This window comes from Pseudooceanicola sp. (genome assembly GCF_029213205.1).
GTDB lineage: Bacteria > Pseudomonadota > Alphaproteobacteria > Rhodobacterales > Rhodobacteraceae > Pseudooceanicola.
Window position 1 is genome coordinate 53,732 of record NZ_JARGNH010000003.1, and the last position, 56,220, is coordinate 109,951.

The 56,220-nt window shown below is 65.2% G+C and carries 53 protein-coding genes (2 of these 53 only partly in view); 27 read left to right on the forward strand and 26 right to left on the reverse strand.

Going from position 1 to position 56,220, the window contains the following annotated elements; all coding sequences use genetic code 11:
• The 3 genes from P1U48_RS03905 to P1U48_RS03915 all read right to left on the reverse strand — a co-directional run.
• Positions 1–271, reverse strand: partial view of a pseudouridine synthase gene (locus tag P1U48_RS03905; RefSeq protein WP_301067422.1) — the 5' end (the start) only. It extends 377 nt beyond the left edge of the window; only the first 271 of its 648 coding nucleotides appear in the window; it begins with the start codon at positions 269–271; its stop codon lies beyond the left edge, outside the window.
• Between the two features lie 145 nt (positions 272–416).
• The gene (locus tag P1U48_RS03910; RefSeq protein ID WP_301067425.1) at positions 417–872 is read right to left on the reverse strand and encodes a GAF domain-containing protein; all 456 of its coding nucleotides are present in this window, start codon (positions 870–872) and stop codon (positions 417–419) included.
• A 101-nt stretch (positions 873–973) separates the two neighbouring features.
• Positions 974–2,146, reverse strand: a complete 1,173-nt coding sequence (locus P1U48_RS03915; RefSeq protein WP_301067428.1) for an acetyl-CoA C-acyltransferase — start codon at positions 2,144–2,146, stop codon at positions 974–976.
• Positions 2,147–2,237: 91 nt separating this feature from the next.
• On the opposite strand from P1U48_RS03915, the gene P1U48_RS03920 reads away from it, so the two are divergent.
• The 3 genes from P1U48_RS03920 (at position 2,238) to P1U48_RS03930 (ending at position 5,086) form a co-directional block, all read left to right on the forward strand.
• Positions 2,238–2,576 (forward strand): STAS domain-containing protein, encoded by a 339-nt coding sequence (locus tag P1U48_RS03920; RefSeq protein WP_301067429.1) that lies wholly within the window; start codon positions 2,238–2,240, stop codon positions 2,574–2,576.
• Position 2,577: 1 nt separating this feature from the next.
• Positions 2,578–3,051 (forward strand): ATP-binding protein, encoded by a 474-nt coding sequence (locus P1U48_RS03925; protein WP_301067430.1) that lies wholly within the window; start codon positions 2,578–2,580, stop codon positions 3,049–3,051.
• Positions 3,052–3,508: 457 nt separating this feature from the next.
• Entirely contained in the window at positions 3,509–5,086 is a 1,578-nt protein-coding gene (locus P1U48_RS03930) for a gamma-glutamyltransferase family protein (protein WP_301067431.1), read from the forward strand.
• Positions 5,087–5,150: 64 nt separating this feature from the next.
• Here P1U48_RS03930 and hspQ read toward each other — a convergent pair whose 3' ends face one another.
• Positions 5,151–5,477 (reverse strand): heat shock protein HspQ, encoded by a 327-nt coding sequence (gene hspQ / locus P1U48_RS03935; protein WP_301067434.1) that lies wholly within the window; start codon positions 5,475–5,477, stop codon positions 5,151–5,153.
• 83 nt (positions 5,478–5,560) lie between these two features.
• On the opposite strand from hspQ, the gene P1U48_RS03940 reads away from it, so the two are divergent.
• Together P1U48_RS03940 and P1U48_RS03945 are read left to right on the forward strand one after the other, a co-directional pair.
• A complete protein-coding gene (locus P1U48_RS03940; RefSeq protein WP_301067436.1) occupies positions 5,561–6,442 on the forward strand; it encodes an AEC family transporter in 882 nt (293 codons plus the stop codon).
• Between the two features lie 98 nt (positions 6,443–6,540).
• Entirely contained in the window at positions 6,541–7,125 is a 585-nt protein-coding gene (locus P1U48_RS03945; protein WP_301067438.1) for a transglycosylase SLT domain-containing protein, read from the forward strand.
• Here P1U48_RS03945 and P1U48_RS03950 read toward each other — a convergent pair.
• The 4 genes from P1U48_RS03950 to P1U48_RS03965 form a co-directional block, all read right to left on the reverse strand.
• Positions 7,122–7,727, reverse strand: a complete 606-nt coding sequence (locus tag P1U48_RS03950; RefSeq protein ID WP_301067673.1) for an outer membrane lipoprotein carrier protein LolA — start codon at positions 7,725–7,727, stop codon at positions 7,122–7,124. The genes P1U48_RS03945 and P1U48_RS03950 overlap by 4 nt on opposite strands.
• A gap of 186 nt (positions 7,728–7,913) precedes the next feature.
• Positions 7,914–11,159: a DNA translocase FtsK 4TM domain-containing protein gene (locus tag P1U48_RS03955; protein WP_301067440.1), complete on the reverse strand. Its 3,246-nt coding sequence runs from the start codon at positions 11,157–11,159 to the stop codon at positions 7,914–7,916.
• A 13-nt stretch (positions 11,160–11,172) separates the two neighbouring features.
• A complete protein-coding gene (locus P1U48_RS03960; RefSeq protein WP_301067443.1) occupies positions 11,173–12,357 on the reverse strand; it encodes an aminotransferase class I/II-fold pyridoxal phosphate-dependent enzyme in 1,185 nt (394 codons plus the stop codon).
• A 106-nt stretch (positions 12,358–12,463) separates the two neighbouring features.
• Positions 12,464–13,792: an amidase family protein gene (locus P1U48_RS03965; protein ID WP_301067445.1), complete on the reverse strand. Its 1,329-nt coding sequence runs from the start codon at positions 13,790–13,792 to the stop codon at positions 12,464–12,466.
• Between the two features lie 95 nt (positions 13,793–13,887).
• On the opposite strand from P1U48_RS03965, the gene P1U48_RS03970 reads away from it, so the two are divergent.
• The gene (locus tag P1U48_RS03970) at positions 13,888–15,102 is read left to right on the forward strand and encodes an FAD-dependent monooxygenase (protein WP_301067447.1); all 1,215 of its coding nucleotides are present in this window, start codon (positions 13,888–13,890) and stop codon (positions 15,100–15,102) included.
• Positions 15,103–15,127: 25 nt separating this feature from the next.
• On the opposite strand, the gene P1U48_RS03975 is transcribed toward P1U48_RS03970, so the two are convergent.
• From P1U48_RS03975 to P1U48_RS04015, 9 genes are all read right to left on the reverse strand, one after another.
• On the reverse strand, positions 15,128–15,463 hold the full coding sequence (locus tag P1U48_RS03975) for a cupin domain-containing protein (protein ID WP_301067449.1): 336 nt from the start codon (positions 15,461–15,463) through the stop codon (positions 15,128–15,130).
• A complete protein-coding gene (locus tag P1U48_RS03980; RefSeq protein ID WP_301067451.1) occupies positions 15,456–16,121 on the reverse strand; it encodes an isochorismatase family cysteine hydrolase in 666 nt (221 codons plus the stop codon). The genes P1U48_RS03975 and P1U48_RS03980 overlap by 8 nt, the downstream gene beginning before the upstream one ends.
• Complete coding sequence (locus tag P1U48_RS03985) at positions 16,121–17,653, reverse strand: ABC transporter ATP-binding protein (protein ID WP_301067452.1); 1,533 nt, start codon at positions 17,651–17,653, stop codon at positions 16,121–16,123. The genes P1U48_RS03980 and P1U48_RS03985 overlap by 1 nt, the downstream gene beginning before the upstream one ends.
• Entirely contained in the window at positions 17,650–18,330 is a 681-nt protein-coding gene (locus tag P1U48_RS03990; RefSeq protein WP_301067454.1) for an isochorismatase family cysteine hydrolase, read from the reverse strand. The genes P1U48_RS03985 and P1U48_RS03990 overlap by 4 nt, the downstream gene beginning before the upstream one ends.
• Positions 18,331–18,341: 11 nt before the next feature.
• Positions 18,342–19,337 (reverse strand): formamidase, encoded by a 996-nt coding sequence (locus P1U48_RS03995; protein ID WP_301067457.1) that lies wholly within the window; start codon positions 19,335–19,337, stop codon positions 18,342–18,344.
• A gap of 11 nt (positions 19,338–19,348) precedes the next feature.
• Positions 19,349–20,275 (reverse strand): ABC transporter permease, encoded by a 927-nt coding sequence (locus tag P1U48_RS04000; RefSeq protein WP_301067459.1) that lies wholly within the window; start codon positions 20,273–20,275, stop codon positions 19,349–19,351.
• A complete protein-coding gene (locus P1U48_RS04005; protein ID WP_301067462.1) occupies positions 20,275–21,384 on the reverse strand; it encodes an ABC transporter permease in 1,110 nt (369 codons plus the stop codon). Before P1U48_RS04005 ends, P1U48_RS04000 begins: the two co-directional genes overlap by 1 nt.
• A gap of 1 nt (position 21,385) precedes the next feature.
• Positions 21,386–22,507: a BMP family ABC transporter substrate-binding protein gene (locus tag P1U48_RS04010; protein ID WP_301067463.1), complete on the reverse strand. Its 1,122-nt coding sequence runs from the start codon at positions 22,505–22,507 to the stop codon at positions 21,386–21,388.
• A 131-nt stretch (positions 22,508–22,638) separates the two neighbouring features.
• Entirely contained in the window at positions 22,639–23,556 is a 918-nt protein-coding gene (locus tag P1U48_RS04015; protein ID WP_301067466.1) for a LysR family transcriptional regulator, read from the reverse strand.
• A gap of 120 nt (positions 23,557–23,676) precedes the next feature.
• Here P1U48_RS04015 and atzF point away from each other — a divergent pair, with 120 nt between their 5' ends.
• From atzF to rplT, 3 genes are all read left to right on the forward strand, one after another.
• Positions 23,677–25,476: an allophanate hydrolase gene (gene atzF, locus P1U48_RS04020; protein ID WP_301067468.1), complete on the forward strand. Its 1,800-nt coding sequence runs from the start codon at positions 23,677–23,679 to the stop codon at positions 25,474–25,476.
• A gap of 202 nt (positions 25,477–25,678) precedes the next feature.
• Entirely contained in the window at positions 25,679–25,882 is a 204-nt protein-coding gene (gene rpmI / locus P1U48_RS04025) for a 50S ribosomal protein L35 (protein ID WP_301067469.1), read from the forward strand.
• 12 nt (positions 25,883–25,894) lie between these two features.
• Positions 25,895–26,260 (forward strand): 50S ribosomal protein L20, encoded by a 366-nt coding sequence (rplT, locus tag P1U48_RS04030; protein WP_301067471.1) that lies wholly within the window; start codon positions 25,895–25,897, stop codon positions 26,258–26,260.
• Between the two features lie 80 nt (positions 26,261–26,340).
• Here rplT and P1U48_RS04035 read toward each other — a convergent pair whose 3' ends face one another.
• Positions 26,341–26,631, reverse strand: coding sequence for a hypothetical protein (locus P1U48_RS04035; RefSeq protein ID WP_301067474.1), 291 nt, complete (start codon positions 26,629–26,631; stop codon positions 26,341–26,343).
• A 212-nt stretch (positions 26,632–26,843) separates the two neighbouring features.
• Between P1U48_RS04035 and pheS the strand changes: the two genes are divergently transcribed.
• From pheS to pheT, 3 genes are all read left to right on the forward strand, one after another.
• On the forward strand, positions 26,844–27,908 hold the full coding sequence (pheS, locus tag P1U48_RS04040; protein ID WP_301067477.1) for a phenylalanine--tRNA ligase subunit alpha: 1,065 nt from the start codon (positions 26,844–26,846) through the stop codon (positions 27,906–27,908).
• Positions 27,909–28,106: 198 nt separating this feature from the next.
• Positions 28,107–28,529 carry an ASCH domain-containing protein gene (locus tag P1U48_RS04045; RefSeq protein WP_301067479.1) on the forward strand — a complete coding sequence of 141 codons (423 nt, stop codon included), beginning with the start codon at positions 28,107–28,109 and terminating at the stop codon, positions 28,527–28,529.
• 24 nt (positions 28,530–28,553) lie between these two features.
• Positions 28,554–30,950, forward strand: coding sequence for a phenylalanine--tRNA ligase subunit beta (gene pheT / locus P1U48_RS04050; protein WP_301067481.1), 2,397 nt, complete (start codon positions 28,554–28,556; stop codon positions 30,948–30,950).
• A 44-nt stretch (positions 30,951–30,994) separates the two neighbouring features.
• Here pheT and P1U48_RS04055 read toward each other — a convergent pair whose 3' ends face one another.
• Positions 30,995–31,693 (reverse strand): glutathione S-transferase N-terminal domain-containing protein, encoded by a 699-nt coding sequence (locus P1U48_RS04055; RefSeq protein WP_301067483.1) that lies wholly within the window; start codon positions 31,691–31,693, stop codon positions 30,995–30,997.
• A gap of 141 nt (positions 31,694–31,834) precedes the next feature.
• Between P1U48_RS04055 and mscL the strand changes: the two genes are divergently transcribed.
• From mscL to P1U48_RS04085, 6 genes are all read left to right on the forward strand, one after another.
• Positions 31,835–32,269, forward strand: coding sequence for a large conductance mechanosensitive channel protein MscL (gene mscL, locus P1U48_RS04060; protein ID WP_301067486.1), 435 nt, complete (start codon positions 31,835–31,837; stop codon positions 32,267–32,269).
• A 110-nt stretch (positions 32,270–32,379) separates the two neighbouring features.
• Entirely contained in the window at positions 32,380–32,838 is a 459-nt protein-coding gene (locus P1U48_RS04065; protein WP_301067488.1) for an Lrp/AsnC family transcriptional regulator, read from the forward strand.
• Positions 32,839–33,030: 192 nt separating this feature from the next.
• Positions 33,031–34,614, forward strand: coding sequence for a GMC family oxidoreductase N-terminal domain-containing protein (locus P1U48_RS04070; RefSeq protein ID WP_301067489.1), 1,584 nt, complete (start codon positions 33,031–33,033; stop codon positions 34,612–34,614).
• A gap of 1 nt (position 34,615) precedes the next feature.
• Positions 34,616–35,164, forward strand: coding sequence for a flavodoxin family protein (locus P1U48_RS04075; RefSeq protein ID WP_301067492.1), 549 nt, complete (start codon positions 34,616–34,618; stop codon positions 35,162–35,164).
• 169 nt (positions 35,165–35,333) lie between these two features.
• A complete protein-coding gene (locus P1U48_RS04080; RefSeq protein WP_301067494.1) occupies positions 35,334–36,470 on the forward strand; it encodes a zinc-binding dehydrogenase in 1,137 nt (378 codons plus the stop codon).
• Between the two features lie 55 nt (positions 36,471–36,525).
• Positions 36,526–37,695, forward strand: coding sequence for an NAD(P)/FAD-dependent oxidoreductase (locus P1U48_RS04085; protein WP_301067496.1), 1,170 nt, complete (start codon positions 36,526–36,528; stop codon positions 37,693–37,695).
• Here P1U48_RS04085 and P1U48_RS04090 read toward each other — a convergent pair.
• From P1U48_RS04090 to P1U48_RS04100, 3 genes are all read right to left on the reverse strand, one after another.
• Complete coding sequence (locus P1U48_RS04090) at positions 37,692–39,869, reverse strand: DEAD/DEAH box helicase (RefSeq protein ID WP_301067499.1); 2,178 nt, start codon at positions 39,867–39,869, stop codon at positions 37,692–37,694. The genes P1U48_RS04085 and P1U48_RS04090 overlap by 4 nt on opposite strands.
• Before the next feature lie 181 nt (positions 39,870–40,050).
• On the reverse strand, positions 40,051–40,815 hold the full coding sequence (locus P1U48_RS04095; RefSeq protein ID WP_301067502.1) for an enoyl-CoA hydratase/isomerase family protein: 765 nt from the start codon (positions 40,813–40,815) through the stop codon (positions 40,051–40,053).
• A 15-nt stretch (positions 40,816–40,830) separates the two neighbouring features.
• Positions 40,831–42,912 carry an acetate--CoA ligase family protein gene (locus P1U48_RS04100; protein WP_301067504.1) on the reverse strand — a complete coding sequence of 694 codons (2,082 nt, stop codon included), beginning with the start codon at positions 42,910–42,912 and terminating at the stop codon, positions 40,831–40,833.
• Between the two features lie 318 nt (positions 42,913–43,230).
• Between P1U48_RS04100 and P1U48_RS04105 the strand changes: the two genes are divergently transcribed.
• From P1U48_RS04105 to P1U48_RS04115, 3 genes are all read left to right on the forward strand, one after another.
• Complete coding sequence (locus P1U48_RS04105; RefSeq protein WP_301067506.1) at positions 43,231–43,410, forward strand: hypothetical protein; 180 nt, start codon at positions 43,231–43,233, stop codon at positions 43,408–43,410.
• 114 nt (positions 43,411–43,524) lie between these two features.
• Positions 43,525–44,571, forward strand: a complete 1,047-nt coding sequence (locus P1U48_RS04110) for a cyclase family protein (protein WP_301067509.1) — start codon at positions 43,525–43,527, stop codon at positions 44,569–44,571.
• An 86-nt stretch (positions 44,572–44,657) separates the two neighbouring features.
• Entirely contained in the window at positions 44,658–45,470 is an 813-nt protein-coding gene (locus P1U48_RS04115; protein ID WP_301067511.1) for a MaoC/PaaZ C-terminal domain-containing protein, read from the forward strand.
• Positions 45,471–45,481: 11 nt separating this feature from the next.
• Here the strand turns inward: P1U48_RS04115 and P1U48_RS04120 are convergent, their stop codons facing one another.
• Entirely contained in the window at positions 45,482–46,288 is an 807-nt protein-coding gene (locus P1U48_RS04120) for a helix-turn-helix domain-containing protein (RefSeq protein WP_301067513.1), read from the reverse strand.
• A 231-nt stretch (positions 46,289–46,519) separates the two neighbouring features.
• Between P1U48_RS04120 and P1U48_RS04125 the strand changes: the two genes are divergently transcribed.
• Complete coding sequence (locus P1U48_RS04125) at positions 46,520–48,820, forward strand: xanthine dehydrogenase family protein molybdopterin-binding subunit (RefSeq protein ID WP_301067516.1); 2,301 nt, start codon at positions 46,520–46,522, stop codon at positions 48,818–48,820.
• 96 nt (positions 48,821–48,916) lie between these two features.
• Here the strand turns inward: P1U48_RS04125 and P1U48_RS04130 are convergent, their stop codons facing one another.
• The 3 genes from P1U48_RS04130 to cobU all read right to left on the reverse strand — a co-directional run bounded on the left by P1U48_RS04130 (position 48,917) and on the right by cobU (position 50,972).
• A complete protein-coding gene (locus P1U48_RS04130; RefSeq protein ID WP_301067518.1) occupies positions 48,917–49,786 on the reverse strand; it encodes a glutathione S-transferase N-terminal domain-containing protein in 870 nt (289 codons plus the stop codon).
• 92 nt (positions 49,787–49,878) lie between these two features.
• Positions 49,879–50,454 carry a histidine phosphatase family protein gene (locus tag P1U48_RS04135; RefSeq protein WP_366142861.1) on the reverse strand — a complete coding sequence of 192 codons (576 nt, stop codon included), beginning with the start codon at positions 50,452–50,454 and terminating at the stop codon, positions 49,879–49,881.
• On the reverse strand, positions 50,454–50,972 hold the full coding sequence (cobU, locus tag P1U48_RS04140) for a bifunctional adenosylcobinamide kinase/adenosylcobinamide-phosphate guanylyltransferase (protein WP_301067520.1): 519 nt from the start codon (positions 50,970–50,972) through the stop codon (positions 50,454–50,456). The genes P1U48_RS04135 and cobU overlap by 1 nt, the downstream gene beginning before the upstream one ends.
• A gap of 140 nt (positions 50,973–51,112) precedes the next feature.
• Here cobU and P1U48_RS04145 point away from each other — a divergent pair, with 140 nt between their 5' ends.
• From P1U48_RS04145 to P1U48_RS04165, 5 genes are all read left to right on the forward strand, one after another.
• Positions 51,113–51,991, forward strand: coding sequence for an RNA polymerase factor sigma-32 (locus tag P1U48_RS04145; RefSeq protein WP_301067521.1), 879 nt, complete (start codon positions 51,113–51,115; stop codon positions 51,989–51,991).
• Between the two features lie 82 nt (positions 51,992–52,073).
• The gene (gene coaBC, locus P1U48_RS04150) at positions 52,074–53,273 is read left to right on the forward strand and encodes a bifunctional phosphopantothenoylcysteine decarboxylase/phosphopantothenate--cysteine ligase CoaBC (protein WP_301067524.1); all 1,200 of its coding nucleotides are present in this window, start codon (positions 52,074–52,076) and stop codon (positions 53,271–53,273) included.
• A 42-nt stretch (positions 53,274–53,315) separates the two neighbouring features.
• Complete coding sequence (gene dut, locus P1U48_RS04155) at positions 53,316–53,777, forward strand: dUTP diphosphatase (protein WP_301067526.1); 462 nt, start codon at positions 53,316–53,318, stop codon at positions 53,775–53,777.
• Positions 53,777–54,829 carry a molybdopterin-synthase adenylyltransferase MoeB gene (moeB, locus tag P1U48_RS04160; RefSeq protein ID WP_301067528.1) on the forward strand — a complete coding sequence of 351 codons (1,053 nt, stop codon included), beginning with the start codon at positions 53,777–53,779 and terminating at the stop codon, positions 54,827–54,829. The genes dut and moeB overlap by 1 nt, the downstream gene beginning before the upstream one ends.
• 22 nt (positions 54,830–54,851) lie before the next feature.
• Positions 54,852–56,220 carry the 5' portion of a M3 family metallopeptidase gene (locus P1U48_RS04165; protein ID WP_301067530.1) on the forward strand. The gene runs 659 nt beyond the window's last position, so 1,369 of the gene's 2,028 nt are visible here — the first part of the coding sequence; its start codon is at positions 54,852–54,854; its stop codon lies beyond the right edge, outside the window.

Below are 56,220 nucleotides of genomic sequence, written 5' to 3' on the forward strand. Positions count from 1 at the left end.
TGCGGGTGCGCCGGTGCTCGAATTGCAACCCGAGATGGCGCTGGGCATGCGGGGTCAGGGCAAAGACCATCACCCCGGAGGTATCGCGATCCAGCCGATGCACCAGCAAAGCCGAGGGAAACACCGCCTGCAACCGGGTCAGCAGACAATCGGCCAGATCCGGGCCCTTGCCAGGCACCGACAGCAGCCCGGCGGGCTTGTTGACCAGCAGGATCTGATGGTCCTCATGGATCACCTCCAGCGGGTCTTCGGGCGGGGCATAGCTCTGCATGCCGCCTGATAATCCCGCCAGCGAGCTTTTTCCAGCCGTCTGATCTTCCTCTGGTTTTAAATATCCCCGCCGGAGGCCCACGCCCGGCCCGGCCTCGATGGCCGGGCAGGGCGTTCCCTGCGCGACGGACGGCGCCCGACGCCAGTCAGCCCCGGCCAAACACCGCCGCCAGGATCGCGCTCAATTCGCGCGCATCGACCTCATCAAAGGCGGCGGGCTGGTTGCTGTCGATGTCAAGCACCGCGATCACCGTGCCAGCGGCATCGAACACCGGCAGCACGATTTCCGACCGGGTCGAGCTGGCACAGGCGATATGGCCGGGAAATTCGTCGACATCGGCGACCAGCTGTACCTGCCCTGTCCGCGCCGCCGTGCCGCAGACGCCGCGCGAAAACGGGATCACCAGGCAGCCGTGGCCGCCCTGATAGGGGCCGATCTTCAGCAGTTCGGGTGCCACCACCCGGTAGAACCCGGTCCAGTCGAACCGGTCGTCGGCGTGATGCAGCTCGCAGGCCAGCGTCGCCATCAGCGCCACCTTATCGGTCTCGCCCTCGGTCAGGGCGGCGATGGTCTTGGCCAGGGTTGGATAATCTACCTGCATGGCGCGGCCTTTGGTTGCGGGGCAGGGGGCTGTCTGCCCCCTCGGCCTGTCGGCCTCACCCCCGAGGATATTTTGGACCAGAGGAAGCAGGAGACCTGCGCTCAGCCCCGCTCAATGGCGATGGCCGTGCCTTCACCACCGCCGATGCAGATCGCCGCGACCCCGCGTTTCAGCCCGCGATTTTCCAACGCATTCAGCAGGGTGACGATGATCCGCGCGCCCGAGGCGCCGATCGGATGGCCGAGGGCGCAGGCGCCGCCATTCACATTGACGATGTCGCGCGACAGGCCCATCTCGCGCATGAAGACCATCGGCACCACCGCAAAGGCCTCGTTCACCTCCCAGAGGTCGACGTCTTCCTTGCGCCAGCCGATCCGGGTCAGCAGCTTTTGTACCGCCGGAACCGGTGCGGTGGTGAACAGCCCCGGCGCCTGGGCATGGCTCGCATGGCCGAGGATCCGGGCGCGGATGTTCAACCCCCTTTCGTCGGCCGTGGCCGCCGAGGCCAGAACCAGCGCCGCCGCCCCGTCGGAAATCGACGAGGAATTGGCCGCCGTCACCGTGCCATCCTTGCGGAAGGCGGGTTTCAGTGTCGGGATCTTTTCGGGCAGCGCCTTGGCAGGCTGTTCGTCGGCGGTGATGACCGTGTCGCCCTTGCGGGTGCTGATTGTGACCGGAGTGATCTCGCGTGCAAATCCGCCCGATTTCTGCGCCGCCAGCGCATTGGCGAGGGATTTCAGCGCATATTCGTCCTGGGCCTCACGGGTGAACTGACAGCTTTCGGCGCAATCCTCGGCAAAGGTGCCCATCAGGCGGCCCTTGTCATAGGCATCTTCCAGCCCATCGAGGAACATGTGGTCGATCACCTGATTATGGCCGATCCGGGCACCGCTGCGCATCTGCGGCAGCAGGTAGGGGGCGTTGCTCATGCTCTCCATGCCGCCGGCGACCATCATCGTGGTCTGGCCAAGTGCGATCTGGTCAAAGGCCGACATCGCCGCCTTCATCCCCGAGCCGCACATCTTGTTCAGGGTGGTGGCGGGCACCTCTTCGCCGAGACCGGCGGCAAATCCGGCCTGCCGGGCCGGGGCCTGACCCTGACCGGCGGGCAGGACACAGCCCATCAGCACCTCATCGACCGTCGCGGTCCTGGCATCGGCCAGCGCTGCGCGGATTGCAGCGCCGCCGAGGGTGGCGGCGGGAACCCCGGCAAACACCCCTTGAAACCCGCCCATGGCGGTGCGGGCCGCGCCCGCAATGACAACATCCTGCATGATCTATCCTCCAGAATTCGCCCCTGCATACCGAATGGTAAGCATTGTCGTCTAGCCGTGTCCCTGGCATCGGATCGAACGGAGCATGCGAATGGACCTGAAGGCAACGCAAAACGGCAGGGCGCTGGTGATCACGGCCGATGCGGCGCGGATCGACGCGGCGGTCGCCATCCGCTTCAAGGATCTGATGCGCGAGGTGATTCCGGCGGATGCCGGGCGGGTGATTCTCGATCTTGGGCAGGTGGGATTTATCGATTCCAGCGGGCTTGGGGCGATCGTTTCGGTGATGAAACAACTGGGCGCCGATCAGACCCTGGAACTGGCGGCGCTGCATCCGACGGTGGATCGGGTGTTTCGCCTGACCCGGATGGACAGTGTTTTTCCGATTCACGCAGATCTGACCCAGGCGCTGCGCGATCATGCAGGTTGATATGGCGGACAGCGACCCGGGGTGGCCCCCGTTCGATCGGGGCAGCGAGCTGTCGTTTTACGGCAATGCCGTCTGCGTGCGCTGGGCGCTGTCGTGGGTGATGGCCGGGCTGCACGACCTGCTGCACGACCCCGAAGACCGCGGTATCGTCGAACTGGTGCTGGCCGAGGCACTGAACAATGTTGTGGAACATGCCTATGGCGCCGGTCGGCAGGGTGAAGTGTCTCTGGCGGTGGATCACACTGCCAACGGCCTGCAAGTGCGGATTCGCGATCATGGCGCCCCGATGCCAGAGGGGAGATTGCCGCTGGGCGACCTCGCCAATGCCCGCACCGCCCGGATGGATGCGCCCGAGAGCGGCTTTGGCTGGTTCCTGATCCGCGATCTGGCCCGCGACATCGACTATGAGCGTCGGGGCGATGCCAATATCCTGAAGTTTCGCATCGCGGTCGGCGTGACTATTCGCCCGCATTGACGCGATTTGGCCCGCCACAGGCGGCGTGCGGCAACCTTGTGACGCTTTTATATCAGGAACACCCCGCGATTCTGCAGCCGCGATTGGCAACAACCAGGTCCGAATCGCCGAGTCTGTTGCTCGGATCACCCCTGACTGTTTCTCCAAATGCCTCTGACGCGGGTGAGGCCGGGGATTGTCGCCAGATCTGGTGCAACTTCCTGAAAAAGCCTTAATTCCAGCGAATTGCGGCCCGAAAGAAGGGTGATAACGAAGGGGTAGCTGCATAAGGCTTCCCTCGGTGCCGCGTTTCAACAGCCCCCACCCAGTGCGCGGCGCCGAGGTCTTTGCAGAAACCGCCCCCCGAACCACCGCACCCCAAGGCGGCCCGTCCTGAGTGTAATTACTCTGGACGGGGGGCTCCGGGCGTTTAGGATCCCCCCCAACTCGGATCCAAGCGATCGAAAGGAGCCTTGATATGCGTGATTTTCATCTTCCTGGCCGGTCTCCAGTTCTGGCGACCAATGGCATCTGTGCCACCTCGCACCCACTCGCAGCGCGCGAGGCGGTTGCGGTTCTGGAACGCGGCGGCAATGCCATGGATGCGGCGATTGCCGGAGCGGTCCTGCTGGGGCTGTGCGAACCGGCGATGACCGGGCTGGGCGGCGATCTTTTTGCCTTGATCGAAACCGCGCCGGGCGCCGGGGTGCAGGCGCTCAATGCCTCGGGGCGGGCGGCGGCCGCAGCCGATCCGCAGGTGTTGCGCGATGCGGGCCATGCGACGGTGCCGCTGAGCAGCCCCTGGGCGGTGACGATCCCCGGCGCGGTCGGAGGATTCTGTCACCTGTCCGAGGCTTACGGAAGGCTTGGCCTTGATGCGGTGCTGGACCCGGCGATCCGCTATGCCGAGGCCGGGGTGCCGATCGCGCCGCGGGTGGCCCACGATTATGCGGCGAAATCCGCCACCCTGAACGCCACCGCCCGGCGATTCTACCTGCCCTGGGGCAAATCGCCCGAGGTCGGCGCGATGCTGGCCATGCCCGGTCAGGCCGAGGTGCTGCGCCGCATCGCCCGCGACGGCGCTGCCGGATTCTATACCGGCGAAGTGGCCGAGGATATCGTTGCCAGCCTGAAAGCGCTGGGCGGCCCGCAGAGCCTGGCAGATTTCGCCGCCTCCGCGCCGACCCCGACCCAGCCGATCTCTGGCAGCTATCGCGGCATCGACCTGGTCGAGCATCCGCCAAACGGCCAGGGCGCCACCGCGATCCTGCTGCTGAACATCCTGTCGCATTTCGATATCGCCGCCATGGACCCCTGGGGCGCCGCCCGCGCCCATATCGAGGCCGAGGCGACCAAGCTGGCCTATGATGCCCGCAACCGGTTCGTCGCCGATGCCGATCACATGACCCGGCTGGCTCACATGCTGGCGCCGGAAACCGCCGCGAAACTGGCGGCGCTGATCGACCCGAAAGCGGTGATGGCTGCGCCCGCGCCGCTGACCGAAGCGGTGCATCGCGACACCATCTATATCACCGTGGTCGACCGCGACCGAATGGCGGTGTCGCTGATCTATTCGATCTTCCACGGTTTCGGATCGGGGATTGCCAGCGAAAAATTCGGCATCCTGCTGCAAAACCGTGGCTCAGGATTCAGCCTGACACCGGGCCACCCGAACGAGATGGCGCCGGGCAAGCGACCGATGCACACGATCATTCCCGGCATGCTGCGTGAAAACGGCCGGGTGGTGATGCCCTTCGGGGTGATGGGCGGTGCCTATCAATCCACCGGCCATGCGCGATTCGTCAGCAATCTTCGGGATTTCGGCCTTGACCCGCAGGCGGCCATCGACGCGCCGCGCTGCTTTGCCGAGGACGGGGTGCTGAAGCTTGAGCGCGGTTATTCAGCCGAAACCGCCCAGGGGCTGGCCGATCTGGGCCATGTTGTCGAGACGTCGCAGGACGCGATCGGTGGCGCCCAGGCGATCCTGATTCGCCCCGACGGGGTGCTGGTTGCCGGATCGGACGCGCGCAAGGACGGCTGCGCGATCGGCTATTGATTGGGCGGCTATTGATTGGGCGGTGAGGCGGTGAGCTGGCGGCGCCGCTGGGTCGCCGCCCAGCTCAGTTCAGCTGAAAATGCAGCGGATAATGGCCGTCGGTGAACGGGCCGAACAGATCGGGAATGTCGGGATGATCCACCGGTTCGCCGGAATAGTCCTCGACCAGGTTCTGTTCCGAGACATAGGCGATGTAATAGCTCTGATCGTTCTCGGCCAGCAGATGGTAGAACGGCTGTTCCTTGCGCGGGCGGACGTCCTCGGGGATCGCTGCGTACCATTCGTCGGAATTGTTGAATTGCGGATCGACATCGAAAACCACCCCGCGAAACGGGTGCTTGCGATGGCGGACAACCTGTCCGAGGTGATATTTGGCTCTCGCCTTCAACATGTCTTGCAGCCCCTTGCGCCCACTACTAGCGTCTTCCCCCGGCCTTTGTCCAATTTCGTGTTGAATTTTCGAGGAAACAGACTGTGAACCTTGCCCTGACAGTGCTGGAAATCGTCGCGCCGGTGTTTCTTTTGGCGGCAATCGGGCTGGTCTGGGTCAAGGCAGGCTTCGAATACCGGGTCGAATTCGTCACCAGGCTGGCGATGACCCTGTCGGTGCCCTGCCTGATCTTCACCGCGTTGATGAAAACCCGAATCGAATCAGAGGCGCTGACCGGGCTGTTGCTGGCGGCGATTGCCGCCTACGCGGTCCTGACCCTGGCCGCCGCCTTGCTGGTGTGGATCGTCGGGCTCGATGCGCGCAGCTATCTGGCGCCGCTGATCTTTGGCAACACCGGCAACCTCGGCCTGCCGCTGGCGCTGTTCGCCTTTGGCGAGATCGGACTGTCCTATGCGGTGGTGGTGTTTGCGGTGATGGCGGTCTGGTCCTTTACCTTTGGCATCTGGGTGGTGTCGGGCGGCGGCTCGGTGACCCGCGCGCTGAAAGAGCCGCTGCTCTGGGCGACCTTGCTGGGCGGTCTGTTCCTCTGGCAGGGCTGGGTGACTCCGCGCTGGCTGACCAACACGCTGGAACTGACCGGGCAGATGGCGATCCCGATGATGCTGATCACCCTCGGGGTGGCGGTGGCGCGGCTGAATGCCGGGCGAATGCTGCAGGCGAGCCTGCTGGCGCTGGTCAAGGTGGTGCTGTGCACCGGGGTGGCCTGGGGGCTGGGGCGGTTGTTTCACCTCGATGACGTGGCGTTCGCGGTGCTGGTGTTGCAGGTCGCCACCCCGGTCGCCGTCACCTCCTACCTGCTGGCCGAAAAATACGGCGCCGATTCCGAGGCGGTTGCCGGGCTGGTCGTCGCCTCCACCCTGGCCTCGGTGCTCTATCTGCCGTTGCTGCTGGCAGCGGTGCTTTAAGGTCACGTTGGGGAATCCGAACAAATCGTGATTTTCCTGACGCCCCAAATTCGCTAATATGTCCGAAAAAATATCGAGCAGAAAAAAACGAGGGGCAGATGGGCAGAACGCTTCGGGCTGTGATGATCTTGTTATTGGTCGCATCATGCGGTGGCGGGCGCTATTCGGCGCCGCGCGACTTGGACAATGCCTGCAATATCGTCAAGGAACGGCCGAAATACCTCAAGGCGTTCAAACGCGCCGAGCGCCGCTATGGTGTCGAACCGGCGGTGATGATGGCGATGATCCATCAGGAAAGCAAATTCATCGGCAATGCCAAGACCCCGCATCGCTATGCGCTGGGGATCATCCCGCTGGGGCGGCAATCTTCGGCCTATGGCTATTCGCAGGCGCTGGAAGGCACCTGGGAAGATTACAAGAAGGATTCCGGTCGCCGCCGGGCCAAGCGCGACGACATCGACGATGCGGCGGATTTCATGGGCTGGTATATGCGCCTGACCAAGGAAAAGCTGGGCATCAGCATGAACGACACCCGCAATCAATACCTGGCCTATCACGATGGCCACACCGGCTATGCACGGGGCACCTACAAGTCAAAAAGCTGGCTGATGGCGATCGCCGACAAGGTCGCGGCGCGCGCGCATACCTATCGGGCGCAGCTGCGCAATTGTTCGCGCCGCTAGCGCTGGTCGCGACCGGTCTGCGATTCCGTCAGGGCGATGTTGAACAAGTTGTCCGACAGGGGCAGGCCGATGTCTAGCGCGCCGAGGATCACTGTGGTCCGGGCGCCGGAATCATCGGTGATGACCCATTGACGCAGCTCCACCGGCGGGCCGGTGAACACCAGCTCCAGACTGCCATATTCCGGATGCGCCGGGTCCTGGGTGGTCACCGCGGTGGTGTTGCCGTCTTCGCGATGGCCGGTGACCATCCGGGCCCGGTTCAGATCGACCTTGGCGGCCAGAATGATCGACAGCGGCGTGCGCTCCAGCGGATAGGTCGTCGGCCCGGTGTTGGAATTGTTGTCAAACACCGCCACCGTATTGGCTCCGGCCAGCACCAGCGCCGCCTCGGGCGGATCATATTCGAACCGCACGCGGCCGGGCCGCTTGATATAGAGCGTTCCGGTGGTGATTGAGCCATCGTCATTCACCTGGGTGAATTTCGACTGGGCCGTGGTCATCGCATTCAGATAGCCCGAAATCTGGCCCAGAGGCAGCTTTTCAGCCGCCACCGGCAGGGCAAGGGCAAGGATCAGGGCGGGGGCCAGAGCCAGATGTTTCATCATCCTGCCAAGTTAATGCCTCTGCCGATCACGCGCCAGCGCCCCGGCATCACAAAGCCGTAGCCCGGGCTTCATCTTGCCGAAAATATTCTGGGGGGTGAATTGCGGTTGCTTGCAAACGCAAGAGGGGGGCAAAGCCCCCCCCTCGCTGATCGCCGGAAAGTTCCGGCGAAACAGATGCAGAACTCACTGCTGCTCGGGCACCAGGATTTCGCGTTTGCCGACATGGTTGGCCGCCGACACCAGCCCCTGATCCTCCATCTGCTCGACCAGGCGCGCCGCCTTGTTATAGCCGATCCCGAGCTTGCGCTGGATATAGGAGGTCGAACATTTGCGATCCCGCACCACCACCGCGACCGCCTGATCGTATAGCGCGTCATCGCCACCGGTGTTGCCGCCAAGGCCGAGCACCAGGTCGATATCGCTCTCGGTCTCCTCATCGGGCCCTTCAACCACGCCACCGATGTAATCCGGCGGGCCATAGGCCTTGAGGTGGTTGACGATCTCCTCGACTTCTTCATCGCTGACGAAGGGGCCATGGCAGCGCACGATTTTCGCACCCCCCGCCATGTAGAGCATGTCGCCCTGGCCAAGAAGCTGTTCGGCGCCCATCTCACCCAGAATGGTGCGGCTGTCGATCTTGCTGGTCACCTGGAACGAAATCCGGGTCGGAAAGTTCGCCTTGATGGTGCCGGTGATCACATCGACCGAGGGCCGCTGCGTTGCCATGATCAGGTGGATGCCAGAGGCCCTTGCCATTTGCGCCAGGCGCTGGATGCAGGCCTCGATCTCCTTGCCCGCGACCATCATCAGATCGGCCATCTCGTCGACGATGACGACGATATAGGGCATCTTTTCGGGTTGGGTCTCTTCGGTTTCAAAGATCGGTTCGCCGCTGTCCTCATCGAACCCGGTCTGCACGGTGCGGCTGAACATCTCGCCACGCGCCAGGGTATCGGCGACCCGGCCATTGTAGCCGTCGATGTTGCGCACCCCCATCTTGGACATCTTGCGATAGCGTTCTTCCATCTCGCCCACGACCCATTTCAGGGCAACGACCGCCTTTTTCGGGTCGGTCACAACCGGGCTGAGCAGATGCGGAATGCCGTCATAAACCGACAGTTCCAGCATTTTCGGGTCGATCATGATCAACCGGCATTCATCCGGCGTCAGCTTGTAGAGCAGGCTCAGGATCATCGTGTTGATCGCCACCGATTTACCCGAGCCCGTGGTCCCGGCGATCAGCAGGTGAGGCATCTTCGCCAGATTGGCCACGATCGGATCCCCACCGATATCCTTGCCCAGCGCCAGCGGCAGCTTCATGTTGCTGTCACCGAAATCCCGCGCCGCCAGGATTTCGCGCAGCACCACCATTTCACGGTTGTCATTGGGCAGCTCGATACCGATCACCGAGCGGCCGGGCACGGTTGAGACCCGCGCCGACAGCGCCGCCATGGAGCGGGCGATGTCATCGGCCAATCCGATCACCCGGCTGGCCTTGAGGCCCGGTGCCGGCTCCAGCTCATACATGGTGACCACAGGGCCGGGGCGGACCGAAACGATGTCGCCTTTGACGCCGTAATCATCGAGCACCGATTCCAGCATCCGGGCGTTTTCCTCAAGCGCGTCATCGCTCAGGTGGTGGCGGGTGATGTTTGCCGGATCGGACAACAGGTTCAGCGGCGGCAATTCGAAATCCGACACCCGGTCTTCGAATTTCAGCGTCGGCTGGGCCTCGGCCCGGGCACGGGCCGAAGGGGCCGGCGCGCGGCCCGTTTTCGGCTGTACCACCCGGCGCTGCGGTTCGGCGGCGGTCTGCGGCAGGGTCATCTGCGGGGCGACGGCGACCGGCGCGGCTTCGGGCAGCAGCAACGGGGTTTCTTCTGCGGCGTGATAGGAGTCGACCACCGGCGCGGGATCCGGCGTCGCCTGATGCGCGGGTTCTGCGGGGGTGAGCGGCGGCTCGGGCGGCAGCGCGGCCGGGGCCTGCGCCAGGATCAGCGGATCGGGCCCGCGTCCACGGCCCCTGGTCAGCGGCTGATGTGTCGGGGCGCTGAGCCTTGCCGAGGTGCGGGCGCGCTGGCGCACCGCATCGGCGATCTTGGCCTTGATCCGGTCATCCAGCGGCAGACCGTCGAGCGCGGTGCCATTGTCGTCGACCTCGGCAAACGGTGCCGGGCCGGTTTCAGGTTCGGCACGGCGCATCAGGTTCGGCAGGCGGCTGAACAATCCGGCCTTGGGTGCCGCTGTGGCGGGTTCGTGCTGGGTCGGCTGCGCGGTCGCGGCATAGGCCGGTTGCTCGGCCTCCTCACGCGGTCGGGTGACGCCGCCGAGGCGTGGCTGCGGTTGCAGGGCAGGTTGCGGCGCCGGGCGCTGCAGGGGCGGTTCGCTGACCTGCGGCGCCCGCGGTTGATCGATTTGCGCGGCGGGGGCGGCCATTCTGGGCGCGGTGATCGCCGGTGCGGGCCGTGTCGGTGCGGGCCGTGTCGGTTCCGGCATCTCGGGTTCCTGCCAGGCGTTGACCTCGGGCGCATCATGGGCGGCGGGGGCCGCGGCCTCTGCCGCAGGCATGGCGCGGCGGACGATGCCGGTCAGCCGGTCACGCAGATTGGGGGTGGCGGGCGGTTCGGACTCGGCGCTCCATTCGGGCGCGGCCTGGTGCGGCGACGGAACCGCTGCTTCGGCGGCGTGGATGGCTGCCAGTTCGGCGGCTTCGGCGCGTTTGCGGGCGCGGTGATCGGCGAGCTTGTCCTTGGCGATCAGGGTCGCCCGCCAGGCCATCTGCGCCGCTTTCGAGCCGAGCTTGGTGAGCGCAATATAGGCGACAATCACGCCATAGACGGCGATCTGAAAGCCGCGCGCCATTTCCCGACGGGTCAGGCCAAAGACATAGAGCCCAAGCGCGGCGGAGCCGAGGCCCAGCACCAGCGACAGCAGTTTCAGCCCGATCGAGGCGCTGACCGGCGCCACCCCGATCAAGGTGCCAAGCACGGTATCGCCAAACAACCCGCCGAGGCCAAAGGAATGGCTCCAGGCGTCGCTCGGGATCAGCGAGGCGGCATAGAGCGACAGCAGGGCGATCCAGATCGGCGCAAAGACGATGCGCGACAACACCCGTTCGGCGCCAAAATGCAGGCCCAGACGCAGGCCCCAGACCAGACCCAGCGCCGCAATGCCCCAGCCGCCCATGCCGAGAATCATGAAGATCGGCGCCGACAGACTGGCGCCGAGACGGCCCAGCCAGTTCTGCACCGGCGCCTCGGTCACCGACATCCACGAGGGATCGTCGGGGGAGTAAGAGACAAAGGCCAACGTCGCCAGCAGGCCGAGAAAGAACACGACAACGCCAATCAGCTCTTTGCCGCGGCGTTCGATGGCAGCCTGCATGTTGCTGTCGAACAAAGGATCGCGTCCCCGTGTCTGAAAGGCCATTTTGCTCGTTCCCTCAGTTATACAGACAGTCGCGAAGGCGGGTCAGCGCCTCAACCATCTCGTCTTTTGGGGCCACCATGGCGACCCGGATATAGGCTTTGCCGGGGTTTTCCCCGTTGGTGTCCTGGCCCAGATAGGTGCCGGGCAGCACCCGGATACCGGCCTGGGTCCAGAGTTTCAGCGCTGCCGCTTCGCTGTCTTCGACAGGAAGCCACAGGAAAAAGCCCCCCTCGGGGCCCTGATATCCGGGCACGCCTTGCATCACCTGATCCGCTGCGACGTATTTTTCCGCGTAAAGGCGGCGATTTTGTGTCACATGCGCCTCATCCGCCCAGGCCCGTTCGGCAACCCGTTGCAGCGGCAGTGGCATCGGCGCCCCGGCATAGGAGCGCAGGCGGCGGATGTGGGCGGTGCTTTCCGGACCGGCGGCAATGAACCCGGCGCGCAGGCCCGGCAGGTTCGACCGTTTTGACAGCGATTGGAACAGCACGATGCGTTCGGGATCGCTGCCTGCCGCCTCGGCTGCGGTCAGCACCCCCATCGGGGCGGTGTCGCCGCGATAAATCTCGGAATAGCATTCGTCCGAGAAGATTCGGAAATCGTGCTTTTCCGCCAGCGCCAGCAGATCCTGCCAGTATCCGGCATCGGCCACCGCGCCCTGGGGATTGCCGGGCGAGCAGATATAGGCCGCCACCGTGCGATCCAGCACTTCGGCGGGCAGGGCGCCGTAATCGGGCAGATAGCCGCCCTGGCGGGTCGCGGGCACGAACACCGGCTCGGCACCGATGGAAATCGCCGCGATCATATAGACTTGGTAAAACGGGTTCGGAATCAGCACCACCGGCCGTTTGCCGCGCTTTTGTTCCGGCAGCAGGGCCATGGCGACGTTATAGAGCCCCTCACGGGTGCCATTCAGCGCCATCGCACCGGTCTGCGCGTCAAATTCCACGCCATAGCGGCGTTTGATCCAGCCGGAAATCGCATCCAGCAATTCCGGTGATCCGTCATTCGGCGGGTAGACGCCAAATCCGTCGATATTTTCGGCCAGCACCGTTTTCACCCAATCGGGGAACGGGTGCTTTGGCTCTCCGATGGTCATATTGACCACTGGCCCGCCCGCAGGATGCGGGTCGAGAAGCCCGCGCAGACGCGGGAAAGCATAGGCCGGTAGGTTCGAGAACCGCTCGGGGTAAATCATGCACTGCCTCTGGATCGGGGTCGTTGATCGCCCCGTTACCCTAAAATTAACCGCAGACCCCGCCCGCGTCCAGTTGCGTTGACGCTGCGGGCGGGGTTTGTGGCTTTTAGGACAAAGCCTTTTCGGCTGCGGCACCAAGGCGCAACAGCGCCTCTTCACTGCCGGGTCGTGCGAGAATCATCAACCCGCATGAGGGCACCCCGGTCGGCAGGGTCAGGGCGCAGAGACCCATCAGGTTGCCGACCCTCGTGTTGCGCAGGGCCAGCAGGTTTTCGGCGACATAATACTCATGATCCGCCAGCATCCGCTCGGCATTCGGCGGCAGGATTGGCGCGGTCGGGCAGATCACCGCATCATAGGAGGCCATGCGCGCCAAAAAGATCCGGCGATAATGGTGCAGCAATTCCCAGGCGGCGACGTAATCGGCGGCGGCGTAATCGGCGCCACTGCGGAACCGGCTCAGGATTTCCGGAAACATTTTCTCCGGTGCCGCCTCGATATCGGCCTTCCACAGCCCGTAAGCCTCGGAGGTGAACAGGATACCCGACAGGTCATTGGCCTGGGCCAATTCGGGTGCCTCCACCGGGGTGACCAGCGCCCCGGCGCGTTGCAGCCGTTCGCGGGCCGAACGGAAGCCAGACAGCGGCGCGTCGCGGATATCGTCCAGCACCAGCGTGTCCAGCGCGGCAAAGCGAATCCCGTCCAGCGTCGCGCCGCGCAGATCCGCCGGCCTGCCGCCCTCGATCGCCGCTAGGGTCAGGGCGCAATCCTCGACATTGCGGCAGAGCGGGCCAATGGTGTCAAACGCCTTGGCCAGCGGCACGACTCCGTCCAGCGGCACCCGCCCGGAGGTGGTTTTTAGCCCGACGAGGTCATTCCAGGCCGCCGGAATGCGCACCGATCCGCCGGTGTCGCTGCCCAGCCCGGCGGCGGCCAGCCCAAAGGCCACCGACGCGGCGGCACCAGAGGAGGAGCCGCCCGGCACGGCCGTGGCATCGTTGCGATTCGGCGGCGTCGCGGTGATCGGGTTGAGCCCGATGCCAGAGAACGCCAGTTCCGACATATGGGTCTTGCCCAGGCAGACCAGTCCCATTGCCGTGGCATTGGCCAGCACCTGTGCGTCACGGTCCGGCACCCGGCCCTGCAACAGCGCCGACCCGGCCTCGGTCGCCACCCCGGCACTGTCAAACAGGTCCTTCCAGGACACCGGCACCCCGTCCAGCGGCCCCCGGCGCAGGCCCAGCCGCGCCCGTTCGGCGGCGTCACGGGCCTCGGCGCGGGCCCGGTCATGGGTGACGCGGGCATAGATTCGCGGGGTGTCAGGATGCGCGTCGATGGCGGCCAGATAGGTGTCGCACAGCGCCACCGGGTCAATCTCGCCCGCGCCGATCCCGCGGCCCAGTTCGCCCGCGCTCATCCACAGCCACTTGTCCATGCCGTTCTCCTATAGGTTCTCTGGGACGGTAGCGGCAGCCGGGCGCATGGACAATCCTGTGCATGGCGGCAATATGCGAGGGCAAGGGGGGCGCGATGGCACGCAGCACTGACATTCTGATCGTGGGCGGCGGGCTGAACGGCCCGACCCTGGCGCTGGGCCTGGCGCAGGCCGGGTTTTCGGTCACGGTGATCGACGCGCTGCCCGCCGCAACCCGGGGCGAAGTCGCCTTTGACGGACGCGCCTATGCGCTGGCGCTGGCCTCGGTCCGCTTGCTCAAGGCGCTGGGCGTCTGGGACAGGGTGGCTGAGCACGCCGAGCCGATGCTGGAGATCAAGGTCAGCGATGGCCATGCCGGGCAGGGCGGTGGGCTGTTCGGTCTGCAGTTCGACCATGCCGAGATCGAAGAGGGCCCGATGGGCCAGATGCTGGAAGATCGGTTCCTGCGCCGCGCCCTGCTTGAGGCGATGGACGATGAGCCGGCGATCACCCAAATCTCCGGCGAAACCGTCACCGCGCAGGTGGCGGATGGCGCGGGCATGCGGCTGACCCTTGCCTCGGGGACCGAACTGAGCGGGGCGCTGGTGATCGGGTGCGATGGGCGACAAAGCGGCACCGCGTCGCGCGCCGGGATCAAGCGCAGCGGTTGGGGCTATGGCCAGACCGCGCTGGTCTGCGCCATCGCGCATGAGCTGCCGCATCATGGCGTCGCGCATCAGTTCTTCATGCCGCCCGGGCCGCTGGCGATCCTGCCGCTGCCCGGCAATCGGTCCTCCATTGTCTGGAGCGAGAGCGCCGCGACCGCGCGTGATTTCATGGCGCTGTCGGATGACGATTTCCTGACCGCCCTGCGCCCCCGGTTTGGCGATTTCCTCGGCGAAATCCGGCTGGAGGGGCAGCGCTTTGCCTATCCGCTCGGCCTCAGCATCGCGCATGAATTTGTTGCAGACCGGCTGGCGCTGGTTGGCGATGCGGCGCATGGGATGCACCCGATTGCCGGGCAGGGGCTGAACGCCGGGCTGCGCGATGTGGCGGCGCTGGTGCAGGTGCTGCACGAGGCCGCACGGCGCGGTGAGGATATTGGCGCGGCCAGTGTTCTGGGCCGCTATCAGGAATGGCGCCGCTTTGACACCGCCAGCCTGGCGATGGCGACGGACCTGACCAACAAGCTGTTTTCGAACGACAATCCACTGCTGCGCCTGACCCGTGACATCGGCATGGGCGCGGTGAACGCGCTGCCGCGCCTGCGCCGGGGATTTCTGCGCGAGGCCGCCGGTCTGACCGGAGAATTGCCGGAATTGATGCGCTGAGGCGCGGGATTCTTCGACCAAATCGCTAGTCGATGAATTCCACCGGCCGTTCCCATTGGATCAACACGGTGCAACCGTCTTCGGACCAGACCCGGTGTTCGGAGCCTGCGGGATTGAACAGCAGCGCGCCCTGGAAATAGCGGCCCTTGTCGTCGCTCTGACTGCCTGACAGCACCAGGATCGTCTCAAGTCCCCGATGCCGATGCCGTGGCACCGAGGCGCCGGGCGCGTAACGCAACAGCGCCACATCCGGGCCGCCCTGCCACAGCCGCATGATCTCGACGCCCGGGTGAAACGGTTCGAACGGCTGATCGGCCCAGCCATCGGGCAGGAAGGCGGCAATCGCCTTGGGGTCAGCCATCCAGCGCCTCCAGAATTGTCGCGGTCGGTGTCACCCAGCCGACAATCGCGCCCTGGGCGGTGATCATTTCGATCGTCGCCGCCTTGAAGGCCGGGAAATAGCTTTCGGTGGCGTCACTGGCGAGCAGGCAGTCATAGCCGCGGTCATTGGCCTCGCGCATTGTCGTTTGCACACAGACCTCGGTGGTGACTCCGGCAAAGACCAGCTGCCTTATCCCACGCTGGGTCAGTTGCTGGCCCAGGTCGGTGGCGTAGAAGGCGCCCTTGCCGGGCTTGTCGATGACGATCTCGCCGGGCAGCGGCGCCAGTTCGGCGACGATTTCGGCCCCCGGCGCCCCGGCGATCAGCACCCGGCCCATCGGCCCGGCATCGCCGATCCTGAGCGCGGGCGCGCCGCGCAAGCGCTTGGCGGGCGGGCAATCGGACAGGTCGGGACGGTGGCATTCGCGGGTGTGAATGACCGGCAGCCCGGCCTTGCGGAATCCGGCGATCAGTTCCGCGACCTTCGGCACGATGGCCTGCACCAGCGCCACATCGTTGCCAAGGCTGGCACCAAAGCCGCCCGGTTCGATGAAATCGCGCTGCATGTCGATGACGATCAGGGCGATGGCATTGGGATCATAGGGGAATTCGAAAGGATCTGCGGGAATCTCGCGCATCAGCCATGCCCTGCCATATGCTGGCCGATCTCGGCGATATCGGCGGTTTCAATCGGAGTTTCAAAGGTCACCCGCCCCTCGGACATCACCAGAACCCGGTCGGACAATTCCAGTATCTCGTCCAGATCCTCGGAAATCAGCAAGATGGCGGTGCCGTTGTTTCGCGCCTCGATCAGCCGGTCGCGGATCGAGGAGACGGCGGCGAAATCCAGGCCGAAACAGGGGTTGGAGACGATCAGCGCCTTGACCGCGCCGGTCAATTCGCGGCCCAGCACCGCGCGCTGCACATTGCCGCCAGAGAGCGCGGCGATGCGCGCGGCGGGCGAGGTCGTCTTGACGTTGAACCCGGCGATCAGGTCATCGGCATTGCGCGCGATGGCCCCGGCGTTCTTCCAGAATATCGTGCCGCCATCGGCGGAGGCGTCAAACATCCGGAAGGCCAGGTTTTCGGCAACGCTCATCCTTGGGGCGCAGGCATTGCGCAGCGGTTCCTCGGGCAGATAGCGGATCTGATGCGCGCGCGCCTCGCGCCGCGTGGCGGAATAGGATGCGCCGTTGACCCGGATTTCGCCCCCCGTCAGCCGCCGCTGGCCGGTCAGAATCTCCATCAGCTCCATCTGGCCATTGCCGGAAACACCCGCAATTCCGAGGATCTCGCCGGAATTCAGGGTCACGTCGTCGATTTCGATATTGTGCAGTCCGGTGCGGTCCTTGGCGGTGACGCCGCGCAGTTCCAGCAGTGGCTTTTTAACCGTCGTCGCGCGGCCCCGGTCGCTGACAACCGGCGCTTCGCCCATCATTGCGCGGCTCATCTCCTCGACGCTCATCTCGCCGACCTTGCCGCCGCCGACATATTTGCCGCGCCGCAGGATCGAGACTTCGTCGGCAAAGGCGCTGACCTCGCGGAATTTATGGGTGATCATCAGCACGGTGATTTCGCTCGCCGTGGTCAGCGCCCGGACATGGCTCAGCACCTCATCGGCCTCGCCGGGGGTCAGGACCGAGGTCGGCTCGTCCAGGATCAGAAAGCGGTTGCCGAGGTAGAGCTGCTTGAGGATCTCGAGCTTTTGCTTTTCCCCCGCCGCCAGGCGGCTGACCGGCTGATCCAGCGGCACCGAAAACGGCATCCCGGCCATGAACGCATCCAACCGGCGCCGTTCGCTGCGCCAGTCGATCACCGCCGGGGTGTCGGCGCGGCTGATCACCAGGTTTTCGGCGGCGGTCAGCGACGGCACCAGGGTGAAGTGCTGATAGACCATGCCAAGGCGCAGGGTCTGCGCCATCTTGGGATCAGTCATCACCGCCTGACGGCCATCGACCAGCAATTCGCCCTCAGTGGCGTGATAAAATCCCATGATGCATTTGACCAAGGTGGATTTCCCGGCGCCGTTTTCGCCCAGAAGCGCGTGGAAGGTCCCGGCACGAATGGTCATCGAAACATTGTCGAGCGCGGTGAAATCGCCAAAGCGCATGGTCATATGCAGCGCCTCGACGCTGATAGCCCCGGCTTCGGTGGGGTCATAACGGCTCATCCCGGCAACCCGGCGATCAGGCTGGCGCTGTCGCTGACCGCGCCAAAGACGCCGCCCTGCATCCGTACCATATTGATGGCAGCCACATGGTTGGCCGGATCGGTGGCGCCGCAGCAATCCTCGACGATCACGCATTCAAAGCCGCGGTCATTGGCCTCGCGCATGGTGGTCGAGACGCAGACATCGGTGGTGATTCCGGTCAGGATGATATTCTCGATCCCGCGCAGCCGCAGGATCATTTCTAGATCGGTGGCGCAGAAACTGCCCTTGCCGGGCTTGTCGATGATCACCTCGCCTGCGGCCGGGTAAAGCTCGGGAATGATGTCCCAGCCGGGTTCGCCACGGATCAGGATCTTGCCACAGGGGCCTGCGTCGCCGATGCCCGCGCCGATCTGCTGTGAGCGCCAGCGTTTGTTGGCGGGCAGATCCGAGAGATCGGGGCGATGCCCCTCGCGGGTATGGATGATGTGATAGCCCTTGGCCCGCATCGCCGCCATCAGGGCCTTGATCGGTTCGATCGGTGCCTGGGTCAGCGTCAGGTCATAGCCCATGTGATCGACATAGCCGCCCGTGCCGCAGAAATCGGTCTGCATGTCGATGACGATCAGCGCGGTGTTGTCCGGGCGCAGATCTCCGTTATAGGGCCAGGCATAGGGGGTGCTGGTGATCGTGGTCATGGGCTGGGCTCCTATTCACCAAAGCGGCGGGTTGGCGCGGGAAAGCCGAATCCGGTGCCGTCGGTGATCTTGATGCTGTCCTCCCAGGGCAGGCGGTATTGCCCGGCGGCGAGGTCATTCATGTAGGTGTACGGACAATCCTGGGCGCCGCCTTTGACCGCGACATAGCCACGATGGCCGAATTGATAGGGGTTGTTCTCAACCCCCCAACCGGCGCGGGCCTCGCGCACCAGATCGGGGCGCACCTCGGCAGAGATGATCTCATCGGCGCGACCAGTCTGGCCATGGGCGATGACGCTGCCGTCGAAATTGACGATCATGCCTTCGCCCATGCTGTCAAAGCTGCCGTCGGACCCGCACATGCAGACATTGGCGGTGACCATCAGGTTGCAAAAGCTGTTGGATTGATTGGTGAAGCGCCAGGACTCGCGGATCGGGGCAGTGTATCCGGCGGTGCGGATCATGATCTCGGCCCCCTTGTAGGCCGCCTCGTGCGCCATTTCCGGGAACATGCCGTCATGGCAGATGATCAGGCCGATTTTCGATCCGTTCGGACCATCGCAGACCGGGATGCCCTGATCCCCCGGTTCCCAGGGTTCGACCGGCACCCAGGGGTGCATCTTGCGGTAGTAGAGGCGGACCTCGCCAAGGTCGTCGATGATGATGCCGCTGTTATAGGGATAACCGTCCGGGTTCGCCTCCATGATCGAAAAGCAGCCCCAGATGGCATTGTCGATACAGGCCTGTTTCAGCGCCGCGACCTCGGGGCCGTCCATGGTGCACATGATCTCGGGGTTGGTGTCCATCGACAGCCCGTGCAGCATGTATTCCGGGAACACCACCAGATCCATGGTGCCCAGATTGCGCCGCGCCTTGCCGACCAGCTCGACCACCCGGGCGGTCTGTGCGGTCAGGTCGGCCTTGGTTTTGACCACAGGCAATTGCAATTGCACCAGCCCGATGACCACGCCGTTTTCGGATTTGTTGAGACCGCCAAGTCCGTTCATCAGATTATTCCTTATTTTGTCAGGCTTAGTTCCAGCGGCGCGCCCTGCATGGCGCGGTCGGGGGAAGAGGTGAGGATCAGCAGCCCCAGGGTCAGCACATAGGGGGCGGCGAAGAACAGGTAATAGCCCTCGGACACGCCGACCGATTGCAGCGCCGGGCCAAGCGCCCCGGCCCCGCCGAACAGCAGCGCCGCCCAGAAGCAGTTGATCGGGTTCCAGCGGGCAAAGATCACCAGCGCAATCGCCATCAGCCCCTGGCCAGAGGACACGCCCTCGGTCCAGCTGCCGGGATAATAGAGCGACAGATAGGCGCCGCCGATCCCGGCCAGCGCGCCGCCCGCCCCGGTGGCCAGCAGCCGCACCCGGTCCGGGCTGAGGCCCATCGCCCGGGCCGCATCGGTGCTGTCGCCGACGACCCGCACGATCAGCCCGACGCGGGTGGATCGGAACATCCAGGCCATCGCCACCGCCAGCAATCCACCGGCGATGAACAGCACATTGACCTGAAGCGCCGCGCGCAGTTGCGGGATATCCGACCACCAGCCCAGGTTGAAGGCGGGCAGGTCTGGCGCCTGTGGCTGGATGTAGGGCTTGCCGAAAAAGAAGGCGAGCCCCATGCCGAACAGCATCATTGCGATGCCGACGGCAATGTCGTTGACGCCCTTGAACTTGCAAATCCAGCCGTGCAGCAGCCCGAAACAGGCCCCGGCCAGCGCCGCCGCCAGCACCCCGACAAAAGGGTTGCCGGATTCATAGGCCACGGCGTAGCCGCTCATGGCGCCGAAAACCAGGGTGCCTTCAAGCCCCAGGTTGATCCGCCCGGAGCGTTCGGTCAGGCATTCGCCGAGCGAGACAAAGATGAAGGGGGTCGAGACCCGGATCGCCCCGCCGAGGATCGCCAGCGGCACCCCCCAAAGACCGATTTCAACCTGATCCATCAGCGATGCTCCCAGAATGCCGGGGTGAAGATGCGCAACCGGCCATAGAGCGCCTCGCTCAGCAGGATGATGACAAAGACCATGCCCTCGAACACTTGGATGGTGGCGTCGGGCAGGTCCATCCGGCGCTGGATCAGGCCACTTGAGGCCTCGAAACCGCCGAGCAGCACCGCCACCGGCAGGATGGCCAGCGGGTTGTGGCGGGCCAGAAAGGCGACCAGGATCCCGGTATAGCCATAACCGGCGATCAGCGAGGCATTGGCCGAGCCATGCACGGCGGCGACCTCGAAATACCCGGCCAGCCCGGCGAAGGCACCGCCAAGCGCGGTAAAGCCGATCACCAACCGGCTGACCGGCAGGCCCTGAACCTGCGCGGCGCGGACGTTGTCGCCAGCGATCCGGGCGGCAAAGCCCAGGGTGGTGCGTTCGATCAGGATCCAGCAGAACAGGCAGGCCAGCACCCCGGCCACCACCCCCCAATGGGCCGCGACAAAGGGCATGTCGCCGACCCTCAGCCCGGCCTCCAGCGGCGCGGTCGAGGGTTTGTTGAGGCTGGCGGGGTCGCGGAACGGCCCCTCGACGAAATGGTTCATCAGCGCAATCGCGATATAGGCCATCAGCAGCGATGAAATCGTCTCGTTCACCCCGCGCTTGATCCTGAGTGCGCCGATCGTGCCGATCCAGAGCCCGCCGAGGGCCATTCCGGCCAGGGCCATGGTCACCATGCCGATGCCCGCAGGCAGGCCGGCCACCGCGGTGCCGGTCACCGCCGCCGCCAGACCGCCGAGCACAATCGCGCCCTCGCCGCCGATGATCACCAGACCCAGCCGCGCGGGCAGGGCGACGCAGAGCGCCGCCAGCACCAGCGGCGCCACCCGGCTGAGGGTGTTCTGCCAGGAAAAGGCCGAGGAGAACCCGGCCTTCCAGACCAGCGCATAGAACTCCGCTGGTGATTTGCCGATGGCCAGCAGAAACAGGCTGAACGCCGCCGCCCCGGCCAGCAAAGCGCCGACAGGGATGAGGACTGCCTCGGCCCGGAACATCAGGCCAATCAAGGTCTGCGCGCCGGTGCCATGGCCCCGCGCCGGTATCTGCGCCTGGCTGGTCATTTTAGCTGGTGGACCCGAGCACGCCCTCGACGAGGTAGTCCATGCTCTCCAGCTTGACGTCGGTTTCGACAAAGCCCTCGCCTGCGGCAGCGATGACATTGCCCTTGTTGTCCTTCAGCGGGCCCTTGATCGCGGCAAAGCCACCGGCCACGATCTCGGCCTTGACCGCCTCGAACTGGGCACGCGCGGTGTCAGAGACGGCCGGGCCAAGCGGGCTCATCTTGATGAAGCCATCGGCGAGGCCGCCGCGGACGAAGTTGTCGATCGGCTCGCCCGCCATCGTCTTGGCCACCATGTCGGTATAGACGCTGGCCCAGTTCCATTCGGCGCCGGTCAGATACATGTCACCGGCCAGCGGGCTTTGATCGGCGTGATAACCGCAGACATAGGCGCCGCGCGCCACGGCGGTTTCGCAGACCACCTTGGGCCCGTCGACATGGCAGGTGATGACATCACAGCCCTGATCGGCCAGCGCATTGGTTGCCTCGGCCTCTTTCACCGCCAGTGACCATTCGCCGGTAAAGATCACCTGACAGGTGATCGTCGGATCGACCGCGCGGGCGCCGAGCAGGAAGGAGTTGATGTTGTTCAGCACCTGCGGGATCGGCTTGGCCGCGACAAAGCCGATCTTCTTGGTTTTCGAGGCATGGCCAGCGGCGACACCGTTCAAATACTGGCCCATGCCGATATAGCCGAAATAGGACCCGGCATTGGTCGGATTGCCCTCGGTCCAGAGCCCGCCGCAATGTTCAAAGCGCACGTCGCTGTATTTCGGTGCCAGCTCAAGGATATGGGGATTGAAATAGCCAAACGAGGTCGGGAACAGCAGTCCGGCACCGTCGAAATTGATCATCGATTCCATGGTGTTCTGGACGTCCTGGCTCTCCGGCACGTTTTCCTCTTCCAGAACCGTCACCCCGGCCATCGCCTTGACCGCAGCGGCGCCTTCGGCATGGGCCTGGTTATAGCCGAAATCGTCCTTCGGCCCGACATAGATGAAGCCGACGGTCAGGTTGTCTGCGGCCATTGCGGGCCGGGACAGGCCGCCAAGGGCAGCAGCCCCCAGCGCGGCGGTCGAGGCGCCCAGAAAGCGGCGGCGATTGAGAGGGGTGAATGTGGTCATGGCATTGCTCCAGCAGCTGTTCCTGCGCCGACCTGCGGAAGGCGCGGTGGTGTGACACTCAAAGGTTAGGGTATTTGAGTGCTGTTGACGTCTGCTAATATTTTGCCAAAGCGATGCAAAAAATGCACCACTCAACCTCCGGGAGAATTGGCCTCGCGGAACGGTTCCATCGCCTGCGCCAGCCCCTGGGCAAAGCGGGCCGAGGCGACCGGCAGGGTGCGCCCGCGCATCTGCCCCAGCAGCAGATTGCCCGGGGGCATGTCGCGGGTGGATATCGGGCGCATCACACAGTCGCTGTCCGGTCCGCAGTGCAGGCCAATCGGGATCTGAAAGGCCACCGCGTTTTCGTGGCGCACATAATGACGCATGAACTCAAAGCTGTCGGATTCGGCAATCGGGTTCAGCGGCCGCGATCCCAGCGCCGCGGCGGTGTCCAGCAATGCCCGCACCCCGTATTGCGAGGTCGGCAGCACATGCGGATGGTCCAGGCAGTCGCGCAGCCGCACCACCGGCTTTGCCGCCAACGGATGGTCGCGGCGGATCAGAATGTTGATGATCTGCGGCACCGCCATCAGCACTTCAAAATCGACCAGATGCACCGGCTCGAACACCAGCGCCAGATCGCTGCTGAACTCGGCCAGCTCACGTTCCGCCGCCTCGCGGTCGCGGACCCGCACCGAAAACGACACGCCGGGGTGATTCTGCCGATAGGCGGCGATCTGGGCGGGCAGGAAATAGGGAATCAGCGCCTGCGAACAGGCAACCGAGACATGGCCGCGCCGTTCCCCCGACAAATCGGCGACCTGGCCCTGCACCCGCCGCAGGTCTGAGGCCTGCACGCGGAAATGCTGCATCAGCAATTCACCCGCCGGGTTCAGCCGCACGCCGCGCGGCAGGCGTTCAAAGATCTCATAGCCGAATTCCTCTTCAAAGCGCTGAATCCGCCGGTTCAGCGCCGAGGCGGTGATGTTCATGTCATCCGCGGCCTTGCGGATCGACCCGGCCCGGGCCACGCCTTCGACATAGTGAAAGGTCTGTAAATGTTTCATCCGGCGCCTTGTGCTGCAAAAAATGCATCGGTTTTGTGAATTCTTAGCATTTGAACTCAGCCCTCAAAAAGGGGGAGGTAGCAAACACACCACGCGCATTGCCGCCAAGAAGGTCCAGCTATGTCAAATCTTCCCGAAATCAAGATGACCATCCCCGATCTGCACCGGGCCTATGCCAGCGGAGTGTCACCCGAAGCGGTCATTGCGCAGGTGTTCGCCCGGATCGCGGACATCAACGATCCCGGCATATTCCTGGCGATGCCGAGCGAGGGTGCGGCGCGGGCCGAGGCAGCAGCGTTGGGCGCCTTTGATGCCGCCCGCCCGCTCTGGGGGGTGCCGTTCGCGGTCAAGGACAATATCGATGTCGCCGGGTATGAGACCACCGCGGCTTGCCCCGCTTTCGCCTATACGCCGGTGGAGGATGCCTTTGTCGTTGCTCGGTTGCGTGCCGCCGGGGCGATCTTTGTCGGCAAGACCAATCTCGATCAGTTTGCCACCGGTCTGGTCGGGGTGCGCACGCCCTATGGCGCGCCGCTGAATTCGATTGATCCCGAGATCGTGCCGGGCGGATCCTCGGGCGGGTCCGGGGTGGCGGTGGGTCATGGCATTGTTGCCTTGGCGCTGGGCACCGACACCGCCGGCTCGGGCCGGGTGCCGGCGGCGCTGAACAATATCGTCGGGCTGAAACCGACGCTGGGGGCGCTGTCGGCCAGCGGCGTGGTTCCGGCCTGCCGGTCGATCGAAACCGTGTCGATCTTTGCACTGACCGTCGCCGACGCCCATGCGGCGTTTCAGGCCTGTTGCGCCTATGACCCCGGCGATGCCTTTTGCAAACCCGTGGCAGCGCCGGGGCTGAGCCGCCGCGCCGCGCCGCCGGTGATCGGCATTCCCGATCCGGCCAGCATCCGGTTCCTCGGCGACGCGGTGCAAGAGGCCAGCTTTCAGGCGGCGGTCGATCTGTTGCGCGGGCAGGGCGCCGAGATTCGCGAGATCGATTTCACCCCGCTCTATGCGGTGGCCGAAATGCTCTATGAAGGCGCCTGGGTGGCCGAACGCTATACGGTGATCGCGGATCTGCTGGCCCGTGATCCCGAGGCGATCCTGCCGGTCACCCGGCAGATCATCGGCAAGGCCGAGACGCTGAGCGCGGCGGATGCGTTTCGCGGGCTCTACCGGCTCAAGGATCTGGCCCGTGCCGCCGAACCGGCGCTGGCCGGGCTCGATGCGCTCTGCGTGCCGACGATCCCGACCTTTTACACCGTGGACGATCTGGCGACCGATCCGGTGGGGCCGAATTCCAACTTCGGCACCTATACCAATTTCGTCAATCTGCTGGACATGTGCGGCATCGCGGTGCCGGTCCCGGCCCGCGCCGATGGCCGCCCGGGCAGCGTCACCTTGCTGGCCGCGGCCGGGCAGGACGCAGAGATCGCCAGCATCGCGCTGGGGCTCGAGGCGGCCGGGGCGCGCAACCTGGGCGCCACCGGCTGGCCGTTCACGCCAGCGACGGACCTGCCCGATGCCGCGCCCGAAGGGCTGATTCTGGCGGTTTGCGGCGCGCATATGTCCGGCCTGCCGCTGAACCATCAGCTGACCGAGCGCGGCGGCGCGTTTCTGGGCGCGGCCTGCACCAGCGATGCCTATCGCTTCTACGCGCTGGCCGGTGGCCCGCCTGACCGGCCCGGCCTGGTGCGCGGCACGGCGGGCAGCGGCGCGGAAATCGCGGTTGAGCTTTGGCAGTTGCCGCTGGCCGAGGTCGGCAGTTTTCTGCGCGCCATCCCGGCGCCGTTGGGGCTGGGCAGCATCGCGTTGGCCGATGGCCGGGTGGTGCAGGGGTTCCTGTGTGAATCTGCCGCGGTCGACGCCGCCAGCGACATCACGGCCATAGGCGATTGGCGGCGCTATATCGCCAGGATATAGCGGGCGACCAATCCCCCGGCTTCCTCTGGTCCAAAATATCCCGGGGGTGAGGCCAGAGGCCGAGGGGGCAGCGCCCCCTGGCTGCAGGCAATTACCTGTTGATCCGCCCGCCGCTTCCTCCTATACGGCGCTTTCTATCCGCGCGGCCGGCCCGAAGTGGCATGCCGAGTCGTGCGTTCGACCATCTTTAAAGGAGACGGAAATGCCCAAAATGAAGACGAAATCGAGCGTCAAGAAGCGGTTCAAGGTGACCGCAACTGGACGCATCAAGGTGGCCCAGGCTGGCAAGCGCCACGGGATGATCAAGCGGACGCGGAAATTTATCCGCAATGCCCGCGGCACGACCGTCCTGTCCAAGGCTGATGAACAGATCATCAAGCCGATGATGCCCTACGCGAAGAAGTAAGGAGGACAGGATATGCCCAGAGTCAAAGGTGGCACAGTCACCCACGCCCGTCACAAAAAGGTTCTCGATCAGGCGAAAGGCTATTACGGCCGTCGCAAGAGCACCTTCAAAGTCGCCCGCCAGGCGGTCGACAAGGCCAATCAATACGCGACCCGTGACCGCAAGGTGCGCAAGCGCAATTTCCGCGCCCTTTGGATTCAGCGGATCAATGCCGCGGTGCGCTCGCATGACGAGGCGCTGACCTATTCGCGCTTCATCAACGGGCTGTCGCTGGCCGGGATCGAGGTCGACCGCAAGGTTCTGGCCGATCTCGCCGTGCATGAACCCGAGGCGTTTGGCGTGATCGTCGAACAGGCGAAAGCCGCGCTGCCCGCTTGATTGCAACCGGATTGGTGAAATTGACAGGGCCGCCCGGCAGGGTGGCCCTTTTCGTTTGGAGTGAGGCCAGAGATCAGATGTCAGTTTCTGAGCGATCCGGGGCAGCGCCGATGCGCCGGTTCTTGTCCGATGTGATAGGGGTTGAGGATCAGGTGCCAGGTCGGCGCATAGCCCGGCGCCTGGGCGCGGCGATAGGAACAGCCGTCGGCGGTGGTGAAATAGGGCCGCTGGTCGCTGTCGGGCGGCGGCGTGTAATCCGACTTGCCTTGCATCGAGACCGCCTCGACGATCGGCTCGGCCTCGGCGGTTGGGCCAAGGCAGAGCAGGGTGGTGGCCACCACGGCGGCCAGTTTGGTGAGATGGTGCAACATTTCGGATGTCGTCCTTTGCTTACGAGATTTCTTGGCGCTGGATTGGCGCGCTACCGGGCCATTATCGCCGCCGGACAGGGCATGGCTAGGTCGGAAAAATGACCGGATCAGGGCGAACGACTAGAATTTTACCAAGCGCGCGGCGGGGCCACAGTCTTGCACCATTGCGCCGTGGCGAGTAGCACGGGCCGCGAAGGCATCAGGAGGATCGGATGGACGATCTGAAGGCAAAATGGCTGCAGTTGATCGGCGCGGCGGGCGATGAGTCCGCGCTTGAGGATCTGCGGGTGCAGGCGGTCGGCAAAAAGGGCGAGGTCAGCCTGAAAATGCGCGAACTGGGCAAGATGACGCCCGAAGAGCGCCAGATCGCAGGACCGGCGCTGAACGCGCTGAAGGACGAGATCAACGCGGCGCTGGCGGCGAAGAAGGCGGCGCTGGGCGATGCGGCGCTGGACGAACGGCTGCGCAGCGAATGGCTGGATGTGACGCTGCCGGGCCGGACCCGGCGGGCGGGCACGATCCACCCGGTCAGCCAGGTCTGGGAAGAATGCACCGCGATCTTTGCCGATATGGGCTTTGCCGTGGCCGAGGGGCCGCAGGTCGAGGATGATTGGTATAATTTCGACGCCCTGAATATCCCCAGCCACCACCCGGCCCGGGCCGAGATGGACACGTTTTACATGCACCGTGCAGCGGGCGATAATCGCCCGCCGCATGTGCTGCGCACCCACACCAGCCCGGTGCAGATTCGCAGCATGCAGGCAGAGGGCGCGCCGATCCGCACGATCTCTCCGGGCCGGGTCTATCGCGCCGATTACGACCAGACCCATACCCCGATGTTCCATCAGGTCGAGGGGCTGGCGATTGACCGCGACATCAGCATGGCCAACCTGAAATGGTGTCTCGAAGAGTTCTTCAGCGCCTATTTCGGCACTGCGGTGAAGACCCGGTTCCGGGCCAGCCATTTCCCCTTTACCGAACCTTCGGCCGAGGTCGATATTCAGTGCGCCTGGGAAGGCGGCACGGTGAAGGTCGGCGAGGGCGACGATTGGCTGGAAGTGCTGGGGTCCGGCATGGTGCATCCCAAGGTGCTGCAGGCTGGCGGGATTGATCCGGCGGCTTGGCAGGGCTTTGCCTTTGGCATGGGGATCGACCGGATCGCGATGCTGAAATACGGCATCCCCGATCTGCGGGCGTTCTTTGATTCAGACCTGCGCTGGCTGCGCCACTATGGGTTCTCGGCACTCCAGGTGCCGACGCTCAGGGGCGGGGTCTGAGGTGGCAATCCGGTTCGCATCAATAGGGCAGTCCCCGATTGCGGGTGCGGGCAAAGCCCCCGCCCGGGGGGCGGTCGGGGGCTGCCCGTGCAAGGCACGGGCGGGTCGTGCAACGCGGGACGGCGCAGGAAAAAGCTATGCGCATAGCGTTTTCTTCGGCGGTGGCGAATACGCGGCGGCGGCTCTGGGTGGCGTGCAATGACTGACGACATGGAAGACCTGCAAGTGACCTACCCCGGCGCGGGCACCTTTCGCTTTGGCGACAACGCCACGCTTTGTGCCGAGCTGCTGACGCTGGTGCGCAGCGGCGCGAAAACCGCGACCTGTGAGGCGGCGTCAGTCTTTGCCGACGAGCCTGAGGCGCTGCCCAAGGTCGGGCGCTGCGATATCGCTGCCAATTGGGACGGCACCCCGGCGCTTGTCATTCGGACGACGTCGGTGGAGCGCGTGCGCTTTGGTGATGTGACCGAGGCGATGGCGCTGGCCGAGGGCGAGAACACCTCGCTCGCCGGATGGCGCCGGGATCATGAAGCCTATTTCACCCGTACCTCAGGCTTTTCGCCGGACATGGAGCTGGTGTTCGAACATTTCGAGCTGGTTGAGGATTTGGCAGATCGCTGAGGCGGCGCCGAGGAAGGACACGACATGAAATTCACCCTCTCCTGGTTGAAAGACCATCTGGAAACCGAGGCCAGCCTCGACGAGATCCTGGAGACCCTGACCGATATCGGGCTCGAGGTCGAAGGGGTGGAAAACCCCGCCGCCAAGCTGGCCGGGTTCACTCTGGCCAAGGTGAAAACCGCCGAACAGCATCCCGATGCCGACCGGTTGCGGGTCTGCATGGTGGAAACCGACGAGGGCGACAAACAGATCGTTTGTGGCGCCCCGAATGCCCGCGCCGGGATCACCGTGGTGCTGTGCAAGCCCGGCGATTACGTGCCGGGCATCGATGTGACCCTGTCGGTGGGCAATATACGCGGTGTCGAAAGCCATGGGATGATGGCCTCGGAACGTGAGCTGGAACTCAGCGACGAACACAATGGCATCATCGAACTGCCCTCGGGCGAGGTCGGGCAGAGCTTCACTGATTGGTTGGCCGAGAATGATCCGGCCAAGGTCGATCCGGTGATCGAAATCGCGATCACCCCGAACCGCCCCGATGCGCTGGGCGTGCGCGGTGTGGCGCGGGATCTGGCGGCGCGCGGGCTGGGCAGGTTGAAACCGGCGAAAACGGTCGAGATCAGCGGCCAGTTCCCCTGTCCGATCGACGTCAGCATCGACAAGGACGCCACCGAGGGCTGTCATGTCTTTGCCGGGCGTCTGGTGCGCGGCGTCAAGAACGGGCCAAGCCCGGACTGGCTGCAAACCCGGCTGCGGGCGATCGGGCTGCGCCCGATCTCGGCGCTGGTCGATGTCACCAATTTCTTCACCTACGACCAGAACCGCCCGCTGCATGTGTTTGACGCGGGCAAGGTCACCGGCGCGCTGCGGATCCATCAGGCCAAGGGCGGCGAAGCCTTCCTGGGGCTGGACGAAAAGGAATACGCGCTGCCTGAGGCGGCGCTGGTGATCTCCGACGACAAGGGCGTCGAAAGCATCGGCGGCATCATGGGCGGGCTCGACACCGGCTGCACCGAGGAAACCACCGATGTGTTCATCGAGGCGGCGTTCTGGGATTTCATCCAGATCGCCCATGCCGGTCGGGCGCTGAAGATCAATTCCGACGCGCGCTACCGCAATGAACGCGGCATTGATCCCGGATTCAACATGGCCGGGCTCGACCTGGCGACGCAGATGGTGATCGACCTCTGCGGCGGCGTGCCCTCTGAAATGGTGGTTGCCGGTGCGGTGCCGGATGTGTCGCGCGCCTATCGGCTCGACACCGCGCGCTGTTCGTCGCTGGTCGGTATGGATATCCCGGCGGAAGAGCAACGCGCGACGCTGGAACGGCTGGGCTTTGTCATGGACGGCGACATGGCGCAGGTGCCGTCCTGGCGCCCGGATGTGCTGGGCGAGGCCGACCTGGTCGAAGAGGTGGCGCGGATGGCCTCGCTCACCCAGCTTGAGCCGAAACCACTGCCGCGCAGCCAGCCGGGGGTGCCGAAACCGATCCTGACGCCGTTGCAAAAGCGCGAACAGGTGGCGCGGCGCACGGCGGCGGCGCTGGGTTACAATGAATGCGTGACCTATTCCTTCATCGATCAGGCCGCGGCGGCGCTGTTTGGCGGTGGCGATGATGCGACGATGCTGGCCAACCCGATCAGCGCCGAGATGAGCCATCTGCGCCCGGATCTGCTGCCCGGCCTGTTGCGGGCGGCGGCGCGCAATCAGGCGCGCGGCATGTCCGATCTGGCCCTGTTCGAGGTCGGCGCGGCCTGGCACGGTGGCGAACCGGGCGACCAGAAGCTGCTGGTCGCGGGCCTGCTGGTCGGACGCACTGGTCCCAAGGACGTGCATGGCGCCTCGCGGTCGGTGGATCTCTACGACGCCAAGGCGGATGCCGAGGCGATCCTGGCGGCCATCGGGGCCCCGGCCAAGGTGCAGATCCTGCGCGACGGTCCGGGGTGGTGGCATCCCGGTCGGCACGGGCGGTTCTGTCTGGGCCCGAAAAAGATGCTGGGCATCTTTGGCGAGGTGCATCCGAAAATCCTGGCGGAAATGGATGTGAAGGGGCCGGCGGTGGCCTTTACCATCTGGCCCGAAGAGGTGCCGCTGCCCCGCGCCGCCTCGGTCACCCGTGGCGCGATGCAGGTGTCGGATCTGCAAGCTGTGGAACGCGATTTCGCCTTTGTGGTGGCGGCGGATGTCGCGGCGCTGGACCTGGTCAATGCGGCCGCCGGCGCCGACAAGGCGCTGATCACCGATGTGCGCGTGTTTGACGAATTCATCGGCGGGTCGCTGGGGGAGGGGCAGAAATCCCTGGCCATCACGGTGCGCATCGAACCGCGCACCGCCACCCTGAAAGAGGCCGAGATCGAGGCGCTGTCAGCCAAGATCGTCGACAAGGTCGGCAGGGCCACCGGCGGCGTGCTGCGCGGCTGACATCTTGCCCGGCCACAGGGCCGGGCAAGTGAATCCGGTTCGGATCAGCTGCCGGGACGCGGCGGGATATTCGATCCCTTTTGCGCCGCCGGGCGCTGCATGAAGCGATCAACATAGGGCTGCAGATTGGCAAAATCCGCCCAGCCGACCGTGTCCTTGGCCTCGTATAAATCGAGCGCCTGCAGCCAGGGCACGATGGCGATATCGGCGACCGAATAGTCCCCGGCAACCCAATCGCGGCCCTGCAACGCCTGGTTCAACACGTTCAGCAGGCGGCTGGTTTCGCCGATATAGCGGTCACGCGGGCGCGGATCCTCGATCTCCTTGCCTGCGAACTTGTAAAAGAACCCAAGCTGCCCCAGCATCGGACCCAGCCCGCCCATCTGCCACATCAGCCATTTCACCGCCTCATGTTTGGCGGCGCCAGCGGGCAGGAGCTTGCCCGTCTTTTCAGCCAGATAGAGCAGGATTGCGCCGCTTTCGAACAGCCCGATCGGGGTGCCATCGGGGCCGTTGGGATCAAGGATCGCGGGGATCTTGTTGTTCGGCGATAGCGACAGGAATTCCGGGCTGCGCACATTGTCATCGCTGAGCAGGACCAGATGCGCCTCATAGGGCAATCCGATCTCTTCCAGTGCGATCGACACCTTCTTGCCGTTCGGGGTGGGGAAGGAATACAGCTGCAGCACATTCGGATCCTGTGCTGGCCAGCGGTCGTTGATTTTCATGTCGGTGATCGACATCGGCAACCTCATTTTGTGGGGGGGGGTGGCGCAAGGTAAGCCTTTGCCAGGCAAGATTACAGTATTTGGGCTGTGCGCAAAAATGCTATTCATTGTGCATTGTCGGATAAGGCAACGCGCCAAGAAACACTGGAGTGGGACATGTTGAAAGAATTTAAGGACTTTATCGCCAAGGGCAATGTCATGGACATGGCTGTGGGGATCATCATCGGTGCGGCATTTACCGCAATTGTGAAATCCATGGTCGATGACCTGATCAACCCGATCATCGGCCTGTTCATGGGCGGTGTCGATTTTACCAATAAATTCATCGTTCTGTCGGGTGACGACACCTATGCCAGCCTGACCGAGGCGCGTGAGGCCGGCGCGGCGGCGTTTGCCTATGGTGCCTTCCTGATGGCCGTGATCAATTTCCTGATCATCGCTTTCGTCGTCTTCATGCTGGTCCGCTTTGTGAACAAGGCCAAGGACGCCGCCAGCAAGCAAGAAGAGGCCGCACCGGCAGCGGCCCCGGCCGGGCCGTCGGAGCTCGACGTTCTGCTGGAAATCCGCGATTCGCTGAAAGCGGCCAGCTGAATCTGGTTTGTGCGATAAATCCGGGTTAGGCGGGGAAATCTCTCGCCTTTCCTGCCCCTGGCCGAATATCCTTCGATGCGACTCAGCTTTCTGCGCAGGATATTCGTGCCATGGCCCTCGATTCAATTGATTGCGCAATCCTCAGGGTGCTGCAGCGGCAGGGCCGGATTTCGAATGCCGATCTCTCGGACAAGGTGAACCTGTCGCAATCGGCCTGTCACCGGCGGGTGCAACGGCTGGAGGCGTCGGGCTATGTGCGCGACTATGTGGCGCTGCTGGACGCGCGCAAGCTGGGGGTGTCGACCACGGTGTTCGTCGAGATCACCCTGCAGGGCCAGTCGGATGAGACGCTGGAGGCGTTTGAGACCGCGGTGGCGCGGATCCCGGATGTGCTGGAATGTCACCTGATGGCCGGAACCGCGGATTACCTGCTGAAGGTGGTGGCGGAAAACACCGAGGATTTCGCCCGCATTCACCGCCAACACCTGACCCGGCTGCCGGGGGTGGCGCAGATGCAATCGAGCTTTGCCCTCAGGACGGTGTTCAAGACCACGGCGCTGCCGGTCTGAGCGCCCCTCACCCTGGCCCTCTCCCCCGGGGGGAGAGGGAAGGCGCGCAGTTCGGTCGATTGTGCGCCAAATGCCGCCCCGCGATTTCCCTCTCCCTCGAAGGGAGAGGGCCAGGGTGAGGGTGAAGGCAGGGATGTCTTGCCGTGGACATTGCCGCCCGGCATCCGCAAAGATACCGCCGGGAGAGAGCGCATGATCTGGGATTACATCATCGTTGGCGCTGGCAGCGCCGGTTGCGTGCTGGCCAAGCGGCTGGGCGAGGCCGGGCATCGGGTGTTGCTGCTGGAGGCCGGGGGCAAGGACAATTACCATTGGGTGCATATCCCGATGGGCTATCTCTATTGTATCGGCAATCCGCGCACCGACTGGATGTTCAAGACCGCACCCGAAGCCGGGCTGAACGGGCGCAGCCTGCTCTACCCGCGTGGCAAGTTGCTGGGTGGCTGTTCTTCGATCAACGGCATGCTTTACCTGCGCGGTCAGGCGGCGGATTACGACGGCTGGCGACAGATGGGGCTGACCGGCTGGGGGTGGGACGACGTGCTGCCCTATTTCATGAAATCCGAGGATTACGTCGAGGGCGCCTCAGAACATCACGGCGAAGGCGGTGAATGGCGGGTGGAAAACCAGCGTCTGCATTGGCAGCTGCTGGACGATTGGATCGAGGCGGCCGAAGCAGCGGGGATCCCCAGGACCGACGATTTCAACACCGGCGACAATGACGGGGTCGGCTATTTCCGGGTGAACCAACGCTCGGGCTGGCGGATGAACACCGCCAAGGCCTTTGTGCGCAGCGCCCAAGCGCCGGGGCTGAAGGTGGAAACCGGCGCCCATACCCGCCGGGTGCTGATCGAGGACGGGCGCGCGGTCGGGGTCGAATATCTGCGCGACGGCCAGCTGGTCAGTGCCAGGGCCAGCCGCGAGGTGATCCTGTCGGCCGGGGCGATTGGCAGCCCGCATATCCTGCAACTCTCCGGGTTCGGCCCGGCGGCGATGCTGGCCGCCAAGGGAATCGAAGTGATCCGCGATATCCCCGGCATCGGCCAGAACCTCCAGGATCATCTGCAACTGCGCTGTTCCTGGCGGCTGACCGGGGCCAAGACGCTGAACACCCTGGCAAATTCGGCCTGGGGCAAGGCGCTGATCGGGCTGGATTACGCGATCCGCCGCCGTGGTCCGATGACCATGGCGCCATCTCAGCTTGGCGCCTTCACCCGGTCGCGGCCCGATCTGGCGACGCCGGATCTGGAATATCACGTGCAGCCGCTGTCGCTCGAGGCCTTTGGCCAGCCATTGCACAGCTACCCGGCGATCACGGCCTCGGTCTGCAACCTGCGCCCGGAAAGCCGTGGCAGCGTCAGCCTGGCCTCGCCCGATCCGATGCAGGCGCCGGTGATCGCGCCGAACTACCTGGCGACCGAGGGCGATCGCAGGGTGGCGATCGACGCGATCCGGCTGACCCGGCGGATCATGACGCAACCGGCGCTGGCGCGCTACCGCCCCGAAGAGGTGAAGCCCGGCGCCGCCTATGACAGCGACGCGGATCTGGCCCGCGCGGCGGGCGAGATTGGCACCACGATCTTTCACCCGGTCGCCACAGTGCGGATGGGCGGCGATGACGCGCCGCTGGACGGGGCGCTGCGGCTGCGCGGCATTGGCGGCTTGCGGGTGGTTGATGCCAGTGTCATGCCGACAATCACCAGCGGCAACACCAATGCCCCCACCATCATGATCGCCGAGAAAGCCGCCGACATGATCCTGAAAGAAAGGGCCTGACATGGCCAAACTCGCCATCGCCTATTGGTCTGGCAGCGGCTCGATCTCGCTGGCCGCGCAGGTGATTGCCGACAGCGCCCGCGGCGCGGGCGTCGAGGTGGCGATGATCGATGTCTCGGATATGCGCCCGGCGGATTGGCAAGTGCTGGCCGATGCCTCGGGGATATTGTTCGGCACCCCGACCTATATGGGCGGCCCGGCGGCGGGGTTCAAAACCTTTATGGATGCCACCGGATCGGACATCTGGGTCGGCCGTCACTGGCTCGACAAGCTGGCCGGAGGCTTTACCGGCGGGGTGAATACCGGCGGTGACAAGCTGGCGACGCTGAGCTCTCTTGCGATCTTTGCCGCCCAGCACGGGATGATCTGGGTCGGTCAGGATCTGATCGGCGCGCCGGTGGTCGAGGGCAATGCCGGGCTGAATGTCTCGGGCACCTTTCTGGGGCTGGCGGTGAATTCCGACGGCGAGGGCGGGTTGACGGCGGGCTGCGAAAGCTCGGCCCGCCATTACGGCGAACGCATGGCGCTGATGTTGGCACGGTTGGGCTGATGCGGCGAGTGTGACCCGGCCAGATGACGCGGCCAGTCTGATGCGGCCAGTCTGATCCGGGCAGCCTGCCAAAACGATGTCATCTGTCGAAGGGGTTTGCCGTAGCCGGAATTGGACGCTAGCTTTCTGCAAAGCCACTTTTGCCAATTGCAATCAAAGGATCTCCCGGATGAAGTCGAAGGCCGCCGTTCTGCGTGAATTGTCCCGCCCCGCACCCTATGCCGACAGCCTGCCGCTCAGCATCGAAGAGGTCACCCTGCTGCCGCCGGCGGCCACCGATGTGGTGGTCAAGGTCGCGGGCGCCGGGCTCTGCCATTCGGACCTGTCGGTGATCAACGGCTCGCGCGGCACTGCGCTGCCGATGCTGATGGGTCATGAGGGCGCCGGCGAGGTGGTCGAAATCGGATCGGCGATCACCGATATCAAGGTCGGCGACCCGGTGGTGTTCCAGTTCTCGGTGTCCTGCGGGCGCTGCATCAATTGCCTGGCCGGACGGCCCAATATCTGCTCGGTGGCGCCGACAGCCCGCGCCAAGGGAGAGCTGATCTCTGGCGGCTCGCGGATCCGCGACGCATCGGGCGAGGTGGTGCGCCACCATGCGGGCGTGTCCTGTTTCGCGGAATATGCGGTGATGAACCGGGGCAGCGTGGTCGTGATCGACGAGTCCATCGCGCCCGAGGACGCGGCGATCTTTGGCTGCGCGGTGATGACCGGGGTTGGTGCGCTGATCAACACTGCCCGCATCGTGCCGGGGCAGAGCGTGGCGATCTTTGGCATGGGCGGCGTCGGTCTCTGCGGGTTGCTCGGGGCCAAGGTGGCGGGCGCGGGCACGATCATCGCGGTCGATCTGGATGACCGGAAACTGGAAAAGGCGATGCAGATGGGGGCCACCCACAGCTTCAACGCCAATGACCCTGAATTGACCGCGAAGGTGATGGAACTGACCCATGGCGGCGTCGATGTCGCGGTCGAACTGGCCGGGGCGGTGGCAGCGATGGAAGCCGCCTATGCGATCACCGTCCGGGGGGGCGAGCTGGTGACCGCTGGCCTGTCACCGATCGGGGCCAAGTTCGGATTCGAACACGGCGATCTGGTGTCGAATGAGAAAAGCATCATCGGCAGCTATATGGGCTCCTGCGTGCCGGTGCGCGACATCCCCAAATTCCTCAGGATGTATCGCAGCGGGGTGCTGCCGGTGGATCAGCTGATCGACGGCAAGATCGGCTTTGACGAGATCAACGCCGGGTTTGACCGGCTGGCCAGTGGCGGCGCATTGCGGCAAATCCTGGTGCCGCGTCTGGGCTGACCCGGCGCTGCGCGCGGCGCTTTCCACCCGGCGGGCTTGGCACTAGAACGCCCTGATGGAATATGACGCGATCATCCTTGGGGCGGGCGGTGCGGGGCTGATGGCCGCCGCCACCGCCGGGCAGGCCGGGGCCCGGGTGCTGGTGCTGGATCATGCCGACAAGCCGGGCAAGAAAATCCTGATCTCGGGCGGTGGGCGCTGCAATTTCACCAACACCGGGGCCGAAGCGCGGTGTTTTCTGTCCGAAAACCCGCATTTCGTCAAATCAGCGCTCAGCCGCTACAGCCAATGGGATTTCCTGGCGCTGGTCGAGCGGCACAAGATCGCCTGGCATGAAAAGACCCTCGGGCAATTGTTCTGTGATGACTCCGCCCGGCAGATCCTGGCGATGCTGTTGGCGGAATGCACCAGGGGCGGGGTCGAGATTCGGTTGTCGGCGCAGATAGGCGAGGTTCGCCATGCCGATGGCCGGTTTCACGTTGGTGGCGCGGTGGCGCGGCAGCTGGTGATTGCCACCGGCGGGCCGTCGATCCCGAAAATGGGCGCCAGCGGCAAGGCCTATGAGATCGCCCGGCAATTCGGCCTGAACGTCATCCCGCCGCGCCCGGCGCTGGTGCCGTTCACCCTGGGCGAGGCGGATATGCTGTTTCGCACCATTTCCGGCGTCGCCTGTCCGGCGGTGGCGCGGGTTGGCGCTGTCAGCTTTGAAGAGGCGGTGTTGTTCACCCATCGCGGGCTGTCCGGCCCGGCGATCCTGCAAATATCCTCCTACTGGTCACCCGGTGAGGCGATTTCCCTGTCGGTCCTGCCCGGCGCGGCGGACAAGCTGAAGGCGGCGAAACGGGCGATGCCGCGCGCGCATCTCAAGGCGGCCTTGGCCGAACATCTGGCCAACCGGCTGGCCGAGGCGCTGGCGACAAGGATCGCCATCCCCACCGAACTGGGCAATGTCCCGGATGCTGAACTGGAACGGGCGGCGGATATTCTGAGTAACCTGACCTTTCGCCCCAGCGGCACCGAAGGCTATGCCAAGGCAGAGGTCACGGCGGGCGGCATCGACACCGCCGCGCTGTCGTCCAAGACGATGGCCGCGCAGGCCGTGCCGGGCCTCTATGCGATTGGCGAGGCGGTGGATGTCACCGGCTGGCTCGGCGGCTACAATTTCCAGTGGGCCTGGTCCTCTGGCGTCGCGGCCGGACAGGCGATTGCAGCGTCGCGCGGCTAGGGTTTGTTCCGTTTCGGCACGTCATGTCCACCGTCGCGACGTTTGCCGCCCGCCCGGTCTGCGGGCTTGGCTTTGGCCGCGCCGCGGGGCGGTTTGAAGCGTTTCGAGGTGTCCGAGGCCGCCGGCTTGGGCTTGCCGCCGCCGAATTTGCCGGAACCGCCGGGTTTGCCCGCCGGGCCGCCCGGTTTGCCCTTGTAGCCAGAGCCACTTTTTGCGGCGCCGGCTGCGGGTTTTGCCCGATCCTGGCCCCAGACCCGTGCCGGGCTCTTGCGCTCGCTGCCTGTGTCTTTGGCGTGGCTATACGGGCGATCGCCTTTGGCTTTGCGCGGCGCGCTGGTGGCGGGATCGCCATCGCGGGGCGGATGGCTTTTCTTTGGTGCGTCATGCTTGGCCGGACGCGACTCATAGGCCTCACGCTTGGGCGCGGCCCTTGCCGGTTTCTGCGGTGCGCCCGGGTGCGCGGCATATTTTGCGCCCGCCCCGGCATGCGGGGCAGGTGCCGCGGCTTGCGGCGTGGGCGCAGGTCTTGGCGCGGCGGGTTTGCGCGGCGCGCTGGGGCGCGGCTTGGCGGCGGGGGGGCTGTCGGAATGGCGTGCGAAATCAGGGGTGCCTTCGATCCGGCGGATGGTCACGCCATCTTCAAGCTTGCCGTCACTGCCAATGGCTTTCAGGAATCCGGGCAGGCTCGACTCTGTCAGTTCGACAAAGGACTCGGTCGGCTGGATCCGGATCGCGCCGATCGAATCCTTTTCGATATTCCCGGCGCGGCAAAGCAGCGGCAGCAGCCAGCGCGGTTCGGCCCGGTCGTTGCGGCCCACCGACAGGGCGAACCAGACGCTGGGGCCAAAAGGCTTGCGCTCGCGCGGGGCGGCGGCAGCCGTTGGCGAGGCCAGATCTTCGGGCGCCGAATGACCGGCGCGGTAGAGGCGCAGATAGGCGGCGGCAATGGCCTGCGGCGGATGCATCTCCAGCAGCTTGGCGGCAAAGGCGTCTTCTTCTTCGCTGGCTGCTTCGGTCCAGACCGGATCGGCGAGCAGCCGTTCCTCGTCGCGGCGCAGGATCTCATCCGCGCCCGGCGCGGTTGTCCATTCGGCGGTGATCTTGGCGGTCTTCAGCAACCGGTCGGCGCGTTTCATCATCTTCGGCGGCACGATCAGCGCCGAAATCCCCTTGCGGCCAGCGCGCCCGGTGCGCCCCGAGCGGTGCAACAGCCCTTCGGCATTGGTCGGCAATTCGGCATGCACCACCAGATCGAGATTCGGCAGGTCGATGCCGCGAGCGGCGACATCGGTGGCGACACAGACCCGGGCCCGCCCGTCGCGCATCGCCTGCAGCGCATGGCTGCGTTCGGTCTGGCTCAGCTCGCCGGACAGGCAGACCACGGCAAAGCCGCGATTGGCGAACCGCGCCATCAGCCGGTTCACCGCGGCGCGGGTGTTGGCAAAGACGATGGCGTTTTCGGAATCGTGATAGCGCAGCACATTGATGATCGCGTTTTCCGCGTCCGCCTGCGCCACCTGCAGCGCCTGATAGGCGATGTCGGCATGCTGGCTGCGGTCGGACAGGGTGGTGACCCGCACCGCGTCGCGCTGATAATGCTGCGCCAGGGTGGCGATGGATTTCGGCACCGTGGCGGAAAACATCAAGGTGCGCCGCTCGGCGGGCGCTTCGCCCAGCATGAATTCCAGGTCTTCGCGAAAGCCGAGGTCCAGCATCTCGTCCGCCTCGTCCAGAACCACCGCCCGAATGCTGGTGAGGTCGAGCGATCCGCGCTGGATATGGTCGCGCAGACGGCCCGGCGTGCCGACGACGATATGCGCACCCCGGTCCAGCGCGCGGCGTTCGTCGCGCATGTCCATGCCGCCGACGCAGGTGGCGACGCGGGCCCCGGCCTTGGCGAACAGCCAGCCGAGTTCGCGGCTGACCTGAAATGCCAGCTCGCGGGTCGGTGCAATGATCAGCGCCAATGGTGCGGCGGCGGCGGGCAGCCGTTCCTCGGCGCCCATCAGCGTCGGCCCGATCGCCAGGCCAAAGCCCACGGTCTTGCCGGATCCGGTCTGCGCGGACACCAACAGATCGGCATCCTGCAACTCGGCTGTGGTCACCGCCTCTTGCACCGGGGTCAAAGTGTCATATCCGCGCTCGGCGAGCGCATCGGACAGGGTTTGGATCATCTGGAAACCGATCTGGCGAGTCTACACAAGGCCGCAAAAGGCGGCGCTTGGGGTGGCAGGAAAGCAAAGACATCCCGTAACCCGGACCGTCGACGATGTATACCACCGACTTCGCGTTACGGGTTGTCGCAGATCAAATCGGCGCCAGATTGGGGTGGGCGGGGGCAATGCCCCCGCGCATTTATTCGTCCTTGAACACCGGCTGGCGTTTTTCCAGCCGTGCGGTCCGCGCCTCGACGGCGTTTTCGGTCCGGCCCAGCTCAAGGGTATATTTCTGTTCAAAGATATAGCCGTCACGCGGCGACATCAGTTCGACCAGATTGGCCGAGCGTTTGGCGATTTTCATGCCGGTCGGGTTCTTTGAAGCGATGTCATGCGCCATCGCCATCACCGTCGGCATCAAATCCTCGTCATCCAGTGCCGCTTCGATCACGCCAAGGCGATAAAGCTCTTCTGCATCGAAGTTTTCGCCGGTGAACATCATCCGCCGCATCCGCGAACGGCCGAAATGCTGCATCAGCAACGAGGCGCCACCGGCCAGGCCGACGTTGATTTCGGGCATCCCGAACACCGCCTTTTTCGACGCGAACACGATATCGCAGGCCATCGCCAGCCCGAACCCGGCCCCGAGGGCCGCGCCCTGGACCGCGCAGATCACCGGCTTGTCATTGTCGCGGATCGGCAGCGAGGTTTCGCGCACGATCCGGCTGTGCAGCGGGCCATCGCCGGGCTTGCTGGTGTCGGGCCGGTCTTTCAAATCGGCCCCGGCGCAGAACACATGGCCGTCGGCGTTCAGAACCGCACAGCGCACATCCGGGCGCTCGTTGATTTCGTCGAATGCCTCGGTCAGCTCAAACCGCATCGCCCGGCTCAGGGCGTTGACCTTGGGCTTGGCCAGGGTGACCACGGCCACATAATCCTTAACATCGTAACGGATATTTTCCATTGCGCGTTCCTCCTGCTAATTGTGGGTGCCGATCAGCGCATCCAGCACCAACCCGCCATTTTCTTTCAGCCGGAACGGATTGATATCAATCTCGGCCACATTGTATTTCGGATCGGCGACCAGATGGCTGACCACGCTTACCGCCTGCGCCAGCGCCTCAAGATCCATTGCCGGGCCACCGCGCCAGCCGGTCAGCAGCGCCGAGGCGCGGGTCGACAGCACCATTTCCCTGGCCTGTTCGGGCGACACCGGGGCCGGGGCCAGGGCGACGTCATGGAACAATTCCGCTGCGGTGCCGCCAAGCCCGACCATCACCATCGGCCCGAAATTGGCATCCTGCGAGCCGCCGACGATCATCTCGACCCCGCCTTCGACCTGTTCGATCACCGAGATACCAGCGATCCGTGCGTCCGGTTTGGCGGCTTTGGCACGGGTCAGGATGCCGTCATAGGCCGCGCGCAGCGCCGCCTCATCGCGCAGGTTCAGGACCACGCCGCCGATCTCGGTCTTGTGCGGCAGGTCTTCGCTGACGATCTTGGCCACCACCGGCCAGCCGATTGCCTTGGCCGCGGCGACCGCCTCATCGGCGAATTGGCACAGGGTTTCAGCCGGGCCGCGCAGGCCTGCCTCGGCAAGATAGGCCTTGGCCGCGACCTCGTCGCCACCGGCAAAGGCGGCGGCGGGCAGGGCGGGGGCGGTGGAATCGGAGGCGGCGGCGCGTGCCGCGGCCTGCAGCTTGCGCGATTGCCAGGCCCCGGCGCTGGCACGAATGGCGCGGTCGGGGTCGAGCACATCGGCAATGCCTGCCGCATGCAATTCGGGCCGGTATTCATCGGAAAGGAAGGTGGACAGCACCACCGACAGCTCGGGATAACGGTTTTTGACCGCGATCACGTGTTCCTTGAACTTAGCGATCCGCTCACCCCGTCCGATAAAGGCCAAATAGAGGTAGATGGTGCCGTATTGGCCATCCTTGGCCATCGCTTCCAGCAGTGCCCCGGCCTTGCTGATATCGGTGCCGACATTGGCGGTGGTGTCGATCGGGTTGGCGCCAATGCAGAGCGCATAGATATCGTGCAGGGCCTTGCCGGTTTCCGGCCGCACCGGCGGTGTATCGAGGCCGATATCATCGGCGGCATCTGCTGCGATGATCCCGGCGCCGCCGGAAATCGTCAGGATGCCAACCCGGTCATTCTCCGGGCGTCCAGCGACCGAGGTCACCAGCGCAAATTCCAGCATGTCTTCGATAGACCGGACACGCACCGCGCCCGAAGCCTCGAACACCGCCGAAAAGGCGCTGTCATTGCCCGCCATCCGCCCGGTATGCGACAGCGCCGCCTGGGCGCCGACCTCGGAGCGGCCAACCTTGCAGATGAACACCGGCTTGTCGGCCATCGCAGCGGCCAGCAAGGCCCGCCGCAGTTTCGGCCCGTCGTTGCAGGCTTCCAGCGCCGCACAGATCACATGGGTTTCGGGATCCGCCGCCATCGCCTCGATGAAATCGGCGGCTTCAAGATCGCCTTCGTTGCCGCAGAAAATTCCGTGGCTCAGCCCCAGGCCCATATCAAAGGCACGGCCCATCACATGGGTGCCGAGGGCGCCGGATTGGGTGATGATCCCGACATGGCCAGGCTTTGGCGTATTCTCCATCAGATAGCCGGAGAAGGTCGCGCTGAACTTGTGCACCGCGCTGATGCAGCCCAGCGAATTGGGGCCGGAGAACCGCATGCCGGCATCCTTGGCGATGGCCTTGATCCGGGCTTGGGCCGCCTTGCCCTCCTCGCCTTCTTCGCCGAACCCGGCGCTGAGGATGATCGCGGATTTGACCCCGAGCGCGGCGCAGTCGCGCAGCGCCGGTTCAACCCCGTTCGATGGGATGCAGAGCACCGCCGTATCCGGCGTCGCGGGCAGGTCGGCAGTGGATTTATAGGCGGTCAGCCCCTGCACAATATCGGCCTTGGGGTGGATCACATAAACTTGGCCGGGATAGCCACCGGACAGCATATTGGCCAGGACGCGCCCGCCCATCTTTTTGGGATCGGTCGAGGCACCATAGATCACCACCGAACCGGGGTTGAGAAAATTATCAATCAGCATAGGGAATCCACCACCGTCCAAGTTGCCGGGACGATAGGGACGCGACTTCCAGCGTTCACGCCGGGGCAGGTGCATTTCACATTCTTAGCGAAGGGCGGATTTCCGGGTCGCGAGGGGGGAGCGGGGCCGGGGGCGTGGTTGCCGTCTCGCTCGGGGAAAAGAAGGAAGTATATAGTTTTCAATATGCTACAACGGCGAAGGCGAAAGAGTTCCTGGTCGTTGGCGCGACGGGATTGCCGGGCTGCAGGCTGAGCCGGGCGGGGCTTTCAGCCAGAGAGATGAGAGGCGAAGCGATCGGCGAAGGACTGTTGCAAGGCCATGTCGCAGGCCGAAACTCGGGGCAAATGGATCGCCGCGCATGTCTCGGGTGCGATGGCCTGGCTGCCAGATCCTGACCGCGCGGCTGAGATCGAGGCGCATCGCGCCTATCAGCGGCGAATTTATCTCGACAGCGGGCGCTATGTTCTGGAAGTTAAGCACCGCACCCACTCCGCGTAGATGAAGGCCGATATCGCCGCCGGACAGGCCAGGGCCAGATCGTTGCGAGGCTGTGCCGCACGACATAAAGTTGCCAAGCTGTGCCGCACGACATAAAAATGAGGGAAGTATCAGATGACCAACCGCCGCTGGACGCACCGCCCCGAGGGATCGAACTGGGGCGATTTCGGCCCTGACGATCAACTGGGCCGGTTGAACCTGATCACCCCGGAAAAGGTCCGTCAGGGGGTCGCCGAGGTCAGCGAGGGCCTCAGCTTCTGCCTGTCGCTGCCGCTGGACAAGCCGGGGGGCAGCGCGCTGAACCCGCGCCGCCATCCGCCGATCCTGCGCCCGACGCTGCGCGGCGATTCGGTAAATTTCCTCGCCGCCTCAGAGGATGGCGCGCCGGATGTGCTCTGCGACGATCTGGCGATCATCCATCTGCAATATTCCACCCAATGGGATGCGTTTTCCCATGTCGGCGGGCGCTTTGACGTCGATGGCAATGGGGTTGAGGAACATGTGTTCTACAACGGCTATCGCGCTGGCCAGGACATCAAGGGGCCGACTGACCCGCAGGATGCCGGTGTGCGTGCCGCGATGAAGGGCGAAAGCACCTCACATGCGGGTAAGCTGGGGGTCGAGAACGCGGCGGTGCACGGGATGCAGGGCCGGGCGGTGATGATCGACCTGCGCGCCCATTATGGCGATGCGCGGACCTATGTCGGCTATGACGAATTGATGCGGGTGCTCGAGGCCGACAAGGTCAGCGTCGAAACCGGCGATATGGCGGTGTTCCACACCGGCTTTGCGCAGCGGATTCTAGAGATGGCGACCCCGGACGAGGCGGTCCTGCACGGCGCTTGCGCGGTGTTGAACGGGCGTGATGCCAAGCTGCTGAACTGGGTCACCGACAGCGGTGTCTCGGCGCTGATTTCCGACAATTACGCGGTCGAGGGGCTTCCGGCGCAGCCCTGTGAGCATGGTCATACCTGTTCCAACCTGCCGCTGCATGAACATTGCCTGTTCAAGAACGGCATTCCCCTGGGCGAGCTGTGGCAGCTGACGCCACTGGCCGACTGGCTGCGTTCACACGGCCGCAGCCGGTTCCTGCTGACCGCGCCGCCGCTGCGTCTGCCCGGCGCCGTCGGCTCGCCGGTGACACCGATCGCGACCGTCTGAATCGCTTCCACAACCCTGTCATCGATTGCGGCGGCGTTGACCTGAACGCCCGCGGTGCGTGTTTCTGCAGTCAGAAGGACCCCGCAATGATCGACATGAGCCCGACCAATCCCGTTACCCCCTATGTGGGGCTGAAATTCCGCAGCCGAAGCTTGCGCTTTGACCGGGCTGAGGAAGACCGGATGATGATGGTCTGCGGCTCCAGCGCGGCGTTGTTCCAGGAATGCATCGACCCGGCGGCGTTCATTCCCCATGCGATCCGCGAAAGCGCGATCAACGGCATCACCGAAAATGGCGGCGTCAACATGCTGCAGTCGATCCGCATGGACAGCCCGCTGCGGCTGGACGAAGAGATCACCGTTTCCGGTGAGATCACCGAGATCGCCGAGGCGCCGCGCGGTCTGATCACGACCACCGACACCTGGTATCACGGTCAGGACGGGCGGCTGGGGATGTTTCTGCGCCGGGTGGCGCTGAAGACCGATCCGAACAAGATGGCCGATCCGTCATTGCGCGGCGCGGGTGAGCGACCGGCGCCGGTGGTGGCTGATCCGCTGGCGCTGGAACAGATCGGCAGCATTGATCTGACCCCGGATGACGTGAAAACCTATTCGCTGGGCACCGGCAATCTGCTGCATGTCGATCCGGCCTCGGCCAAACGCGCCGGCTATCGTGCGCCGATCGTCGGCGGGTCGCAGGGGGCACGATATCTGACTGCGGCGCTGTGGCGCGAAGGGGTGCCAAAGACACTCGATATCGACATCTACTTCCGCCGCCCGATTTTCTGGGACGAAAGTTTTGAGGTGCGCGCCGCCGGGCCGAAGGGCGCGCGCAGCGCCTTCTGCCTCAGCCGGGGACCGAAGGTGTTGACCGAAATTCGGGTGAATGCGCAGAGATGAGAGACCAGCGATCAGCCTGCCAGCCGGGACAGCGCGCCGCCGAGCAGCGTCGACACCTCGTTCAACCGGTCACTCATCCGTCCGGTCGGGCCTTCGACCGACATCACCAGCATGTCGCCCACCGCCGAATGGCGCAATTGCCGGGCCACCGATGCGGTGCCGGGCCCGATGCCGGGGCCGGTATAGCTGCCACGGCGGCGGCCTTCGCCGAGCCGGGTGGCGTAATCGGCACCGTCGATCAGCGGCGCATTGGCCGGACGGTCGGCATTGATCCGGGCAATCAGCCCGCGCAATTCGCGGTCATTGGACATCGCCAGCAGCGCCATTCCGGGCGCCGAGCGCGACACGCAATGTTGTTCGCCCGGCATTGGCACCGCCGGGTTGGTGCCGCCATCGGCGACATAGATGATCTGAACGCTCAACTCGTTGCGGCGCGTCAGCAACACGGTTTCCCCGACCAGCCCGGCCAGCGAATCCGCCAGGTTGACCAGGGTGCCACGGCGCACCAGCGACGGATCCACCCAGGCGCCCAGCAGGCCGGTGCGCCGGGTCAGGCGATAGGCGCGGGTTTCGCGATCATGTTGCAGATAGCCCATCGTCACCATCGACCGCAGCAGCGCCGAGGTGCTGGAGGCCGGGTAATTCAGCGCCGCCGCGACCTCGGAACCGCTGACATCGCGGCGCACATGGTCGATGAATTCGAGTATCTGGATGGTACGAGCGGCAGATTTGACCACTGAATCCGGCAATTCTGTTCGAAACGACGGCGCCTCCACCGGTACACTGTCGGCCAATTCCTGGATTGTGTTGTAGGTCACGCGCGTTCCTCCTCCGCTGTGGTCCGCGTCTCTCACACTCCCCGACGCGACCCGGGCCAAGTTAAATTACCGGCTTGAAGGCAAGTCAAGCGACTCTTTGCCGTCCGGCAAGTAAGTTGCCCCTAACAGGCGTGATCGGCGGGGTTTCGCCGGGTTTTCACAGTTTGAACTTTCGGCAGGCCCGGTTAACCTGCGGTAGAACAGAGCGCCGGTGCGGCGGTAGGAGAAAAGATGACCAAAGCGATACGTCAGGGCCGAATCGAAGATCGCAGGCTGATCACCGGCAAGGGCCGCTATGCTGACGACATCACCGAAACCGCCGCCCTGACGGTGGTGTTCATGCGCGCGCCGATGGCCTCGGCCCGGGTCCTTTCGCTTGACACCAGCACCGCGAAAGGGATGCCGGGGGTGGTGGCGGTGTTGACCGCACAGGATCTGGCCGATGACGGTATCGGGCCGGTGCAGACGCCGATGAAACTGGCCGGGCCGGATGAACGGGTCTGGGAGGCGACACCGCGACCGCTGCTGGTCAGCGACAGGGTGCGCCATGTCGGCGAACCGATGGCGATGGTGATCGCCGAAACCCGCGCCCAGGCAATGGATGCCGCCGAAGCCATCGAGGCCGAGATGGACGAGCTGGCGGCGGTAATCGATGTCGCCGAGGCGACGGCCAACGGCGCGCCGTTGGTGCACGAAGACCGCCCTGGCAACCTGGGTGCCGAATGGGAGCGCGGCGATTGGGCGGCGGTGCGTGCCGCCATCGACGCCGCACCGCACAGAGTGCTGGCGCAGGTGCCGGTCAGCCGGGTGACCGCGATGACGATGGAGCCGCGCACCGCCCTGGCCCGGCCTGAGGGCGCAGGCAAGTTCGCGCTCTTTGCCAGCCATCAGAACCCGGTGGCGATGCGCGCCGCGCTGGCGCAATTCCTGAATATGGAGCCCGAGGCGATCCGCTGTGTGGCGGGCGATGTCGGCGGCGCTTTCGGGATGAAATCCGGGCCGCTGCGCGAGGAAACCCTGGTGTTCTGGGCGGCGCGATATCTGAACCGGGCGCTGCGCTGGCGCGCCGATCGCAGCGAGGGCTTTCTGACCGACGAGGCCGGCCGGGATATGGCGATCGAGGTCGAACTCGGGTTGGACAATGATGGCACCATCCTGGCGCAAGCGGTGACCGCGCGGCTGAATATCGGCGCCTATGCCACCGCAAGGTCGCTGCCGCCGGTGCTGAATTTCGGTGGCGTCGCCGGGGTCTATCGGACGCCGCTGATCGCCGGACGAATGCGCGCCTATCTGACCCATACGGTGCCGGTCGCCCCCTATCGCGGCGCCGGGCGACCCGAGGCAACCTATGCGATTGAAATGGCTCTGGATATCGCGGCCCGCCAGATCGGCATGGACCGCATCGAACTGCGGCGGCGCAACCTGATCCAGCCGGCCGAAATGCCATGGAAATCGAAATTCATCTTTGACTATGACAGCGGCGATTTTCCGCGGCTGCTGGACCATGGGCTGAAGCTGGCCGATGCGGCAGGCTATCCGGCGCGCAAGGCCGCGTCGGAGGCGGCAGGCAAGCTGCGCGGCTTTGGTCTGGCGATGTGTATCGAAACCGCGGGCGGGCTCTGGGGATCGCCGGGACGCGATTTCGCCGATGTGTCAATCAATGCCGATGGCTCGGTCACCCTGGGTGGCGGCGGGTTCTCGGCTGGGCAGGGGCTGGAAACGACGTTGTCGGATATCGCCGCCGAGGGGCTGGATCTGCCGGTCGACCAGGTCGCTTACTACCAGGGCGATACCGACCGGATGCAACGTGGCGGCGGCATGGGCGGGTCCGGCGGCACGATCAAGGTCGGCTCGGCGGTGCGCGACGCGGTGGAAAAGGTGCTGGCCCAGGCCAAGGACCTCGCCTCCGACTCGCTGGAGGCCGATGCCGCCGATATCGAATACGAGGCCGGGGTGTTTCGCATCGCCGGGACCGACCGCGAGCTGGCGCTGGCTGAAATCGCCCGCACCGCCATCGACCGGGGCACGCCGCTGCTCGGCAAAGGTGAATTCGTCACCGACGGGCCGACCTTTCCCAATGGCTGCCACATCTGCGAGGTCGAGCTGGACCCGGAGACCGGGCAGGTGCGGATCGACAGCTACACCGGGGTCGAGGATATCGGCCGGGTGATGCAGCCGCAGATCGCCTCAGGTCAGATCCAGGGCGGTGTGGCCCAGGCGCTGGGCCAGATCTTCATGGAAGAGATGCGCTATGCCCCGGGCGACGGTCAGCTGCTGACCGGATCGTTGATGGATTACGCACTGCCCCGTGCCGGTGATCTGCCGGCGCTGGTCACCGGGTTTTCCAACGTGCCGACCACCAAGAACCCCTTGGGGGTGAAAGGCGTGGGCGAGGCCGGATCGGTTGGCGGGCTGGCCGCCGGGATGAGCGCGGTCTGCGACGCGCTGGCGCAGGCCGGGGTGGACAGCTTTGACATGCCGGCGTCGCCGGGGCGGGTCTGGTCGGCGCTGCAGATGGTGTCCGAGGGGTAAGCTCAATGGCACGCGGGCAGGGGGCGCTGCCCCCGCGCCTGCGGCGCCCCCCCGGAATATTTCTGGCAAGATGAAGCGGGAGCGCGGCCAGAGACCTCAGCCGAGCAGCGCCATGAAGGCCGGCCAGGCGGCGGGGTCATTCACCGTTTTGTCGCGGCAGGTCGGATTGCAAAAGCCGAAGACCCGCCCGTCCAGTTCCAGGAAATCCGTCACCGGCTTGCCGGAATAAGGGCAGGCGGCGTTCTCTGAGGGGCCGTGCGGCAGCGCGCGCGCCGCCAGCGGCGCAGGACCGGGCCAGTCGCCACGCGGCAGATCGAGGCGATAGGGTTCTGGCGCATAGCTGACGGTCAGGCCGAGGGCGCGCCAGCGCCGAAACGCCGGATCGGCAAGGGCGGTGGCGACATAGGCGCCCGCCGCGGCGCTGACCGGCAGATCGAAGCCCGCGATTCGCGCAGCGACCGGGGCAAAGAACACATCCGCCAGCGAATAGCGGCCAAAGAGCCAGCGACCACCGGTGCCGTGGCGCTGCCGGGCCAGGGCCCAGAGATCTTCGATCCGGGCCAGATCGGCGCGCACCGCGTCAGAGGCCGCAAAGCCCTGATACTGTCCAAGCAATTGCATCGGACAGGCGTCGCGCAGGGCGGTGAAGCCGGAATGCATCTCGGCCACCAGCCAGCGGGCCAGCGCCCGCGCCGCCGGGTCGGCGGGCCAGAGCCCGAGTTCGGGGTGGCGTTCACCCAGGGTTTCGGCCATCGCCAATGTGTCGCCGACTATGGTGCCATCCGGGCAGCGCAGAACCGGCACCAGCCGGGCCGGGGCAAGGGGCGTCAGATCCGCGGCCATAGTGCCGGAATAGAGACCGATCATATGGCTGCGATGCGGCAGGCCGAAATTTTCGAGCATCAGCCAGCCACGCAGCGACCAGCTTGAAAACGTGCGGTCGCCGATGAAAAGATCATAGGTCATGGCGGCCCTTTCTGGATTGCACGCGGCGGAACCGGGCACAGCTTAACCGGCGGCGCGGAGCCGGAGAAAGCGACTTTTCCTGGCGGTGCCCATCACGGAAGGTGATTGATCGCCCCGAGTTGCCATTCCGCGCTGGTCCAGCGCAATTCGGTCACTGAGAAATTGGCGATCTTATGCGCCAGAACCTGACGCACCGGCTGGCCGGTCTGCGCCGCGACCCGGGCCAGGATCACCCCGAAATGTGCCACCGCGACGATGTCGCGCCCCGGATGTGCCTGCATCAGCCGCTCGACCGCCCGCCCGCTGCGCGTGGTCATCTCGGCCCAGCTTTCGCCGCCGGGTGCCGCATGCGCGCCGGGATCGGTCCAAAAGACGCGGCTGAGCTCGGGATGGGTTGCCGTGATGTCGGCGGAGCTCTTCAGTTCCCATTCGCCGAAATTCATCTCGCGCAGATCAGGATCATGCGGCAGGCGCTGGCGCCCGGCGGCGATCGCATCGGCGGTCGCAATCGAGCGGGTCAGATCGGAGGAGATCAGCAGCGCGTCATCGGGCAGATACTCCGACAGCCGGGCGATCTGGGCGCTGTCGCTGAGGTCGGCGGGCAGATCCGACCAGCCCACCATGCCCTTGGCATGGGTCGGCCCGTGACGGACCCAGAAAAACCGCATCAGAGGCTTCCTTTCAACGCGATTGGCAGGCCGGCGACGACCTGCACCACCTTTGTGGCCGCTGCTGCCAACCGGATGTTCAACCGGCCCTGTGCCTCGCGGAATTGGCGCGCCATCTGGTTGTCGGGGACGATGCCCTGGCCGACCTCGTTGCTGACGATGCAGAGCGCGGCGCGACAGGTGCTGGCGGCGCTGATCAGCTGATCGGTCGCGGCCGCAAGATCGCGCTCGGCCAGCATCTGATTGCTGAGCCACATGGTGGCGCAATCGACCAGCACCGCCTGTCCGGCGTGCAGTTCGGCCAGGGCATCCGCCAGATCCAGCGGGATTTCGCGGGTGGTCCAGCCACGGCCGCGCCGGGCCAGATGCATGGCGATCTTGGCTTTCATTTCGGCGTCAAAGGCCTGAGATGTGGCGAGGTAAAGCATTGGCAAGCCTTGGTTTTCAATGAAACCTTCGGCCCAGGCGGATTTTCCGGAGGCGGCGCCGCCAAGGACCAGAGTGAGATTGTTCTGCATCTTTGACACCACGTTGTGAACCGGAACCGCGATTAAAGCGTATACCCTGTACGAGTGATTGAACACCAGATGCGGCCAAGGCGCGACGTCAAGCACGGCGCTGCGCCGCGCGCCGATGGAGCCAAGAACAGGGGGGTGCAATGCCGCTGCATAGCCAGACCGACAGGACACTGTCACGCCGGGCCATGAAGGCCGAGATGCTGGATGCCGAAACCGAACGGGCGCTCGCCTGTGCCTGGCGCGACCAGCGCGACGAGGCGGCGATGCACCGGCTGGTCATCGCCTATATGCGGCTGGCGATTTCGATGGCGTCGAAATACCGCCGCTACGGCGCGCCGATGAATGATCTGATCCAGGAGGCCGGGCTGGGGCTGATGAAAGCCGCCGACAAATTTGACCCGGATCGCGGGGTGCGGTTTTCGACCTATGCGATCTGGTGGATCAAGGCCTCGATCCAGGATCATGTGATGCGCAATTGGTCGATGGTGCGCACCGGGACCACCTCGTCGCAGAAGTCGCTGTTTTTCAATATGCGGCGGGTTCAGGCGCAGCTTGAGCGGCAGGCACAGGCGCGCGGCGAGTCGCTGGACGGGCATCAGCTGCGCCAGTTGATCGCCACCGAGGTCGGGGTGCCGTTGCGCGATGTCGAAATGATGCAAGGCCGGTTGGCGGGGGCCGATTATTCGCTGAACGCGACGCAATCGGCTGAGGATGAGGGGCGCGAATGGATCGAGGTGCTGGAAGATGACAGCGCCCAGGCCCAGGAAATTGTCAGCGCCGATCACGACCGCGCGGCGCTGCGTGACTGGCTGGTCACGGCGATGGCCGGGTTGAGCGCGCGTGAACGGCTGATCGTGCGCGAGCGCAAGCTGCGGGCGGAGCCGCGCACCCTGGAGTCGCTGGGGCAAGAGTTGAGCCTGTCCAAGGAGCGCGTGCGTCAACTGGAGGCGGCGGCGTTCAAGAAGCTGCGCGGCCAGCTTGAAGCGCGCGGCGGCGAGGCACGGGCATTGCTGCACTGAACCGCGCTCTGACCATCGGCGCGCTTGCCCCCCCGGCGGCGCTCGCCTAGTGTCACCGGGCAAAGCGACCGGAGACCACAAGATGCTGGCGAACAAGCGGATATTGCTGATCATCAGCGGCGGGATTGCGGCGTTCAAATGCCCCGACCTGATCCGCCGTCTGCGCGAACGCGGCGCCTTGGTGACGCCGGTCTTGACCCGCGCCGCCGAGGAATTTGTCACCCCGCTGACGATTTCTGCGGTTGCCGGTGAAAAGGTGCATGGGGCGCTGTTCGATCTGACCGCCGAGGCCGAGATGGGCCATATCCAATTGTCACGCTCGGCCGATTTGTTGCTGGTGGTGCCGGCAACCGCAGATCTGATGGCCAAGATGGCACAGGGGCGGGCGGATGACCTGGCCTCGACCCTGCTGCTGGCCACTGACACCCCGGTGATGATCGCCCCGGCGATGAATGTGCGGATGTGGCTGCATCCGGCAACCCAGCGCAATATCGCGACGCTGAAGGCGGACGGGATTGATATGATCGGCCCGGATGAGGGCGACATGGCCTGTGGCGAATTCGGCCCCGGTCGGATGGTCGAGCCTTTGGATATCGTCGCGGCGGTCGAGGCGCATTTTCGCGGTGGGCCGTTGAAAGGCCGCCGGGTGCTGGTCACCTCTGGTCCGACCCATGAGCCGATTGATCCGGTGCGCTATATCGCCAATCGCTCGTCCGGGGCGCAGGGCACGGCGATTGCGCGCGCTCTGGTGGCGCTCGGCGCCGAGGTGGTGTTTATCACTGGTCCCGCCGATGTGGCGCCGCCCGCGGGCGTGCAGGTGGTGCGGGTTGAAACCGCCATCCAGATGCTTGAGGCGGTGCAGGCGGCGCTGCCGGCCGATGCCGCGATCTTTGCCGCCGCCGTCGCCGATTGGCGGGTTGCCAGCGCCTCGGGGTCGAAGATCAAGAAAGATGGCGGCAAGCTGCCGGTTCTGGAATTTGCCGAAAACCCTGACATTCTGGCCCAGGTCAGCCAGATGCCGGACGGGCGGCCGGGGCTGGTGATCGGCTTTGCCGCTGAAACCGACGATGTGCTGGCCCATGCCACCGCCAAGAGGGCGCGCAAGGGTTGCGACTGGATCATCGCCAATGACGTGAGCCCGACAACCGGAATCATGGGCGGCGCCGAGAACGCGGTGACCTTGATCACCGCTGGCGGCGCCGAGGATTGGCCGCGCATGGGCAAGGATCAGGTCGCTGCCCGGCTGGCGGCGCGGGTGGCCGAGGCATTGACCGAGATTTAAGGCCTCCGGCGGGGATATTTTTGACCAGAGGAAGGGTGGACCGTGGGCGAGATTGCGATAGTGCGGCTTGATGGGTTTGACCCTGAGATCGGCCTGCCGAGCTATGCGACTGCGGGCGCGGCGGGGGCGGATCTTCGGGCGAATTTTCCGGCGGATGCGCGGGACGGCGTGCGACTTGCGCCCGGCGCAAGGGCGCTGGTGCCGACCGGGTTGGCGATGGCGATCCCCGAGGGATTTGAGGTGCAGATCCGGCCGCGGTCGGGGCTGGCGTTGAAGCACGGGGTGACCCTGGTCAATGCGCCGGGGACGATCGACAGCGATTACCGGGGGCCGGTCGCGGTGATCCTGATCAATCTGGGTGAGCAGCCGTTTCAGGTGACCCATGGCGAGCGGATTGCGCAGATGGTGCTGGCACCGGTGACCCGGGCGCGGTTTGCCGAGGTCGGTGACCTTGATGAAACCGCGCGGGGGGGCGGCGGCTTTGGCTCCACCGGGCGCGGCTGATGCTGCTGGTTCTGGCTCTGGCGGCGGCGATCTGGTTCGGTGGCGGGTTTGTCGGGATCTCCCGCGGGCCGCGGATGGCGGTTCTGGCGGTCCTGGCCGGGGCGGTGGTGTTGGCGCAACTGACCCTGCCGCTGACGCATCCGCTCAGGCTGGCAACCGGCCGGTCGCTGGCGGGTTGGGCGATTCTGGCGGCGGTGGCGGCGCTGGTTCTGATCTATCGCTGGGGGCTGGGCCGTCTCAAGGCGCGGGCCGCTGGGCCGGCGGCAGCCCCCGATACGCCGCTGTTTTCCGAGGCTGAGCTCGAGCGCTATGCCCGCCATATCGTGCTGCGGGAATTGGGCGGTCCGGGGCAGAAGGCATTGAAACAGGCGCGGGTGCTGGTGATCGGCGCTGGCGGGCTCGGGGCTCCGGCGCTGATCTATCTCGGCGCGGCGGGGGTTGGCACCATCGGGGTGATCGACGACGATCTGGTCGAAAACGCCAATCTTCAGCGCCAGGTGATCCACCGCGCGGCCGATATCGGCATGCCAAAGGTGTTTTCCGCCGAAGCCGCGCTCAGGGCGCAGAACCCGCATATTGCGATCCGCCCCTACAACCGCCGCCTCGACGCAGAAAACGCCGCCGCGCTGTTTGCCGATTATGATCTGATCCTCGACGGCACCGATGATTTCGCGACCCGCTATCTGGCCAACCGCACCGCCGTTGCGCAGGGCAAGCCGCTGATTTCCGGCGCCTTGTCGCAATGGGAAGGGCAGGTGAGCGTGTTTGACCCAGGCAAGGGCGCGCCCTGCTATCAATGCATCTTTCCGCAGGCGCCGGCCCCTGGGCTGGCGCCCACCTGCGCCGAGGCCGGGGTGCTGGGCCCGCTGCCCGGCGTGGTCGGGGCGATGATGGCGGTTGAGGCGGTGAAGGTGATCACCGGCGCCGGGGCGGCGCTGCGCGGTCAGATGCTGATCTATGATGCGCTTTGGGGCGAGACCCGCAAGATCGGGTTGAAACGGCGCGACGATTGCCCGGTTTGCGGGCTGGAAAGCGGCGTCGCGCGGGCCTAGGTTGCGGGCAAAGGAGCCCCGCATGAGCAACCCCCTTCTGTCCGCCTGGGACACCCCGTTTCAATTCCCCGCCTTTGACCGGATCGCCGACAGCGATTTCGCCCCGGCGCTGGATCAGGCCCTGGCGGCGCATGACGCGGAAATCGCCGCGATCGTCGCCAATCCCGCCGCACCGGATTTCGAAAACACCATCGCCGCGCTGGAGGCCTCGGGCGAATTGCTCGACCGGGTTCTGTCGCCGTTCTTTGCGCTGTCTGGCGCCGACAGCACCCCGGCCCGCGAGGCGTTGCAGCGCGACTTCTCGCCGAAGCTGGCCAAGCATTTCGCGGCGATTTCCGCCAATACGGCACTGTATGATCGGGTGCGGCGAGTCTGGGAGGCGCGCGACGACCTCGGGCTTGATCGCGAGGATGCGCGCGAGCTCTACCTCGTGCATCGTGGCTATGTCCGTGCCGGGGCGGCGCTGACCGGTGCCGGGGCCGAGCGGATGCAGGCGATCAAGGAGCGGCTGGCGGTGCTGGGCACTGCCTTTACCCAGAACCTGCTGGCGGATGAGCGTGAATGGTTCATGGATCTGGCCGAGGCTGATCTGCAGGGGCTGCCGGAATTCCTGATTTCCTCGGCCCGGGCGGCTGGGGTGGAAAAGGCGCGGCCCGGCCCGGTGATCACCCTGTCGCGGTCGCTGATCGTGCCGTTCCTGCAATACAGCCCGCGCCGCGATCTGCGCGAACAGGCCTGGCGGGCCTGGGTGTCGCGCGGCGAGATGGGCGGGGCAACCGACAACCGCGCCCATGCGGCCGAGATTCTGGCGCTGCGCGAGGAACGGGCGCAGTTGCTGGGCTATGCGAATTTTGCCGCCTACAAGCTGGAAACCGAAATGGCGGGCGATGCGCAATCGGTCCGTGATCTGTTGATGCAGGTCTGGAAACCGGCGCGGGCGCGAGCTGAGGCCGATCAGGCGATCCTGGCCGACATGGCCGCCGAGGACGGGCTGAACGGCGCGTTTGAGGCCTGGGACTGGCGCTATTACTCTGAAAAGCGGCGCAAGGCGGTGCATGATCTGGATGACGCCGCGTTGAAGCCCTATCTGCAACTCGACCGGATGATCGAGGCGGCTTTCGATTGCGCCAACCGGCTGTTCGGGCTGGAGTTTTCCCCGATCGATCTGCCCGTCTACCACCCCGATGCCCGCACCTGGGAGGTGACGCGCAAGGGCAAGCATGTCGCGATCTTCCTCGGCGATTATTTCGCGCGCGGCTCAAAACGCTCCGGTGCCTGGTGTTCGGCGATCCGGTCGCAAGCGGTTCGACCGCGGCCACAGACGCCGATCGTGGTGAATGTCTGCAACTTTGCCAAACCGCCCGCGGGGCAGGCGGCCCTGCTGTCCTATG

What these genes read in the sequence shown, in the direction of transcription:
- pheT (WP_301067481.1), top strand. Translation starts at nt 28,554, where the DNA reads ATGAAATTCACCCTCTCCTGGTTGAAAGACCATCTGGAAACCGAGGCC.
- coaBC (WP_301067524.1), top strand. Translation starts at nt 52,074, where the DNA reads ATGCTGGCGAACAAGCGGATATTGCTGATCATCAGCGGCGGGATTGCG.
- P1U48_RS04015 (WP_301067466.1), bottom strand. Translation starts at nt 23,556, where the DNA reads ATGAAACATTTACAGACCTTTCACTATGTCGAAGGCGTGGCCCGGGCC.
- P1U48_RS03920 (WP_301067429.1), top strand. Translation starts at nt 2,238, where the DNA reads ATGGACCTGAAGGCAACGCAAAACGGCAGGGCGCTGGTGATCACGGCC.
- moeB (WP_301067528.1), top strand. Translation starts at nt 53,777, where the DNA reads ATGCTGCTGGTTCTGGCTCTGGCGGCGGCGATCTGGTTCGGTGGCGGG.
- P1U48_RS04055 (WP_301067483.1), bottom strand. Translation starts at nt 31,693, where the DNA reads ATGTCGATCACCGACATGAAAATCAACGACCGCTGGCCAGCACAGGAT.
- P1U48_RS04035 (WP_301067474.1), bottom strand. Translation starts at nt 26,631, where the DNA reads ATGTTGCACCATCTCACCAAACTGGCCGCCGTGGTGGCCACCACCCTG.
- mscL (WP_301067486.1), top strand. Translation starts at nt 31,835, where the DNA reads ATGTTGAAAGAATTTAAGGACTTTATCGCCAAGGGCAATGTCATGGAC.
- P1U48_RS03925 (WP_301067430.1), top strand. Translation starts at nt 2,578, where the DNA reads ATGGCGGACAGCGACCCGGGGTGGCCCCCGTTCGATCGGGGCAGCGAG.
- P1U48_RS03980 (WP_301067451.1), bottom strand. Translation starts at nt 16,121, where the DNA reads ATGCGCGAGATTCCCGCAGATCCTTTCGAATTCCCCTATGATCCCAAT.
- P1U48_RS04005 (WP_301067462.1), bottom strand. Translation starts at nt 21,384, where the DNA reads ATGACCAGCCAGGCGCAGATACCGGCGCGGGGCCATGGCACCGGCGCG.
- pheS (WP_301067477.1), top strand. Translation starts at nt 26,844, where the DNA reads ATGGACGATCTGAAGGCAAAATGGCTGCAGTTGATCGGCGCGGCGGGC.
- P1U48_RS04075 (WP_301067492.1), top strand. Translation starts at nt 34,616, where the DNA reads ATGGCCAAACTCGCCATCGCCTATTGGTCTGGCAGCGGCTCGATCTCG.
- P1U48_RS04000 (WP_301067459.1), bottom strand. Translation starts at nt 20,275, where the DNA reads ATGGATCAGGTTGAAATCGGTCTTTGGGGGGTGCCGCTGGCGATCCTC.
- P1U48_RS04125 (WP_301067516.1), top strand. Translation starts at nt 46,520, where the DNA reads ATGACCAAAGCGATACGTCAGGGCCGAATCGAAGATCGCAGGCTGATC.
- P1U48_RS04110 (WP_301067509.1), top strand. Translation starts at nt 43,525, where the DNA reads ATGACCAACCGCCGCTGGACGCACCGCCCCGAGGGATCGAACTGGGGC.
- P1U48_RS03950 (WP_301067673.1), bottom strand. Translation starts at nt 7,727, where the DNA reads ATGAAACATCTGGCTCTGGCCCCCGCCCTGATCCTTGCCCTTGCCCTG.
- P1U48_RS04085 (WP_301067496.1), top strand. Translation starts at nt 36,526, where the DNA reads ATGGAATATGACGCGATCATCCTTGGGGCGGGCGGTGCGGGGCTGATG.
- P1U48_RS03975 (WP_301067449.1), bottom strand. Translation starts at nt 15,463, where the DNA reads ATGGCTGACCCCAAGGCGATTGCCGCCTTCCTGCCCGATGGCTGGGCC.
- P1U48_RS04145 (WP_301067521.1), top strand. Translation starts at nt 51,113, where the DNA reads ATGCCGCTGCATAGCCAGACCGACAGGACACTGTCACGCCGGGCCATG.
- P1U48_RS03985 (WP_301067452.1), bottom strand. Translation starts at nt 17,653, where the DNA reads ATGAGCCGTTATGACCCCACCGAAGCCGGGGCTATCAGCGTCGAGGCG.
- P1U48_RS03955 (WP_301067440.1), bottom strand. Translation starts at nt 11,159, where the DNA reads ATGGCCTTTCAGACACGGGGACGCGATCCTTTGTTCGACAGCAACATG.
- P1U48_RS04130 (WP_301067518.1), bottom strand. Translation starts at nt 49,786, where the DNA reads ATGACCTATGATCTTTTCATCGGCGACCGCACGTTTTCAAGCTGGTCG.
- P1U48_RS04080 (WP_301067494.1), top strand. Translation starts at nt 35,334, where the DNA reads ATGAAGTCGAAGGCCGCCGTTCTGCGTGAATTGTCCCGCCCCGCACCC.
- P1U48_RS04095 (WP_301067502.1), bottom strand. Translation starts at nt 40,815, where the DNA reads ATGGAAAATATCCGTTACGATGTTAAGGATTATGTGGCCGTGGTCACC.
- cobU (WP_301067520.1), bottom strand. Translation starts at nt 50,972, where the DNA reads ATGCAGAACAATCTCACTCTGGTCCTTGGCGGCGCCGCCTCCGGAAAA.
- P1U48_RS03915 (WP_301067428.1), bottom strand. Translation starts at nt 2,146, where the DNA reads ATGCAGGATGTTGTCATTGCGGGCGCGGCCCGCACCGCCATGGGCGGG.
- P1U48_RS03910 (WP_301067425.1), bottom strand. Translation starts at nt 872, where the DNA reads ATGCAGGTAGATTATCCAACCCTGGCCAAGACCATCGCCGCCCTGACC.
- P1U48_RS03995 (WP_301067457.1), bottom strand. Translation starts at nt 19,337, where the DNA reads ATGAACGGACTTGGCGGTCTCAACAAATCCGAAAACGGCGTGGTCATC.
- P1U48_RS03965 (WP_301067445.1), bottom strand. Translation starts at nt 13,792, where the DNA reads ATGGACAAGTGGCTGTGGATGAGCGCGGGCGAACTGGGCCGCGGGATC.
- P1U48_RS04010 (WP_301067463.1), bottom strand. Translation starts at nt 22,507, where the DNA reads ATGACCACATTCACCCCTCTCAATCGCCGCCGCTTTCTGGGCGCCTCG.
- P1U48_RS04135 (WP_366142861.1), bottom strand. Translation starts at nt 50,454, where the DNA reads ATGCGGTTTTTCTGGGTCCGTCACGGGCCGACCCATGCCAAGGGCATG.
- rpmI (WP_301067469.1), top strand. Translation starts at nt 25,679, where the DNA reads ATGCCCAAAATGAAGACGAAATCGAGCGTCAAGAAGCGGTTCAAGGTG.
- P1U48_RS03930 (WP_301067431.1), top strand. Translation starts at nt 3,509, where the DNA reads ATGCGTGATTTTCATCTTCCTGGCCGGTCTCCAGTTCTGGCGACCAAT.
- atzF (WP_301067468.1), top strand. Translation starts at nt 23,677, where the DNA reads ATGTCAAATCTTCCCGAAATCAAGATGACCATCCCCGATCTGCACCGG.
- P1U48_RS04070 (WP_301067489.1), top strand. Translation starts at nt 33,031, where the DNA reads ATGATCTGGGATTACATCATCGTTGGCGCTGGCAGCGCCGGTTGCGTG.
- P1U48_RS04065 (WP_301067488.1), top strand. Translation starts at nt 32,380, where the DNA reads ATGGCCCTCGATTCAATTGATTGCGCAATCCTCAGGGTGCTGCAGCGG.
- P1U48_RS04115 (WP_301067511.1), top strand. Translation starts at nt 44,658, where the DNA reads ATGATCGACATGAGCCCGACCAATCCCGTTACCCCCTATGTGGGGCTG.
- P1U48_RS03945 (WP_301067438.1), top strand. Translation starts at nt 6,541, where the DNA reads ATGGGCAGAACGCTTCGGGCTGTGATGATCTTGTTATTGGTCGCATCA.
- P1U48_RS04105 (WP_301067506.1), top strand. Translation starts at nt 43,231, where the DNA reads ATGTCGCAGGCCGAAACTCGGGGCAAATGGATCGCCGCGCATGTCTCG.
- P1U48_RS03970 (WP_301067447.1), top strand. Translation starts at nt 13,888, where the DNA reads ATGGCACGCAGCACTGACATTCTGATCGTGGGCGGCGGGCTGAACGGC.
- P1U48_RS04045 (WP_301067479.1), top strand. Translation starts at nt 28,107, where the DNA reads ATGACTGACGACATGGAAGACCTGCAAGTGACCTACCCCGGCGCGGGC.
- hspQ (WP_301067434.1), bottom strand. Translation starts at nt 5,477, where the DNA reads ATGTTGAAGGCGAGAGCCAAATATCACCTCGGACAGGTTGTCCGCCAT.
- P1U48_RS03990 (WP_301067454.1), bottom strand. Translation starts at nt 18,330, where the DNA reads ATGACCACGATCACCAGCACCCCCTATGCCTGGCCCTATAACGGAGAT.
- P1U48_RS04100 (WP_301067504.1), bottom strand. Translation starts at nt 42,912, where the DNA reads ATGCTGATTGATAATTTTCTCAACCCCGGTTCGGTGGTGATCTATGGT.
- rplT (WP_301067471.1), top strand. Translation starts at nt 25,895, where the DNA reads ATGCCCAGAGTCAAAGGTGGCACAGTCACCCACGCCCGTCACAAAAAG.
- P1U48_RS04090 (WP_301067499.1), bottom strand. Translation starts at nt 39,869, where the DNA reads ATGATCCAAACCCTGTCCGATGCGCTCGCCGAGCGCGGATATGACACT.
- P1U48_RS03960 (WP_301067443.1), bottom strand. Translation starts at nt 12,357, where the DNA reads ATGATTTACCCCGAGCGGTTCTCGAACCTACCGGCCTATGCTTTCCCG.